Below are 42,129 nucleotides of genomic sequence, written 5' to 3'. Positions count from 1 at the left end.
CTCGATGCCGCCTCCGTAGGCGACCACGAGGTGCGCGAGCACGATCAGGGCCCGTGAGCCGTCCTGTGACTCGAGCACGTCCGTGGGGACGTCGGTCCTGAGCCGGGCGAACCCTTCGACGTCGCGGGTGGCTTCGACCCCGAGTCGCAGAAAGCGCGAATTCCTCGACGCAAGCCACGAAAGGTCCGGTCGGACCGCGTCCGCGCAGATCAAGGCGAGGAGGCCCGCGGTCATCGCCGAATGGGTCGGACGAGCACCGATCTCCTGTCCGAATCTGCGGATATGCGACGTCCAGTCCCGGGCGTCCGCAGAGGCGGGGCATGCCTGCCAGCGCTGCTGCCAGTTCTCGCCCGGGAACGTGGCGAGCCATCTCATGATCCACCGCGCGCCCTGCAACCTCGCCTGCTGGGCGCTCTTCGTCATCCGGAACGGCGGTTTCCGAGCGTGTCGAGGATCTCCTCGCGGGAGGCCTCGGTCGCGGGCCAGGTCGTCGCCGGCGTCCGCGGGGGGGAACTTCTCCATCAGTGCCGGGACTTGGCCCCAGCCGAGAGGGAGCGTGACGGGTCCGCCCGTCACCGTTTCTGCCGTGGTGGTCAAGGAATCGGTCCTCCGAACAGGTTGTTCAGCGAATCCTGGTTGTAGGCGGTGGGCGAGGCCGCCGGCGGCGGGCTCTCGCGCTTGCGGCGTTGGCGCTCGTGATGCGCCAGGCCTGCGACGATCACGTCGTCGTGCGACGGGTTGTTGTAGATGTCCAGGGTCGACAGGTATCGGTGGCCGAGGATGTGCTGGACATAGACCGGCGACATGGTCGGGTCGTCGAGCATCCGGAACGTCGCCGTGTGCCGCAGGTCGTGGAGGGTCCAGTTGGAGCCCAGGAGCTCGTTGGCGCGGTTGAACATCATGCGGGCCGCGTCGTAGGCCAACGGTCGCCAGGGGCGGCGCAGGGTCCACCACAGAGGCTGCGTGCGTCCGCGGGGGACGCCGTCGCGCCAGGACTGTTCCTGGTAGAGCCGCAGCCAGACGAACGCATCGCCTGTGGCGGGCAGTTCCTGATAGACGTGGGTGCCCTTGCGGATCACCCCGATCGTCTGCCGACCGACGACCGCGTCCACCTGGCGCGACGTCAGCAGTTCCTCGGCGCGGGCGCCGGTGGAGAGCCAGAAGGCGAGCAGGGCCCGGTCGCGGTGCGAGCGCAGGCCGGCGAAGACCTCGGCGTACTTGTCGTCCGGGATGCGTCGTGGGATTCGCTTCGGGATCTTGGGCCGGTAGAGGCCCGCGCGTTGCTTCCGGTGTTCCTTCTCCGGGTTGTGGTGTGCGTTCGCTCGGGCCGTGCGGCGGCCCCGAGCGAGCGGGAAGGGATTGACAGGAGCGACCCGGTGTTGCGCTCCAGGTGGAAGTCGTAGAACGTCCGCAGCACCGTCTCGCAGTGGGCCCGAGTCGTGGCGGCGTACTTCGCTCCGCGGGTGGGCTTTCCGGTCACCGGATTCGGTGTTCCGGGTGCCGGGCCGCCGGCTCGGGCCGGTGGGGACGGGGCCGAGGGGTCCTTGGTCCGGTGCCGCCAGTGGACGCGCACCGGTTTGTCGGCCAGCTTCATCCAGAGCGCGAAGTCCCTGGCGTCCTCTCGGACGGCACGGTCCCACTCGATCTCGAAGGCCCACAGGAATCTTCTCTGCACCAAGTCAAGTGGCGTGCTCGTCGGGCCTCGACCGGTTCGTGGGTGAAAGCCAGTTGGCTTTGTACGTGATTGGTGAGAGCACCTGCCGCTGGGCGGCGAGAACACCCAACACTCTGGGTAGGTGATGTCGCTGAGTTCTGAGAGCGCTCGGGTGTTTGCTCCAAGACTATGGTTGTACGGTGCCCCGACCGGCCGTCAGAGGCCAGCCTCGGTGATGATGCGGTCCATCCATGCCCTTGGCAGCACAGGGTTGGCCGCAGCGTCCTCGGCGACCCTGGGCTCCGGGTCCACCAGCAGTCGCTCCAGCAGGTCCGCGCTGACATTGGGATGCCGGGCCACTCCCGCGCGCATGAATGAATCCTCGCAGTCCCCGAACCGCCGCAGCTGCGCAACGGGCAGCTCGGGGTCCTTCAGGGCGAGGATGCGCACCCTCGGGTTCCGCTCATCCACGAGGTCGCGCAGCTCCTTGCGTGGGAAGTTAGGGTGGTCCACCAGCAGGGGCCGGACGTGGGAGCGCTCGCCGTGGGCTCGGATCAGTCGCAGCAAGACCTCTGGCGCTGTGTCGGGTCGGTGGGCGGCGGTGCGGCGGACGGACACGTCCGGGTCTTCGTCCAGCGTCTGCCAGGCTGCCTCCGGCAGGTCCCGGCTGGCTGCCAGGATCCGCCGGAACACCGCGTGCGGGCAGTCGATGTAGGTCAGTCGCTCGGCAAGGGGTGCGTCCCGCAGCCAGCTCGGTTCGTAGGGCGACCAGTGGAGAGCGAGAGCGGCTTCGTCGCTGCCGGTCGCGTCCTCGGCCTCCACCAGCGCGAGCAGTCGGTCCCGGGTCTCGGGGGTGACGTGGCGGCTGTAGGCCACCGCGACGCGCACGGACGGGTCTGCGCTGTCCTGCAGGCGGGACACCATGTCGGCGGTCAGGTGCGGATTGCCGGCCACGGCGTGCAGCACCGTCTGGTCCCCGGTCGCCAGCAGCCGGTCGAACTGGTCGAACGTCAGCGGGATATGACACGCAACGTTGGCCCGGATGGCCGGATCGGCGAGGCAGCGCTCGTAGTACTCCGGAGGGACACCCGAGTCCTTGGCTTGGGTGGCCGCGGCCCGCACCTCGGGGTCCGGATCGGTAAGCAGCGCCAACTGCACGACGATCGGCCGCTCCCGCCAGGTCTGCGCGACCATCACGCGCAGCTTGAGATCGGAGCCGGCCGCGAGTTCCGCCGGCGGCCGGCCGTAGGCTTCGACCAGGTCTTCGATGCTCATTGGCACCCCGCGCTCCACCATGGTCCGGACGAAGTCCGCATGGGCATCGCGGATCGCTGGATCGGGATGCCCGGCGATCCGGCGGCGCATCGCCGGGGACACCCGGTTTCCGTACAAGAGCACCGCCGAATCCCTGCCGCCGTGCGTCAGCAATGCCTCAACCACCGCATCCGGAAGCTGCCCCCTGTGCAAGGTCAGCCCGTGCCGGCCCGCTTCGTGCGCGGACAGACGCACCAAGACGTCAAGCGATGCGGCCGGATTCCGTCCCAGCCCGGACAACTGCGGTTGCTTGAGATGGACCATGCGTCCACGCTAGCCGAGCTGTAGCAGCAACCTTCGCCCGGCCGACTTGTGCCGTCGACCTCCGACGCGCCCACGCTGTCTTATCGGTACTCTCGGTTCTCACCGACATCTCCTGGTATTTCGATCAAGAACCGATGTCAGAACTCGCCGACATGTCGGCGTACACGTGAACGTGGCTCTGGCAAGATTTTCGTAGCCGGAGATCATCCCGAGATCGTGGTCGACCGGACCGTCCGTGGGAAACCTCTGACTGTGTTCTATCGAACTGTCGCAACTGATACCTAACTTGGCCGACGTGCTGGTGACCTCCGCCGATCTCACGGGTCCCGTGGTCGGAATCCAGGCCCGTACGAACTCCCTTACTGCGGCAACCTGTACCGGGTGCGGGACGCCGAGCGACTGGAGCCACAGCCGCTACGTGCGGCACCTCGCAGATGCCGCGGTCGGGGGTCGGCCCATGCGGATCGACCTGAGCGTGCGCCGTCTGTACTGCGAGAACCCGGCCTGCCCGAAGGTGACCTTCGCCGAGCAGGTGCCGGGGTTGACCGTGCGCTACCAGCGGCGTACTCCGCTGCTGCAGCGTGTGATCGAGGAGGTCGGCATCCTCCAGGCGGGCCGCGGTGGGGCCCGGATGCTGCGGGTCGTCGACGTCGCGCTCTCGCGGAGCACCGTGCTCGCCCAGTTGATGCGCATACCGCCGCCCCCGCTCGTCACTCCCCGAGTACTGGGGGTGGACGACTTCGCGCTGTACGGCGATACCTACGGCACCCTCCTGGTGGACGCGACCACTCGCCTTCCGCTCACTCTCTGGGAAGGCCGGGACGCCGAACAGCTCCGCCGATGGCTGCGCGAGCACCCGGGCGTCGAGGTCGCCTGCCGCGACGGCTCTCTCGCCTATCGGCAGGGCATCTCCGCGGGCGCCCCCGACGCCCTCCAGGTCAGCGACCGTTTTCATCTCTGGCAAAGCCTGTCCCGGCGTGTTCGGGAAGTCGCCTCCGCCCACCGCGACTGCCTGCCTGCCGCGCTCCCCGAGCCCCGGCAGACCACCCCGGAGCTCGCCGAGGCGGCAACAACGGCCGAAGAGGCGGACACTCGCGCCGGTCGCCATGCCCGGCGGTTGTTCGAAGCCGTGCGCGCGGCCACCGACACCGGTCGCTCCCACAGCAGCGTGGCCCGCGAACTCGGCCTGGACCGCCGCACGGTGCGCAAGTACGCCCGCGCCCGCACCTGGCAGGAGGTCGTGCGCCGGCCGCCCCGCCGACCGTCCACGCTGGACCCATACCTCGACTACCTGCAACAACGCTGGGACGAAGGCGAACACAGCGCCACCGTCCTTCATCAGGAACTCCTGGCCAAGGGCTACTCGGGCCACTATCAGCGCGTGAACATGGCCGTCGCGCCCCTTCGGCGCGGGCTACCCCTGGACGAGCCGCGCGAGCGGCCGCCTTCCCCACGCGAGGCCGCACGCTGGATCGTCACCGCTCCCCACCGGCACACTCCGCACACCACCGAGCGCCTGCACCGGCTCCTCGACCACTGTCCGGAACTCCACCGCACCCACGACCTGGTCCGGCAGTTCGCCATCATGCTCGACACCCAGGACGCCACACCGCTGCCGGCCTGGCTCGACCGGCTCACCCACAGCGGACTGGCGCCCTTTGTCGGGGTCGCAGCAGCCCTGCGCGAAGACCAAAACGCGGTAGTCCAGGGGATCACCACCCCCTACAACTCCGGCGTCAATGAAGGCCGCATCACCGACGTGAAACTCCAGAAACGCATCATGGCGGGACGCGCCGGCGTCCCCCTCCTTCGCCACCGCGTCGTCCTGATCGCCCACCTACGCCGCCGATACCCGGATCGGCAGACCACGATCTCGGGATGATCTCCGGCTACGAAAATCTTGCCAGAGCCACATTCAGATGTACGCCGACAGCCCCGGCCCAGGGGCGGTGCGTTCTCGGCTCGGGCATCGTGGTGCATACGAGAAGCAACCGGCCGAAGCGGATCCCGCAGGTCGAGGGAGACTACGCCCGTCGCGGGCGGCCCGCTTCGTCGGAGCGTCCGCGCCTTGCGCTGCGGTCGCGCGGCCGGTTCGGGTCTTCGAGCGCGACGTGGGCGGGTCGGGTGTCGGCACCTCGTAGAACACGTTGGCGCCCCCGGACCACGTGTCGCTCACCCCCGGCCGCGGTATCCCGACGTGGTCGAACAGGACGGCCTCGCTCACGTGGTTGCGCGCCGCCAGGCGCGCGACGAACGAGGCCGTGGCCTCACGGGGCAGCGGCGCCACCCGCGCCAAAGCGCGCGGGGGCCGGACGAAAGAACCCATCGCGTAGACAACCTCCGCGACCCGGGCCCACACCGCCGAACGCGGCCCGGGCCAGCCCGGGGGACCGGGGGACCGGGGGAAGACCCTAAACGCCGCAGTCAGTAACGGCACGGGTGCCTCGTGCGTTGCGCCCCGCTGCCATCACGCGATCGGTGGCCACTTGAAAACGTATTGCTCGCAGCGATCCCTCCCAGCTTCAGTAAGATATCTGACTCGATCGCTCCTTTTTTATTCAGGCCATTGTGCAGGGCATAGCTGAATTCTGCCCCTCGGGAGCGCCGCCTCGACGTGAGGCCCTCAGAGGAGGCAAGCGCATTTATGCATCATTACCCTTGCGGGGGAGTGCGACTCGTAATTTCCGGAGACGAGAAAGTCACCGCATATGACTTGCCCGGTTCCGACCATGCGAACAGAGCGAGTTGCATTGTCCCCGGCTCGACGAACATCATGTCAGCGGCGGTTTGCATACTCATCCATGTTTGCCCATCGTTACTGTACTCACATGTCGTCAGCTTCCGGTTCTCCACAGTGATTCTGAGATGAATTGAATCGGCGGAATAGCTCTGGTACCACGGGTAGAGGGTTACGTTGTCACTCCAGGTGAGGTAGTCAACGTAGCCAACTGTTTGCACACCGCCTCCTCCGTGCGGGCCGGCGATGCACTTCCCAATGCCTCCGGCGATCCCTCCGGGGGATTTGTTTATGAATCTGGCTATGCCGGCGGCCACAAAATATTGATCAGTCCTGGAGGGCACGGGAAATCGTACGGTGAGCTTGACGGTTGCCTGGAAGCTCTCGGGGACGTCGAAAAGTTGATGCAAGAATGGTCCTCTCGACACGGGACCCACGGGGGCTACCTGGACGCGTGTGAGTGCAATCGGTGACGGTTCGGAGATCGGCGGTGTAAGCGCACCGGGATCGAACAGTTGCGGCGGGGTGATTTGACCTCGTGACAGCTTGATTGCATGCGCCACCGCGCCGTTGATCAGCTTCGTGTACAAGGCAATGGAATCATTGATGGTCTGGCTGGGGGGAAGGTCCTGAAAGAACGCAGGATTTTGCAGTGCGAACTGCAGGTCATTACGGATTTGGAGGTATCGATGTTTCTTCTCACGGGCATCGGCAAGGGCGAGGAGGAAGTCCTCCCGTTCCTCGGGGGTGGGCAGTGGAAGAGGCAGCGTGTCGTAGGTGGCCACCTCCGCCTCATAGGCGGTCGGACTGGTCTTCACGAACTCCGGAAATCTTTTGAACCGCTCGTGAGCGTCCTCAATCGAGGCGATGGGAGATAGCTCTGCGCCCGTACCCGCATTCTGGAACATGGTCGCGGTGAATTCCGAACTCGTGCTCGCACTCTGCTTGGTTTTGGCGAACTCTGCCTTGAACGACCCTGCCGCCACCAGTCCGTTGAACTCGGCCTGCAGGGTAGCCGCCAACTCGGACTGGGTGCTGGTTGAGACCGAAGTGATTCGGATAACCGTATAGAACTCTCCGCCTGTTTGCAGCCCCCGGATGAAGCTGTCCCCGAACGCCCGCTTGAACTCCTCGACCCTGTCAGTGTCGAGCAGCGCCCTGGCGTCCGGTGTCACCTTGAAGCCCTTACCTCGCTTTAGTGGATTCTCGACGACGACCTGAGCCAACAGGAAGGTCGAGGTGGAGTTGAAGTTAGTCCGTTCGGAAAATTTGGCTTTAGCCGAGGCGGAAAAGAACCCGTAGCGCCCCTGCGCCTCAAACCCCATTCCTAGATTATCCATCAACTCCTCATGGGAGGACAGGATGGTGATCGACGACCTGGCTTCCCCGCCGCCGGCTACCACATTTTCCTGGATGGTGAATCCCTCCAAGGCTGATCCGATCGCCTGGCCGGTTTCACTGTTAAAGCCCATGCCGATCTCTTCGTCGTTGAAGAGGATACGGCGGATTTGGGGAACTGATGGCATCGTCGACCCTCGCGATCAGGTTCATTACTGCCGGGCGGTTCTTGCCCGCCGGTCTCGACCGTATTTCCAGGATGGACTGTACGGGCGGTTTTGCAACCCGAGGGAGACGCCGCCCCGGGCCCAGGACAGGAGCGAGAATCGTGATCAGCTCCCCGTCTCCTCCGGAGGAGACACCGGAGCCACGGAAGTTTACGATTGAAGGTTCGACAGAAGATCGGCCTCTGGCGAAGGAACGTTGACGTTCCATACGGGTGGTGCCGACAGCGTGTGGCTTTGTTCACTTCCAGGAACAGCATTTGTCGATGGGTTTCGACGGCAGCAGACGATCATCAGGGCCCAGGATGTTCGCCGATTTTGGTTCTGGCTCAGGTTGTGTGGTGTGTGACTGTGCGTCACAGAATTGGGGCCAGGCGGTTTCTTCCGGGATGGGCGCGCAGTGCCGGTGACGTGAGTTCCAGCGCGCGATTGTCCTTGCCGGCCGTCATGTGGTCGAGCCATCGCTCGTACCAGCCGAGGAAGTCGCGAGCGGAGGAGACGTTCGGGACCCAGAAGCCGTCCGCGTTGCCGATGACGATCCGGCCGGTGAGGGGGCCGGTCACCGCGATGAGGGCCATGTCGGTGCATCCCATCTCGATGATGTGCAGAAAGAGATCGCGCCGGGCTTCCCCGGGGGCGACGCCGCCGAATCCGCGGGCTGTGCCCGGCGGATCCATCGTGTAGAGAGGAGGCCGCTCGCGGCCTGTCGGGTCCGACAGGCCGTAGAACGGCGCGGCGCCCGAACCGCCCATGTGGAGCAGGAACTGCCGGTAGGCGTCCGGGAGGACGACGGCGTGGATGTCCTCGAAGTCGGTCAGCCGGGAGGCCGGGACGGTGGGGCCGAGCCGGAATCGGTGCCGCTCTTCGCCGAACGAGTGGCTGCGATGGGGATGGAACGGGACGGCGGCCAGTTTGCGGCGGATCCGGGGGATGCGGGTGTCCACGGATGCTCTTCTCTCGTTCCCGACAACGTATCGTCCCTCGGTGGACGTCACGCAAGCAGGACGCGTTTTCTGAGGAGTCGGAAGCCGGCGCGGCCGAACATTTGGCGTTTGAGCATCTTAAAAGTTACGTGGAATCTGCCGGGGTTGATCATGTCTCCCTGGTGCAGCCACGAACTTGGGAGACGGCTTGAGCGCCGCTACGGGAGTGACGGAGAAGTGGCCGGTGCTGGGGCGCCACGAGAGGGCAGCGGGCTGGCTGCAGGTGTGGTGCGATCTTGGCCGTGCGCCTCGGACGATCGATGCCTACGCCCGCGGGCTGGCCGAGTACCTGGTGGTGTGCGAGCGAGAGGGTGTCGACCCACTCGCTGCCAGTCGGGCTCATATAGCCCTCTACGTAGGGGAGTTGACTGAGCGACGCAGTCATCGTGGCGTGAACGTGGTCTCGATTGATTCGGGGGCGGGTCTGGCGAACGCCACAATCCAGCAGCGCCTAGAAGTTACGTGGAATCTGCCTGGGTGATCATGTCGCCCGGGTGCAACCACGGACTGGGGAGATCGCTTGAGCGGCCCGACGGTGTTGACGGAGAAGTGGCCGGTGCTCGGCCGACACGAGCAGGCGGCGGCCTGGCTGACGGTCTGGACGGACCTCGGACGTGCGCCCCGCACAATCGACGCCTACGGCCGAGGACTCGCCGAGTACCTGCTGATGTGCGAGCGGGAGACGTCGACCCGGCCACCGCGAACCGCGCTCATATCGCGTTCTACGTACGCGAGTTGGGTTCGCGTCCGCACCGCCGGGGAGCGTACGTGATCTCGATCGACTCGGGAATCGGGTTGTCGAACGCCACCCTTCAGCAGCGGTTGGTGCCGGTCCGGCTGTTTTACGACTTCCTCATGGAGGAGGGGCTGCGCGACTCCAACCCGGTCGGCCGCGGCCGCTACACGCCGCGCGGAGGATTCGGCGGAAGCCAGCGGGGCCTGGTTCCCCGGCTGGTCAAACTGCCGTGGATCCCCAGTGAGCAGCAGTGGCTGGATGTTCTTGCGGCCGCCGGAGACGAGCCGATCCGGAACAAGCTGATGCTTGCGCTGGCCTATGACGCCGCTCTGCGGCGTGAGGAGTTGTGCTCGCTGCGCACCGACGATGTGGACCCGGCTCACCGGACGCTGCGAATACGGGCCGAGACCACGAAGAACCGCATGGAACGCGTGGTGCCCTACTCGGCGACCACGGGGGTGCTGCTGTCGGGCTATCTGGCGCACCGCGCGACGATCAGCCGGGCGAGGGGCCCGTTGTTCCTGTCCGAGTCTCGGCGCAACCACGGCCAGCCGCTGAGCCTGTGGACCTGGTCGAAGGTCGTGCGGCGGATCGCGCTGGCCTCCGGGGTGGAGCGGTTCTCCACGCACACCACCCGGCACCTGTGTCTGACGGACCTGGCACGGATGGGCTGGGAACTGCACGCGATCGCCACGTTCGCCGGCCATCGCTCGACGGAGTCCACACTTCGGTACATCCACTTGTCCGGCCGGGACCTGGCCGAGAAGCTCCAGCGGGGAATGGACCAGATCCACGCCTGGCGGGTGGAGATGCTGACCGGTCTGGGCGAGCAGGGACCGGGGGCGATCAAGCCGTGACCGCACTGTCCTCGGCGGCCGTCGACCACACGGCCGCGGCTCCCTCATGGTCCTGGCCGCTCAGTTCGGCGAAGTACGACCGCTCGGGCGCGCTCACTGACCTTGAGCAGTCCTCTCTGGAAGAGCTGGGGTGGGATCTTCGCCGGTGGCCGGACCGGTGGCAGGATCCGGATCAGGCGCAGTGGCCGGCGATCCACCGACTCGTGCGGCCGCTTGCCGCCGCTCAAGCGCACCTCGACGTCGCCGAAGGCGCGTTCCACCGCCGCTCGTCGGACGACGCCGTCGCGCTGCTGCTGCGCGGTTGCGCCACGCAGCGCCGGAGTTTCTGGGTCTGGGACTCGTCGGCCTGGGCCGAGGTCCTGGGGACGAGCCGGATCTCGTATCAGAAGGCCTACCCGGGGTGGGCCGACAGCTCCGCCCGTTCCTACGCGATTGCAGCGGCCTATCTGTTCGGGTTCTCCGACTTTGATCTGCTCGGCAACGTCGGCCGCACCGCTGTCGCCCGCAAGGTGTTCGGCCAGGTCCGGGTCGATGAGGCAATCGGCCAGGTCACCGCGGTGCTGCACGGCTGGGGACAGCGGTCCCCGCAGGTCACCGCCAGGACCGTGGGGCTGATCAGTCACGCCATGCTGCTCAACCACAGCCCAGCGTGGCCACCTTGATGCCCCGCTTATGAATCTGCTTCCACGCGTCACGGCGGGCGCCATTCGGTGATAGACGGGGGATCTCGCGGTGGTCGTTCAGAGTCATGGCGCCGTCGAATCCGCGGTCGAGGTGTCGCTCCGTGATCCCGAGGACACGCGTGAGTACTTGGGAACCGCTGCGCATGAGCCCAGGTGTCGTGACGAGGCTCGCGGAGGTAGGCGGCGGGACTTGGGAAAACATCATCGCCTCACAGTAGGTCCGTGACTGACCTCGAACCCTCCATTTTCGGGCGTGGTTCCGGCTGGCCGAGGCCGACGGCGGTGTCGGGGGCCGGCCTGGATTGTGTCGGGACCGGCCGCGAGGGCCACAGGAGGGCGTCCAGGCCGCTTGTCGGTTGCTCCGTCCCGGCTGTTTTGAAAGTTCTTGTCATTGATGGTGTGTTGACCGTTGGGTTTGCAGGATCTGGGATTTCGGTTCTTGGCTGCGTGGCCCGGGTCTTGCTGTCTTGCTCGGCTTTGGGCCTGTGGGCTGGGGTTTTGCAGGATCTGGGATGGATCGTCGGTTCCGTTGGGAAAACCCGTGGGTGGAGGTCGGGGGCACTGATCTTGATGTGATGCGGTGATCACCCGCTGCGCGTCGCGACGGGGAGTTCTCTTCCGGGAACGTCCCGGGCCCGTCGTGGCGTTCGTGGATCGTACGGCGAGGGATTGGGACGAGGAGTGGGGGACCGCTGGTGGACGGGTACTCGCGGGGCGCGGTGGTGGAGGCGGTCGTGGTCCGTCACCGTCCCTTCGGGATGATGGTCGAGATGCCGAACGGTGAGGTCGGTCTGCTGGAACGGGAGTACGCGGAGCCGGTGTGGCGGGACACGGACGCCTGGTACCCGGCCGGGACCCGCCTTCGGGTCGTGGTCCTGGGCTACACCACACCCGGACCCGGCGAGTTCCGACCCGCCCAACTGCGCCTGGCCTCCGACCCGAACATCATCGACGCCATCACAAACCCGTGAACGCACGCATGAGAGGGCGACGTCGACACACTCGCGACCGACCCCCGATCGGCGGGTCCTGGCGCGGTAGATTCGAATCGGCGTCGCGGGCGCGGCGGTTCCTGCGGTGCCTCTCGGTTTCCTGTTGAGTTTTCCTATTCTTCGTGGACTCACAGGCCATTGACAACCGAGCCGTTCGACTTTTTACAGTCCCACGATGGTTGAGCCACCGCCAATGAGGTTTCCGGCTGCGGTTCGTCGGGTTCGCCGGGTCCGCTCGGTGTGTGTGGTTCGGCGATCGAGCGTGTGTGGGCCGTTGTGGTTGTAGGTTTTGCGCGGTGTCGAGTGGTTCGAGCATTGTTCACGGGGGAGGGCGAGGGTGTCTCGGTGCGGGATGTGTGGTGCGGGTCTTCCGGTGTGTGAGGTGCCGGTCGGGCGGGACGGCGGGCCGGTACTCCTCGTCGTGGGGTGTGGTTTTCGTGATGCGTCGTACGTGTGTCTCGAGGGGGCGTCTTCCGTCGTGCGCCGTTGCCGGTGATGGGGCCGCGGTGGACCGCGTGTGTGTGGTGCTCGCGGAACGCTCGTCCCGGTCTACGTGGGTGGAGCACGCGCACGACGGTGCCACGACGTTGTGTGGGATCGATGCCGAGTCGGTGACCGCCTTCCGGCACCATTGGAAGCCGCGGCCGGTCCACGTGTGGCCGTGGCCGAAGTCGTGTGGCGCGTGTCGTCGGGTGGCTCGCGAGCGTGTCCGACGGTGGCCCGCGGAGTGATTCGCGCGGGTGTGTCGTCGCACTTCCCCGACCCATGACTCGTGCCCGCCGTGCGGCGGGGTCGATCGATTCGCCGCGGCGAGCACAGCGCGGATGATCGAGCACTTGGAGGAACGCGCCGCGGATAATTGAGCACCTGGAGGAACACGCCGCAGTAGGCCACGTCGTACCGGACACGGTCGCTCCCGAGTTGCCGGCCGACGATGCCGAGAACTTCCCCGTGAGCGCGCCGTGATGCCTACGTGCCGAGTCGGCCCCCGGTGTGTGTCTTCTCAATGGCGGGTCGGGGGTGCGGTGTTCCGACGTGTGGCGCGGCACCGATCGAGAATGTTGTGCCGTGCTTGGTGACCTGGGGTTTCGGTGGGCGTGTCGGGCGTGTCCGTGGCGGAGGGGCCGTGTTGACCTGCAGTGTCGCAGGGGTTGAGAGGATTGCGCAGCGACACCGGGATTTCCCTTCGGGGCCGTGCGACTCCCGTTCCCGCCCGGCACCACGACCGGCCCGCCGGCCGGCCCGCGCCGGGGACCGCGAGGTGCCCGCCGACCAATGGAGTTGCCATGACCGACACCGTCCGCAGGCCCGTCCCCGGACCGGAGCCCACGTGGCAACCGGCCCCGTCCGTCCCCCGCCACGACGGGCCGAACAATCCGGCACGGCAGTACGGCATGTGGGACCTCGTGTTCGCCCTCCACCGCCGGATCGCCATCCTCGACGTGCCGCTGCGCCCGCTCGCCGATCGCCTCCGGTTGCACCTCGAGGAGAGCTGGGTCGAACCGGGCCCCGTCCGCGGCGCCGTGTTCACCATCGACGGCACTCGCTTCGCCTTCGACGACCTGGGCAACGGACCCGAACACGGCCGGATGGCGGTGTACTTCGACCCGGCCGGCGAGCGCAACGCGGCGCGGGCGTTGGGGTTGCTCCTGGAGGTGCTCGGCATCGGCCCGGAGTACATCGCCGAATGGCGCAACCCGCACGGCGTCTTCGAGAACACGACCGAGGTACCCTGGCCGGGCCCCGACCGGGAGGACCCCTGGGTGACCCGCCGCCGACCGCGATCCGAACGCGCCGCCGAGGCGGAGCCATCCGAACCGACGCGAGGATTCACCGGCACCCTGACCGTGACCTTCCACGACCCCACCGACGAGCCCCCCGAGGACCGGTCGGCAAGCATCGGGTGAATCGGGTTCGCGCCGGCGGGTCGCGTGGGGCCGAGTCACACCCCCCGCCCCCGGGGGCCGGGGGCGGGCCGAACGAAGAGCCCGTACGGGAGTCCGCCGGGGTGAGTGCGGCGAGGACGGGAGATCGTCCACGCCCACCCGCGGCCCCGGGCTGTTCCGGCGCCGGGTCGGATGGCCGCCTCGTCGGCTGGTTCACCACGTCCACCCTTGCCCACTTGGTCGAACTGGGTGCGAGAGCGGAGCCGTTCGAGGTGTGGATGCGGCCGGACGACAGCCCTGCCCGGACCCGGGTGCGCCCGCCTGCGCGAGGTCTACCACGTGACCACCCTGGCCGCCTTGGGTGTCACCCCCGACCTCGCCGCCCGAGCCGTTCTCGACGCCTTCGACCGCGACTCGCCCCCGAGATGTCGGGGCTTCGTTTTCGGCTCACCGATGCCTGCGGTGTGTCGACGGTCCGTTCCGTTGCCGTTTGCACCCTATGGGCGCGTTCGGCCGACCGTGTGGCGGGCACGTAGTCGGCCGCCGTGACCGGCGTGGCCCACGTCTCGTGTGCACGATGGTGTGGGTGCGGCGCTCCTACCGTTGGGTCGTGGGGTGGACGGGGGTCGGTGGGGTGAGGTCGACGGGGGTGTCGAGTTCGGTGAGGTCCCAGGTGATGGTGGTGTTGTTCGTGTTGACCACGAGGCGGCGCAGGTGGGTGTGGTCGCCGGGGGTGAGGTAGGTGCGGGTGCCGTCGGGTTCGGCCCATCCCACGCATGTGGTGCCGTCGATGGTCAGCGGTTCGATCGGGGTGAAGCGGCCGGGCTCGGCCGTCGCGTCGTGCAGTTGCCCGAGCAGGGAGGACGTGTTGCGGTACAGCAGGTTGCTCGCGAGTTCGGAATCCTCTCGGACGGTGTCCTGTTCCCACGCTCCGGTGTCCGCGCGCCGGTAGACGTGGTCGCCGATGTACACCGTCTCCTCCGTCACGGTGTCCCCGTCCGCCTTCCTGATGCGGGCGCCCGCGCCGCGGACGATGCGGTTGTCCTCGACGTGGGGGAGTGCGCCCGGTTGCCGGATGGTGACGACGAGGCGGAACGAGTGTGCGGCCCGCACGGTTTCGAGCGCGTTACGGATACTTGCGGCCGTGCTCTCGCGCGCCCGGGTCGTCGAGCCCGTCGCCGTGTCGGACGTCGGTTTCGCGATCGTGCCGGCGGACGCGTCGAGGGACGGCGCGCCGGTGGTGGTCGGATGCCGCCCCGAGGCCGCGGGCGTGGCACCGTCGGACGACACGACACTCGAACCGGTCGACGAACATCCGGCCAGACAGGCCGCCACGATCAACGCGACAGGCACGGCAACTCCGCGCATGAGTACTCCCCGGGACGGCGCGAACGCCGAGCGACTCGGCGACGGGACTGCTCCCGATGGTCCGCGTCCGCGCGCTCCGTGGGCGCGGCGGCGTCGTCGACGACGGGAGACGGGCGGAGACTACAGCCCGGCCGACGGGGCTGCGGCGGTGGGGTGATCGGCCGGATGCGGCGCACGGCGGGCACGGGGGACACGGGCGCGATCGGTCGGTTGACGCCGGTGGGGTGGACACGGGGCGACGGCGCCGAGCCTTGCTCGTGTATCGGGAGGGGCGCCTTCCGTCGTCTGCCGTTGTGGGTGATCGGGCGGTGGTGGGCCGCGTGTTCGGTGTTCGCGGGACGTGCGTTCCGGCCGGCCGGTCCCGGTGGGCCTGGGTGGAGCATGCGTACGGCGGTGCCAGGACGTGGTGTGGGGTCGGTGCCGGGGCGCCGTCCGCCTTCCGGCGCCCGGGGGAGCCGCGGCCTTCGGTTCACGTGTGGCCGTGGCCGAAGTGGTGTGGCGCTTGTTGCCGGGTCGCCGGTGAGCGTGTCCGTCGGTGGTCCGCGCGATGTTTTGCGTGGGTGTTGCGTCGCACTTCCTCCACTTTGTGCCCCGGCGGCCGGAGCCCGCAGCGGCGCTGCTTCTGCCGCGCATCGCGCCGGGGTGGTGTCGTTGCGGTGTCGTGTCGTGTCGGGGAGTGGTGCTGGCCCGGCCCGGTGGTGGTTGTCGCGTCGGGTCGGGTTGTCGTGGGTGTGATGCCGCCGGCCCCCGAGACTTTGTGGGGTCTGCGGGGGCCGGCGGTGTGTGGGGTGTGGAGTCACCGATGTTGTCGGTGTGTTGGGTTGTTCTCGCTCGTTTTCGGGGTGGTGTGGGTGGTCAGGGTGTGGGGTTGGGGTAGATGTGGAGGGTGCCGTCGGCCCAGATGGCGGTGATGTCGGCGTGGTTGTTGTTGTCGGTGTCGCCGGTGGTGATGGCGCGGACGGTGTTCCAGGTGTTGTCGTTCCACAGGGGGACGGCGTCGTTGAGGGTGTGGTCGGGGCGGGTGGTGTAGAGCCAGAGGCGGCCGGTGGTGTCGACGGCGACGAGGTCGGCGAGGTGGTCGCTGTTGAAGTCGCCGCCGGCGATCAGGCGCATGCCGTTCCAGGTCTTGTCGTTCCACAGGGGGGTGGGGTCGGCGAGGGTGTTGTCGCCGCGGCCTTTGTAGAGGGAGAGGGTGCCGTCGCCCCAGATGGCGACGATGTCGCTGTTGCCGTCGTTGTCGATGTCGGCGGCGGTGATCGCGATGACGGAGGCCCAGCTGTTGTCGGGCCACAGGCGGATGGCGTCGTTGAGGGTGGCGTCGCCGCGGCCGGTGTAGAGCCACAGGCTGCCGTCGTTGCGCAGGGCGACGAGGTCGGCGCGGCCGTCGTGGTTGAAGTCGCCGGCGGTGATGGAGCGGATGGCGGTCCAGGTGCCGTCGGGCCACAGTCCGACGGGGGTGCCCAGGGTGCCGTCGGGTGTGGTGGTGAGCATCCACAGGGAGCCGTTGTCGTCGACGGTGACGATGTCGGCGTGGCCGTCGTCGTCGAAGTCGGCGGAGGCGATCAGCCGGTGCGGGGCCCAGGCGGCGTCGTGGACGCCGCCGTCGCGGGCGTGGATGTAGCCGTTCTGGAAGTTGGTGCGGCGTCCGCCGAGGAGGTCGTACGCGCCGGTGGTGGGGAATCCGAGGTAGCCGTTCTCCCACCCGAGCGCGGCCCACCGGTCGCGGACGGGACCGGAGACCGGACAGGATCCGGTGGCGGTGGTGTGGTAGATCGATCCGGTGTCGGCGCTCGCGCCGGGGACGCGGAAGTGCTGGTAGCGCCCGGGTTTGGTGGGTGTCGCGGTCTCGTCGGTGGAGGGGAAGCCGAGGACGCTGCGGGGTCCGCCCATGGCCTGCCAGCGGGCGTGGATACTGCCGTGGATCTCGTGGGCGCCCGTGTTGGCGGCGTAGGTGATGGAGCCGGTGCCGTTGGTGTTGCCGGCGAAGCGGCTGACGTAGCCGATCGGGGTCCCGGCGCCGTCCGTGACGGGGTTCTCGTCGCTGACGGGGTAGCCGAGGAATCCGCCGGTGCCGCCCATGGCGAGCCACTTGTCGCGGATGCCGCCGGCGATGGACCACGCGCCGGTGTAGGGCGACCAGTTGATGCCGGCGTTGGTGGTGCCGCCGGTGGCGGTGCCCTGGAAGTCGGCCCATTTGCCGCCGGCGGTGTCGTCGTGGACGCCGGTGGTGGGCAGCCGCAGGGGGCCGGTGGGTCCGCCGGTCGCCTTGTATTTGGCCAGGATGGGACCGCACAGGTCGAGTTTGACGTTCGCGTCGCCCGCCGAGGCGTACTTCTCGCACGTGGTCCACGGCGTCTGGTTGTCCGCGATCAGCCGCATCGGCCCGAACGCGTTCCCGTCCGCCCCCGGGGTGACGCCAAGCGCGACGTAGAGCCGTCCGTCGGCGGCCTGGCCCCACAGGTCCGCCTTGCCGTCTCCGTCGAGGTCCCCGTCCGAATAGAGCTTCGGGTAGGCGGCGGCGTCGAACCCGGTCCCGATCAGCGTGCGCGCACCGGTGTTGCCGAGCGCGGTGACGTCGACGCCCCCGTCGGGGTTCTTCTTCGACGCGTACTGGAAGAGTTGTCCGGTGACGCGGTCGCGGGCCCACAGGTCGGGCAGGCCGTCGCCGGTGGCGTCGCCGGGGGCGATCGGGTCGAGGTTGTTCCAGCCGGTGGATCCCAGGAGGGTGGCCTTGGTGAAGGAACCGGGGTTGCCGGCGCCGTGGAAGAGCCACAGGCGCCTGTTGCCGTCGCCGTTGTCCTCGAGGGTGAGCAGGTCGAGGCGGGCCGCGCCGGAGGGGTTGACATCGGCGTCGACGTTGCCGGGGGCGAGGATCTGTTTGACCTGGCCCCAGTTGCGCGTATAGGCGAGACAGGTGCCCGCGGGGCGGGTGGGGTCGACGCAGGTTTCGGGTCGCGGGATGTCGGCGCGTTTGTTGCTGGTGAAGTATTGGCCGCCGGCGTTGGCGCCGCCGCCGCGGTAGAGGTAGAGGCGGCCGTTCGCGTGGGCGTAGAGGTCGTCGTAGGTGACGCCGGTGCCGCCGCGGTGGGTGATCAGCGATCCGGCCCAGGTGGGTTTGTTGGTGGCGTTGGGTGGTCCCTGGATGGTGTTGGAGGCGACGACGCCGCCTGCGGTGGGGTCGGTGTTGGTGCCGTACATGCGCAGGGCGCCGGTGTCGTCGGTGGTGAGGAGGTCGACGCGGCCGTCGCCGGTGATGTCCCCCAGGGTGGTCTTGGCGTTGGGGTCGGACGGCGCGTAGAACGTGTGGATGGTGGGTTGGGAGCGGTTTCCCGCCTTGTCGACGGTTTGGGCGTAGAGGGTGTTGCTGCCCCAGTTCGGGACGAGGACGTCCTTGGCCTTCCACGTCTTGTCGACGTCGTCCCAGGTGGCGCGGGCGGCGCCGCCGACGGGGACGGTGGCGTTCAACGCGTATTCGACGGTGTCGACACCGGAGGCGTTGTCGCCGGCGGTGAAGGTGAACGTGCCCTTGTCGCGGGCGTATTTCCCGCCGCCCGCGACGGGGTAGTCGAGGCTTGCGACGGTGGGTGTCGAGGGTGGGGTGGCGTCGACGGTGAACGTCTGCCCGGGAACCCAGGTGGGTTCGGGGCCTTCGTCGCTGGCGCCGACCCACCAGATGTAGGTGTGGCCGTCGAGGAGTTTCCCGGCGGGGATGTCGGCGCGGGCCTCGTGACCGTTGGCGCCCCAGGAGATCCAGCCGCTGTCGTGGACGAGGACGTCGCCGTTGCCGACGTCGCGGATGTGGAACTGGGCCTTGAGGTTCTGGGGCGCGTCGGCGTCGGTGAGGGTGGCGTAGAGACTGACGCCGCCCGCGGCGGGGTTGACGGCGCCGATGTATCCGGCGTTGCCGGAGGCTGCGCCGTTGACGGGGACGGGCGTCATCCGCAGGTTCGAGGGGGCGTTCGGCTTGGTGTTGTACTCGACGTAGAGGTGGGTGTCGGCGGGGTTGCTGGAGAAGCGCTTGAACTGGTTCCTGTCGGTTTCGTTGCCGAACAGGCCGAAGGTGAGGACGCTTTCACCGGCGCGTGTCCTGACCTGGTCGGTGATGGGGAAGTCGGCGTAGCGGTTTCCGCATTTGGGGGAGACCTTGGTGCTGCTGCTGGGGATGTCGATGGTGGACCAGTGGCCCCAGTCGGCGGGTTGGTTGTTCCAGTTGGTGTTGGTGTCGAGGGTGTTGGCGACCTGGTGGAGTCGGACGGGGAACGCGTCCTTGTCGAGGCAGGAGTGGAGGGCGCTGTCGACCTGTGTGGTGTGGAACTGGGCGTAGAGGATCTGTTTGCCGGGCAGGTTGAGCGGGACGCTGTAGAAGCTGCGTTCGATGCCGGTCTCGGGTTCGAAGCCCTGGTAGCCGACGCCGGGTTCGTACTCGTTGTAGGACCGGCCCGAGGTGCCGGGGTGAGCCTTCCAGGCCCAGTTCCACATGCCGGCGTTCCCGGTCTGTACCGGTATCCAGCTGGGGTCGATGTAGACGGGGAAGACGGTGTCGGGCGCGGTGAGCAGGTTCGCGTCCGGGGTCAGGGTCAGGGTGTCGCCGGCGACCGCGGTTCCCAGCGGAGCGGTCGCGGCCAGGGCGCCGGGTCGCCGGTCGGTGGAGGCGAGTTCGGCCTCGGGTATCGCGCCCGCACCGGATGCGCCGCCCGTGCCCGCGCTTGTGCCGGACGCCTCGGACGAGGCGTCGGCTGCGGCGGTGCGCGGGTTACGACCAACCGGCCCGGGAGTGGTGCGTGAGTCCCACATCGTGGGTGTGGGCGCGGTGAACGCGACGACGCCGTCGGCCGCCTTGGCGGCAAACGACCCGTTGCCGGCGTCGGTGACCGTCACACCGTCGGTGGTCGTCCCCAGTTGCAGGGTGGCCAGTCGGGGATCCTTCGCGGCTGCCGCGTTCTTGACGATCAGGGTGTGGGAGAAACCGCCCTGTTCGCCGGCGACGACCTTGAGGTCGACGTCGGGCAACACGCCCGGGTACAGGGCGCCGTCGCCGCTCAGGACAGGCTTGGGCAGTGTGGTGGGCCAGGTGAAGGCGAGTGTGCGGCCGTTGTTGGTCATCGACGCGAGGAGCCGGTTGCCGCCGCCGCCCAGGGTCAGGTCGCTCGTGGTGCTGGCCGGCCGTACCGTTCCGTCCTCGGCCGCCGCAAGGGTCGGGTCCAGGTCGCGCCAGACGCCGGTCTTGTTCGTCCGCGAGGGCTCGACGGTGCGCTCCAGGGCCAGCCTGCCGTCGGGCTTGGCGGTGACCTTGTCGGTGGCGGTCGTCAACTCCGGGACGGGAACCGGTACTCCGGTGCGCACGGCCTGCGTGACCGCGGTGCGTTCGGCCCCGGTCTTCGCGTCCGTCGGGGGAGCCTCAGCGGCGGCCGGCTGAGCGCCCGCGCCGGACGCTTCGCGGGGCGCGGCGCCGGCGGCGGCCATGCCACAGGCCATCGACAAGGTGACGAGTCCGCAGACGAGAGCCGACAACGGTCGTGCGTGTGGGCGTGCGTGGGGAGGCGGATGCCCCATGGAGGGTGCTCCTCGGGAAAGTCGGTGATGCGGGGCGTGAGCGCGCATGGATGCGCGGAACGTACCGGTTGGCTACAACCCCTCACCATGTGACTCAGATCACGCCTTCATGATCACCATGTCGACACGTGCCCAAGTCGTGCGACGCCGTGGGTGTATTGCCGATCAATGAACCCCAACGGGTGATTTGGATCCGGCCGGGACGATCCGACGGTCGCTTAAGTTGTAGTGACGAACGCCACATTCGTCATGGGAACTGCCGTTGCCGGCAGGGGACTTGGGCCCGTACGGTGCGCTCCGTCTGTGATCTTTCGCCTGCTCGGGGGCGGGATCCGTCCTGTCCTGGTGGGGGTTCGTCATGCGTGGTTGGTCGTGGGGATCGAAGTCCCGACGGGAACGAAAGTCGCGCACGGCGCGTCTGTTCGTGACGGGGACCACCGTCCTGGCGTTGACGGCGAGCGTGGGCCCGGCCCAGGCCGTCGACTGGATCAAAACCTCCCCCGACGCCGACATGTGGTCCCCGGGCAAACTCCCCAAGACGCCCTCCGTGCACGGAACCAAGGCGCCCAAGCCGGACACCCGACCTCTCACGGGCGACGGCCGTCCCACCTGGAACCCCGCCAGGGCCACATGGCCGAAGGCGACCGAGACCGAGACCACTCCCGCCCCCGCGTCCGCGTTCGTGGCACGCGGCGGCTCCGCCCTCCTCGCCGCCCCCACCGGCGGCAACGCCCCCGGCACCCCGGTCTGGATCACCACCCCCGACACCACGACCCCCGGCCCGCTGCGGTCTTCCGCGCCCGCCGGGTCCTCGCTCCCCCAAGGCGCGAAAGCGGACCCGGGCCGGGTGAAGGTCGTCGTCGCGGACCACGACGCGGCGGAGAAGGTCGGTGTCGACGGCGTCCTGGTCTCGGTGCGCCGCACCGACGGCGGCACCAACACGGGCAGGGTGACCGTCGGTGTGGACTACACCGCGTTCAAGGACGCGTTCGGCGCGGACTGGTCCTCACGCCTGACCCTGGTCGCGATGCCCGAATGCGCGCTGACCACCCCCGACCGGCCCGAGTGCCGCGTGCGGACCCCGGTGGCCGACTCCCGCAACGACCGCGCCAAGCGCCGCGTGAGCGCCGACCTCGAACTGCCCGCAGCCAACGTCCCTACCGCCGCCCGGACTGCGAACGCCGCCACCGTGCTGGCCCTCACCGCCGACGCGTCGGGCCCCTCCGGCGACTACAAGGCGACATCCCTCGCTCCGTCCGGCTCGTGGTCGGCGGGCGGCAACTCCGGTTCGATGAACTGGTCGTACGGCATCGGCGTCCCGCCCGCGATCGGCGGCACCGCCCCCACCGTGAACCTGTCGTACAACTCCGGCGGTGTCGACGGCCGCACCACCTCCACCAACAACCAGGCGTCCTGGATCGGCGAGGGCTGGGAGTACTCGCCCGGCTTCGTCGAACGCTCCTACCAGGGATGCGCCAAGGACGGCCAGGACAAGTCCGGCGAGAAGTGCTGGTCCACCCAGAACTCGCTCACTTTGTCCCTGAACGGCAAGTCCTCCACCCTCATCCAGGACGACACCGACAAGACCAAGTGGCGCCTGGAGAACGACGACGACTCCCGCATCGAACTCCTCACCGGCGCCGTCAACCCCGACAACGACGGCGAACACTGGCGCCTGACCACCGGCGACGGCGTCCAGTACTACTTCGGCGTCAACCACAAGCCCGGCGGCGACAACACCGACGCCGCCACCAACTCCACCTGGACCGCGCCCGTCTACGGCAACAACACCGGCGAACCCTGCAACAAACCCTCAGGGTTCGACGCGTCGTGGTGCCAGCAGGCGTGGCGCTGGAACCTCGATTACGTGGTCGACGCCCGCGGCGGCATGGTCACCTACACCTACAACATCGAGACCAACCGCTACACCCGCGGCGCAATTTTCGTCGGCTCCGGCACCCTGACCGAATACGTACGCGGCGGCACCCTCGCGAAGATCACCTACGGCTCGAAGAAGACCGACACCACCCGGCCCACCGCCCAGGTCGTCTTCGACACCGCGGAACGCTGCCTGATCAAGGACGGGTTCGACTGCGACCCGGCCAAGATGACCAAGGCCAACGCCGCGAAGTGGCCGGACGTACCCGTCGACAAGGTCTGCGCGGCCACCGGCACGTGCGAGCAATACGGTCAGACGTTCTTCTCCACCCGCCGCCTCACCAAGATCACCACCCAGGTCATGTCCGGGGCGAACTACCAGACGGTCGACGAGTACGCCCTGGACCAGGACTACCCGGACCCGCAGGACGGCTCCTCCGCGACGCTGTGGCTCAACAAGATCACCCGCACCGCCTGGGACGGCACGAACAAGACCGACATCCCCTCGGTGGACTTCACCGGCCAGTTCATGCACAACCGCGTCGACGCCGGCGGCGACCTCGCCCCGCCGATGAACCGCCGCCGCCTGACCGGCATCACCAACGAGACCGGCGGCCAGACCACCGTCAAGTACAACGACCCCGAGTGCACGCCGGCCGCGCTGCCCACCCCGGACGCCAACACCAAGGCGTGCTACCCGGTCTGGTGGAACTTCAACGAGGACGCCGAACCCGTCCTGCACTGGTTCCACAAGTACACCGTCGCCGAGGTCACCGAACACGACATCGCCACCACCGCCCCGAACCGCTCCACCCGCTACGAGTACGTCGGCGGCGCCGCCTGGCACCGCGACGACGCGGAACTCACCGAGGACAAGGAAGCCTCCAAGCCCAAGAGCAAGGACCGCCGGACCTGGAACCAGTACCGCGGCTACGGCCAGGTGATCACCCGCTCGGGCGTCGCCCCCAAGGACGCGGTCACCCAGTCCGCGACGTTCTACCTGCGCGGCATGGACGCCGACGTGAAGAAGGACGGCACCAAACGCGCCGTCACCCTCACCGACTCCACCGGCACCCCCCTCCTCGACTCCGACTGGTACGCCGGATTCGCCTACGAGACCAAGACGTTCACCGGCGACGGCGGCACCGTCGCCGCCACATCCCTCTCCACCCCGCACTCCTCCGCGGTCACCGCCACCCACACCCGCGCCCGCAACCTCCCCCCGCTGACCGCACGGCGCACCGCGACGGAGAAGACCCGCAGCCGCGCCCTCCTTGCCGACGGCACCACCTGGCGCGAAACCTCCAAGACCACCACGTTCGAACCCGTCCACGGCCTCCCGGAGACCGTCTCGGACAAGGCCGACGGCCTGCCCGAGTACTGCACCAAAACCACCTACGCGCACAACACCGCCGCCTGGATCATCGGCAAACCCACCGAAAGCCTGTCCCTGGTGGGAGCCTGCGCGACCGCGACGTCCAAGGACACCGTCTACGCCTGGTCGCACACCCTCTACGACAACGAGCCCTTCGGCGAGGTCGGCACGGTCGGCGACGTCACCTCCACCGACGCGGTCGTCGACTACAAGGCCGACGGCATCCCCAACTGGGTCACCACCGCGAAGTCGGAGTATGACGCCTACGGGCGCCTGACTAAGGCCACCGACGCCGAGAACAAGGCCACCACCACCACGTACACCCCGGCCACGGGCACGCTGCCCACCACCGTCACGACCACCGGCCCCACCGGCTGGACCAGTTCGACCACCTACATCGGGGCCCGCAACCTCCCGGCCAAGGCCGTCGACGCCAACGGCCTGGTGATCGAGCAGGAGTACGACACCCTCGGCCGGTTGATCGCGGTGTGGAAACCGGGCCACACCAAGGCCGACAACGCCGACCTGCAGTTCGTGTACGCGCCGAGCAAGACCGGTCCCTCGGTGGTCACCACTCGCACGCTGAAGCTCAACAAGGACTACACGGTCTCGCATCAGATCCTGAACAGCTTCCTCCAGGAGCGCCAGACCCAGTCCAGCACCGCCAACGACGCCGCCGGAAGGATGATCACCGACACCTTCCACGACAGCCTCGGCCGCCCGTACAAGACGAACCAGCCCTACCTCAACGAGGACGACTTCCCGGACACGACGATCTTCGTCGGCAACGACAACGAGGTCCCCGGTCAGAACGCGGCCGTCTATGACGGCCAGGGCCGCACTACCGCCCAGGTGTTCTCCTCCAAGGGCATCGAACAGTGGCGCGCCACCACCACCTACGCCGGCGCCGACGAGACCCGGGTCACCCCACCCGCGGGTGGCACCGCGTCCCTGTCGATCTCGGACGCCCGCGGCAAGCCCAAGGAACTGCGCGAGTACAACGGCGGGGTCCCCGCAGGCACCGACTACTCGAAGATCACCTACACCTACACCCCCCGCGAGGAACTGAAGACCGTCACCGACGCGGGCGGCAACACGTGGACGTACACCTACGACTTCCTCGGCCGCAAGATTCACGTCGAAGACCCGGACAAGGGCCCGTCCGACACCCGCTACGACCTCGTCGGCCGCGTGATCGGCACCACCGACGCCCGCGGTCAGAAGCTCGCGTTTACCTACGACGCGCTCGGCCGCAAGGCCGCCTCCTACAAGGAGACGGTCGCCGACGCGAACCTCCTGTCGGAGTGGACCTACGACCGCTATGCCAAGGGCCAGGCCGACGGTTCGTCCCGCTACGTTGGCGGCAAGTCCGGTGCGAAGTACACCAGCGAGATCACCGGCTTCAAACCCGGCACCTACCTCCCCACCGGCACCCGGAGCACCATCCCCGCCGCCGAGGGCAAACTCGCCGGAACCTACGAGACCAGCACCGGGTACGAACCCGTCCTGGGCCTGCCCGTCACCACCACCCTCCCCGCCCACGGCGGCCTCCCCGCCGAGACGCTGGGCACCGTCTACAGCACCCATGGCCTGCCGACCACCCGCGGCGGCGCCGCCGACTACCTCAACTGGGCCGACTACGACGTCTACGGCCGCAACATCCGCGCCACCCTGGGCGACACCCCCCGTCAGGCCGCGTTCACCAGCGACTACGACCCCGCCACCGGCCGTCTGCTGAGCACCAACTGGGACAAGGAGACCGGCACCACCGCGAGCGTGGACGCCACCTCCTACACCTACAAGCCCAGCGGCGATGTCACCTCCATCAAGACCATCCGCGAGGGCACTTCGACCGACACGCAGTGTTTCACCTACGACGGCCGGCGCCGGCTGAAGGAAGCCTGGACCGACACCGCCGGCACCTCCACGCTGCCCGCCCCCAACGTCCCCGGCGTCGGCGGCTGCACCACCCAGACCCCGAGCCCGTCCACGGTCGGCGGCCCGGACCCGTATTGGCAGTCCTTCGACTACGACACGGTCGGCAACCGCACCAAACTCGTCGAGCACGACCCCACGAACGACCCGACGAAGAACGTCACCACCGAGTACGGCTACCGACCCGGCGCCCAGGCCGGCGACCGTACCCACCGCCTGGACACGGTCAGTGTCAAGACCGGCACCCGCGAGGCCATCACCACAGGCCTGATCTACGACCAGTCCGGGAACACCAGGACCCGCCCCGGTGGCGACGGCAACCTCCAGACCCTCACCTGGAACGAAGAGGACAAGCTCGCCAAGGTCGCCTCGGCGACCGGAACCAGCGACTACCTCTACGACGCCGACGGCGGTCGCATGATCCGCCGCGAGGCCGGGAAGACCACCCTCTACCTCGGCACCGACGAACTCACCACCAACACCGACCAGTCCGGCCCGGTCGTCGGCACCCGCTACTACCCCACAGGCGGCGGGACTACCGTCGTCCGCAACGGCCCCACCACCCTCACCTACATGGCGGCCGACCACCACGGAACCCCGGTCAGCACCCTCGACGCCGTCGCCCTGACCGCCACCCGTCGCCAGTCCAAGCCCTTCGGTGAACCCCGCGGCCCCCAACCCACCCAGGCCAACGGTCAATGGCATGATGACAAGGGCTTCCTCGGCAAGCCCATGGATGCCACCGGCCTTACCCACGTCGGAGCCCGCGAATACGACCCCACTCTCGGCCGATTCATCAGCGTCGACCCGCTCATGAAATTGACCGATACCCAACAAATGCACGGCTATACCTACAGCAACAACAACCCAACGAGCTTTAGTGATCCCACGGGGCAAAGTTGTGTGGCGTGGGAGAACGACGACGTTACTCAGCCTTGCACCATTGATGGACCTTCTGATAACAACGGCCAAAGTGAACCAGATTGGTCGGAGTCGACAGGACCGGGTTACAAGGGCCCAGTCAAGACGGGCGGAAAAGGCGCAGCCGGAGGCGGGTGCGGGAGAGCCATGAATCCTGATCAATGGGTTGCGTGCAACGGCGGACTCGGGGGCGGCTGTAAGACCACGCGCAAAGAATGCCAACAGAGCGAAGCTCTATATGCCTTTTATCGAGACCACCCGAACCTTAATGCGAAGATGCTGAATGCCTGCGAAGGCGCTACGTATGAAGTGCAGATCACGGTCTGCAATTCGCATGAGGGTAGTAGTAGTCCAGGGGTCTTTGGCCTGCTTGCTGAGTGGGCCTTTGGGGTAGGACCTGACACTAGGTACTTTACGGACGGAGACGAAATTACGGAGGCGCTGAAGAAGGACCAGTCGATGGTGGTATTGCGGGGACGAGTCGCTGAGGCCATTAACAATGATGTAAGGGATGGTGTGGTTGGTTATGGAATCTTGCAAGAAGAAGGCTTCGTTCGGTTGATGATGGATATGGAAGCACTTTCCACAGGTGGTGCTACCTCTTATCTATCTGGGGCGCTGTCGAATGGTAAGATGAACGCTCCCCTGCCGACGTTCCTGGGCTCGTACGACCTGGAGTATAAAACTAATTCTATAAATTCTGATCGAAATACTGCGAATGTCACATTTACCGTAACGAATAGTACAACCATCAACTCCTTGTTGCATGAACCACTGCCTCAGATTAGGCCATGGTGGGACAAAAATATCGGTACTCGACTCAATGCTGCAGCCAACTGGATAGGGGGGCCCATGTCAACTAAGAAGCAAGTTATAAACTGGACGGAAACGGTCCCATTGCGATGAAGAAATTCTGGCTTGGCGTAGTCGTGGCAGCGGCTATTATCGCCGCCTTAGTGATTTTTGCGCGGTCTGCTAGCCCGGTTCGCGTGCGATCCGATGAGATCTCGGGAGAATGGCGCGGTGCTCGAGGGGCGCAAATCATTTTCGGAGCGGATGGAAAGTTTACGGCAAATGAATTTCCTATGCAGACCTCCTCGCCCGGCGCGCAGCCTGTAGTTGTGCGATCGGGTAGCGGGTCGTGGAAGCTTTCGCCGTTGAGGGAGGGGAGTGACCAGGAGCTTCACATCTACTTCGACCCAACGGAGCCCGGTAGGGGTGTTGTTGGAAAGCTCCTCCGGGTTTCATTCGAGGGAGTGAAAGGCGGTATTTATATAGATGATTGGGATGATGTATCTAATAGATTCGTATTCAAGAAAACTTGAATGTGACGCCATCGTCGGTGTGAGTGTGCGTCGTGATGGCGGTGGTTGGTCGTCAGTCGGGTTGATGTGTGGTGTGGGTGTTGTGTGCTGGTCGGGGTATGGATGACCGTGATCGTTTCGACTGTCACAGGTGTGACCATCGACTGACGTCGGATGCTTACTGAAGTTTTCGTCGTGATGTCGTGGACGGTTGAAGATCCCTGCGCGATGCCGTGGATATGCGGTATGCGCAGGGTGGTGGGTTGACTCCCAAGGAGCGCGCGGCTCGGGAGCGGTTGCGATTGGACGCTGCCGAGCGGTTCGAGCACGGGGAGTCCAACGCGGTGATCGCGTCCGAGTTACGGGTGGCGCGTCGGTCGGTGGAGCGGTGGCGTCGGGCTTGGCGCGAGGCGGGTGTGGAGGGTCTGCGGTCCGCCGGCCCCGCGTCGCTCCCCACACTGGATCTTTCGCAAGTGGCGGCGCTGGAAAGGGAGTTGGACATGGCCCGAGGGCCCATGGTTGGGAGGATCAGCGCTGGACACTGATGCGGGTCAAGGCCATGATCCGACGCCGCTTCGGTGTGACGTACTCGATCCACGGGGTGTGGGACCTGCTGCGTCGCGCCGGCTGGTCGTGTCAGCAACCGGCCCGGCGGGCGGTGGAGCGGGACGAGGACGCGGTGCGGGGTTGGGTTCGGGAGACGTGGCCGTCGGTGGAAGCACCGCGGCGGCGCTCGACGCGTGGATCGTCTTCGAGGACGAGGCGGGGATGTCGATGACGCCGCCGCACGCACGCACGCACCGCCTTGGGGTCGACGCGGGATCACACCGGTGGTGCGAGTGCGCGGCGGTTCCCGCGGCCGGGTCTCGATCGCCGCCCTGGCCTGCTGCAAACCCGGTGAACGCTCCCGTCTGATCTACCGACCCCGCCTCCACATCCGCCGCAAGGGGGAACGGAGAAGCTTCGCCTGGACGGACTACCGCGACCTGGCGGTGCGGGCGCATCTGCAGTTGGGAGGACCGATCGTCTTGATCTGGGACAACCTCAACACCCACCGCGCTGCGGATCTGCGGAAGTATGCCGCCGACCACGACTGGCCGACGGTCGTCCAACCGCCGAGCTACGCGCCGGATCCGAATCCGGTGGAGGGGATTTGGTCGCTGGTTCGTCGCGGCTTCACCGGAAACGTCGCCTTCACCGACGCCGACCACCTGGTCCGCACGATCAGACACGGCCTCCGCCATACCCAACGACGCCCCCATCTCATCGAGGGATGCCTCGCCGAAACCGGACTTGTCATCCGACCCAGGAAGTGAAACCCAACCAAGCGACATCACAACGAAAACCTCAGTAACGCCCCCACGACGGGGCGCGGGTCTGTAAATCGAACGGCTCTGGCCCGTAATCGGTGGTTGCGCTGTGTGGTGATCAGTGCAGGAGGATGCGGTGGCGGAGCAGGGGGAACCCGGCTCGTCCGTGCATCTGCCTCATGATCCGCTTGGTTCGCGTGTTGACGCCTTCGGTGCGGTCGTTGTGGAAGGGTAGGGTGAGTCCGGCGTCGACCGCGGCGCGGTCGAGTTCGAGGCCGTTCGCGTAGGAGTGCAGGTGGGGCAGGTCGGCGGCGCGGACCGTGGTGATCCAGTCGGTGAGCTTGGCGTCGTTGCCCTCCGTTGGGGTCAGTAGCTGCGCGAACTCGCGGGTGAGGTGAGCGAGTTCGGCCATCTCCCGGCAGGTTGAGGTGAGTTCCCGGAGCAATTCGGTGTCCTTGTCGCGCAGGTTCTCGGGGCGAGCGAGCAGGAGGCGGGCGAAACGCTGCGGGGTGGTGACCGGCTTGTCGCCCTCGGCGCGGCCTTGGGTGATGTAGCGGACCAGCAGGTTGGCGCTGCCTGTGTAGCCCAGTTCCTTGATCTCGCGCAGGAGGTGGGTGACGGGCACTGCGGGGTCTTCGGCCCGACGCCTGCGCAGGTGGTCGCGGTAGGGGTCGACGAGAGTGGGCTTGTAGCGGGGTATGCGGCGGTCGCCGGCGGGCTCCTTCATGCGCGCGTACCGTTTGACGGTGTTCAGGGCGACATCGAGGCGCCGGGCGCATTCGAGCAGGCCGACACCTTGGTCGAGCAGAGCGTGGACTCGCTGCCGGCGCTCGCGGGTGGTCTGCTCGTGAACACCCCCGGGCCGGGCGGGGTTCACAGCGGCGGCCCAGCAGACGGCGTGCGAGCGGACCTCGGCCAGGACCTTCCCGCACAGGTTGCTCCACAGATGCCACCTGTCGCTCACCTGCACCGCTTCGGGCAGGGCCCGGCGGATCGCCTCGCCGTAGGACCCGGAGCCGTCCCGGCAGACATACTCGGCCCCGGGATGCTCGCGCAGCCACGCGACCAGCGTCTGGGCGGTGCGGTCGGGCAGGACGTCGATCCGCTCGCCCGTCTCGGCATCGATGATCACGGTCGCGTAGCGGTGCCGGCGCTTGAGGGCGAAGTCGTCGACGCCGAGCACGCGCGGGACGCGCAGCGGCGGCAGTGCCCTGCGTATGAGCATGCGCAGGGCGGTCGAGCGGGAGATCGCGCAGGCCGGCACGCGGGAGAGGCGGGCGCCCGCCCGGCCCGCTAACTCCTTTACGACCTGGCCGAGTTGCCCGGCCAGTCGGCTGGTCCGACGCTGGTAACGCCCAACGACGCCGGGAACCTGCTCCCGGAACGTCTGCCGCGGGCAACCGAGCACCGGACAGACCAGGCGCCGCACCCGCACCGACGCCACCACCCGCCGTCCGTCCACCGGCACGTCCGCGACCACCCGCCCGTGGAAGCCGTGCACCCGCCCCGTCGGCCGCCCGCACACCGGGCACGGCACCGGATCCTCCCGGGTCCGCGCAGCCACCCGGATGACATCGCCCTCGTCCGCCACACCCTCGACGACGAGGGCCGACAGCCCCGAAAACACCACACCCACAAGCTCATTGACGTCACGCATGCTCTACCAACGACGGCAGTCACACTTCGTTACCACCGATTACGGGCCAGAGCCAAGGACTCGGTGTACACCCTGAGCAAAGGGAGTATGCGATGACCGACGTGGCGATTACGACGACCGGGTCGAGTTTAGAGCACGCCGTTCGCCACCGCCGGCGACGCGGAGCGGACGCCTCCGACGGTGTACACCCACTTCTCGGTGCCGGTCGCGGCGTCCACCGCGTGTACGAGCTCGCCGCCGCCGACGTAGAGCACGCCGTTCGCCACCGCCGGCGTCGCATCGGCGCCACCCCCGGTGCTGTACATCCACTTCCTGGTGCCGGTCGCGGCGTCCAGCGCGTACACGTTGCCGTCGTGGCAGCCGACGTAGACCACGCCGTTCGGCATCGTCAGCAGGGAGGCGGATAGACCGTTGAGGTCGTAGGTCCACTTCATGGCGACCGTGCCGGTGTCCAGCGCGTACACGGTGTGGTCATTGCTGGTGTCGTCGTCGGTGACGACGTAGACCGTCCCGCCGACCGGGTTCGGCGGGCGGGAGATACGGCCGTGCGTGGCGTAGGTCCACCGCCTTTGTGCGACGGTGCTTGTCCATTCCGTTTTCGGCGGTGACGGGGTGGTGCGGTGAGGACGAAGGCGATGCCGCCCCCGGTGAGGGCGGTCGCGGTGCCGGCGGCGAGCCACAGGAACCGGCGTAGCCCCGGGGATGCGGGCGTGTTCCCGGGGGCGTCGGGTCCGGTTTCGCCTCGGTCGTCGGCGGAACGTGGCTCCGGGGCGTCGTGCGGGTCGGGGCCGGCTGCGGGCGTCGCGACCGTTCGGGTGATGGGCGGTGGGTCCGTGGCCGGGTCCAGGGCGTGTCCGGCGGGTGGCGGGGTGCGCGGGTCGGGCTCGGCGGCTGGTGCCTCCGACAGCGCAGGCCCGTCGGGGGCGACCCGGGGCGCGGGGGAGTGCGTGCGCGGTGAGGGCGCGCAGGCGTCGGTGGACGCCGTCGGCGTCGGCGGATCGGTCGGCGGGGTCCTTGGCGAGGAGTTCGAGGACGAGATCGTCCAAGGCGGCGGGCACGTCGGGGCGTTTTTCGCCGGGGCGGGTGGGGGTCCTGCGCAGGTGGGCCCGTTCCCGCGGCGCAGGCGGCGAGGCGGCGTGCGGTGACCCGGTGCCATCCGCACAACGTCCCGCCGACGTCTGCGAACGGGCCGGCGATCTCGCGGGCGGTGGTGTCCGCCCACCACGGGTGCACGCCCGGGACGACGGCGCTGGCTAGGGCGGGACGTCGGGGAGTGATGCAACGGACGGGGTCCGTCGTCGCGGTGTCGTTCCCCGGTCCCCGACGCGATCTCGAGGAGTCGGTCGGGTCCGGTGTCGGGCGGCGTGCCCGACGGTTCGCTGGATTGCCGTTGTCATCGTGCCGTCGGGGAGTTCCATGCGAGCCCGGGGGAGGGACTACCGGAGTAGTAGTAGATGTTGGATCGGTACACGGGTGTGTCGTTCGGGTCCGGGGTGTGGGGCCCGTCGTGGTCGGAACAGCCCGCCAGGAGGAACACGGCGGCTGCCACGGCCGGGGCGACCGTGCGCAATCGAATCATCCCGCGACGCTACCCACCCGCGGGCGGCGTTCGCCGGGATATCGGCGCCCCCTCCTCGCGGACCTGCTTGGTGCCTGCTTTTGAATCCCTGCCCGATATCAGCGGTGGTAGGTCGAGATCGCGATCGGCCGAAGTCGATTGTTCATGTCCTGCCGCTGCGCGATCATCCTCGAATGGACGTGGATCGGACGCTGGTGCGGGTGGTGCAGACCTGTCACGGCTTTCCTTCGCAGTGGAACGCCTGGACGGTGTCAGGCCGGTATCTGTACCTCCGATACCGGCACGGCGAGGGCAGTGTGGAATGGCATCGCGGCTCGGACGATGCGGACGACACCCCCGAGACGTGGAACGCGGGCCTGTCGGGGCTCCTTGTCGAATGGGACGACGGTACCGGCGGCGGCGACATCGATTTCGAGCACTTCCTCGCGGCCGCCGGTTTGGCGCTCGCGCCGGATGCCGTGGTCGCTTGAGCCCGCGGTTATGGCATCGTGCGCGGCAACCTTCGACACCGCAGTTGCTCGACCGTCGATCCGCGATGAAGGTCCGCGATCGGACGGGTTCTCAGCAGCTCAGGTACTTGATCATCGGCCGCCGGCATCCGCCGCTGCGCGATGGAAGGCCGTGAGGTTCACCAGGTCGTGGATGACCTTCCGCCTCCAGTCGTCGTGCCACGGCGTGGAGAACTCGAGTTCCTCCACCAACGCGGTCATGCGCCCCGGGTTCGCGGAGAGCCAGGCTTCATACGGCGCGCCGCCCAGAGTCTCGGCCACCGCGGTGACCTCTTCGGGGGTGAGCGTCGTGACGACGGTGCATTCCTGTACCTCGCCCTCGGGGCTGGTCCACAGGTCCGTGCGCGACTCACCGCCATACACGACGAGTTCGGCCGAAACCTGCCCGGGGCAACACTCCACGAGCACCCGGTCCAGCACCGAGCAGTGGAACTCCACCCCGGTGACCAGGCCCGCCCTCCAGACTTCGGGCTGCTGGTCCCAGTACGGGACGAGTGCCGGCAACTCCCCAGGGGCCAAAGACGAGACCGCCTCGACCGAGGCGCGTTGCCAGAAGAAGGACACGCTCACGTTCTCACTCCGATGATCAAACCGCGGTCCGCAATCGCGACGAACGCAGCCTAAAAGCGTCGGCCGACAATCCGGTCACGAAGCCGGACCCACTGCCGATCACCCGGCACGGATCGGAGCCGGGCTCTGGCCGAAGACGGTCCTTGACCGAGGCCAAGCAGACGGACGGGAGGGTGCGTTCCGCGTGAGCGTGTTGCCGGTGTGGAGCGTTACCGGTTCGAACGATCCGTACGGCTCGCGGGTCTCGGCGGCCCTCGGAGGAGACGGCCGCGTCGACCCCGCCGCCCGACAGGGCAACGCGGCAACTCCGCACGGACCGACCACGACCCGGCCCGGCCGACCGAGCCGCCGGTGGCCCCCTCGCGCGGCACAGCCCGCACGACAACGCCGCCAGGCGCACCGCGGATGTCCCACTCCCACGGGCCCCGACCTCCCCGTGGGCGGCGGCGGACGATGGTCCGGCACCGGTTCCGCTACACGCCCGTTCCTGCGGCGGAGGTGCGGCCGGTGTGCGGTGATCCGGTGCCATCCGCTCAGCGTTCCGCCGACGTCGCGGTTCAGGTCGGTGATCGCGCGGGCGGTGGTGTCCGCCCACACCGGATGCAGGCCCGGGACGACGGTGACGGCCTCGGTGTCCGTCAACGGCTCCAACCGCACACGCCGGTACGTGAGGGAACGCAGCTTCGGCACCCGTTTCGGCAGCGCCGCGCCCCAGGCGGGGGAACCGATCACGATCAGCGCGAGGTCGACGTGCGGGTCCTCGGCCAGGGCCGCGAAGTACTCCAGCGCGTCCTTCGGCAGGACGTCGGCGTGGTCGACGATCAGGGTGCGCGGGGTGCGTTCGAACGCGCGGGGGACGCCGTGTTCGAAGTCGATCCGCGACCGCGGGGCCACGCGCCCCGGCCACAGTCGCCCCCACAACGCCTCCCGCACGCTCGCCATCGTCGGGCGGGAGCGGAACGTCAACCACGCCGCGTCCCGGCCCCGTTCACGTTGCGATGCGCGCAGCGCGGCGGCGACGGCCCCGGTCTTGCCGACCCCGGCCACCCCGGTGACGCACAGTACGGCCGGTGTCGCGACCGCCTCCCGTACCGCCTGCCCGACCTCCAACAGTCCGGCGGTGGTTGCCGTGCCCCATTCGGGCACCCCATCGATACCGGCCTTGGCTTCCATCCACATGTGCCGCACCCTTCCGATCGACACCCCCCGAACCGATCCAGTCTGATCACGCAGCCCGGCTCACGATCCGAAAATCGGCGAAGTACCGGCTCCGGAACCCCCTCGACGCCCTGCGTCATCCCCACAATCTCGCCTCGGCAGGCTGAGATCGGCCGGGCCGAGGTGTGGACGCGCTCCATCGTGTGCGGTGGCGCGTACGCGAGAATGCCCGGCATGGTGGGGAGTTCCGATCCGGATCACGCGAGAGTCGTCGCGAATCTTCGAGCGCGGTTTCCGAGCGGGCGCATCTGCTCCGGGGTGGTGCGGCGGGTCCTGCGTTCGGTGGCCTTCGTGCGGCTCGACGATGCCCAGGGCGTGATCAACACGCTCCATCTGACGTCCGGGTACGTCCGTGACTTCAACGAGCGGCTGCGGGTGGGCCAGGTCGTCACAGCCGAGGTGATGTACGTCGACGAGGCGAACGCGGTGGTGTACCTGTCCACAAAAGTCCTGGAGGCGAACCCCGCCGCGCCGTTCTCCGGCAGGATCGGCGAGATGGTGCCGGCGACGATCGTCGCCGTCCCGCAGGGTGGGGCCGTCCTGCTCACCCTCTCGGACACCCTCGTGGCCCTCTTGGCGGCGACCGACGAGGAGCGCGCGGGACTTCGCGAGGGCGACCGGGTCCGCGTCCGGATCCGCGAGGTCGACCTCGGGACCGAACCCGGAACGCATCGGGTGACCGTCGCAATGCCGTGAGCCCCGACGCCGGCGTGAGGGGCCCGGCGTCGACCGCCGACGCCTCCCACCCCTGTCCCCGCCGCGATGCGGGGCCGGGGCTCCGGCCGCCGGCGAAGGCGGCAGCTGCGCAAGGTGATTGTGTCCGGGCACACACCCTTCGCGTGCCGAGGCACGCCGGCCGCCACATCGGCACGATCGCGGTCACCGGACGACCGGCGCGTGGATCGCTGCTCGACCGGAGGCGTCAGCAGACAGGATGCAGGTCGGCGCGATCGGGTCGCTGACGACGCGTATTCCCTGGACCCGGCCCATGGGTTGCCTTCGTCCTGCTGTCGGTACGCTTGCCGGTGTGGGGGAGGATCTGGCGACGTGGCGGCCGGTGCTTCCACGCGGGAACGGGGCGTGGATCGGGATTCTGGCGTCCGGTCGGATCGGCGTCGGTGTCGCCGGCGAGGGGCGGGCGAGCCTTGAGGGCTCGGGTTTCGCGCCGATGTGGCCGTTCATGGAGCGCGAACTGTCGGAGTGCCTGGACGAGTTCCGGGACCGGTGGGACGCGCTCGCGGACGGTGGGATTGCCTCCCCGGAGCGACTGTTCGAGTTGACGGTCTCCTCGGCGGTCGAGTCCCGCCGCTTGTACTGGATGCAAGCGGCGGCGTCATGGCTCGTCGAGATGCAGGCCACCTCGGGCTTCGACCAGGCACTCGTGCACGACCTGATCCGACGCCTGTCCGCGTCGCCCGAGATGTCCCAGCAGTGGAGGCAACGATGGAGGAGGGCTCTCGAAGGGACCGAGGTCGAGCATGAAGGCCGGGCCGGGAACCCGAGGAAGCCACCCTCGTGACAACGCAAGCCTGAACGTGCGAGCGACATCCGACGGCGGGACCGGGCACCGAGGTGGGCGACCCCGTTGCCCAAGGTGCGCTGCTTCGCTGTGAGAACACTGCCCCCGGTGGTCACGAGGACACCGCAACAGCGGCGCTTCATTCCGACGGCGACCGGCACACCGGGACCCGTGACGCCGTCCCGGTCACAGCCCCGCGCCCGGCGCATACGGCCAGTCGAAGTTGCCCGAGACGGCGAACTCCCACGACGTTGTGTCACCCCCGTCCCGACACAACCCGCGCGACGGAACGTGGATCCTCCACGCACGGCAGGGGTCCGCTTGCTCGTCCGTTCGACCGCGGCATCACCGCGCCCGGGAGGCAACAGCTCCGGGCGGTCGATGTGTGGCCGTGCCGGCGACGCGCGGCCGAAGCGGGACGGGGCTCCGGCGGATGCTCGTCCACGAGTCCGGCGGCGCGGAATCCCCGCATCCCACCGCCCCGGACGCGGACTCGGACCGCGCTCGGCACCATTCCCGAGTCGGGACTCGCCCCGGCTGCGCCGCACGCCACCTCGACACGCGAACGCACGGATCCCGAGCCCGTCATCCGCGGTCGGCCGCTGCGGTTCACGGTGACGCGGGTTCGACCACCGGTGCGCCCCACGGATCGTCCGCCGGCGACACGACGCGGGGCTCCGGCAACTGGTGGACGGCGATCGCGTCCTCGACGCGCCCCTGTCCGATCAACATGCGGGCCAGGTGCGTGCGGCCGAAGCCGGTTTCGACGGCGTACTCCCACAGCGCGGAGATCGCCTCCTCGACCCTGCCCTCCGAATCCAGCAGTTGGGCCAACTCCTGGACGGCACGCCGCTCGTCGTCCTTTTCGATCCGGGCGACGATCTCGGCGATCGCCTCCTCGCCCCGTCCGGCCTCGGACAACAACCACGGCCGCAGACTCCTCGCGTGCTCCGCGACGTGCGGGTTGCGCTCCGCCGCTGCGGTCACCAGCTCCAGCGCCGCCACCGCGCCGCCGGCGGCGACCAGGACGTCCAGGAACTCGTACAGCAGGCACCCGCAGTCCGCACCGTCCAACGCCGGGCGGACCGCCTCCACCGCCTCGCCCGGGCGACCGGCGCGCGCGAGCAGCAACGCCAACGAACCCGCCGCGTAGGGCATTCGTTCCCGGGCGGCGCGGCGCAGCGTCTCGATCGCCTCGTCGACGCGGCCCGACTCCTCCAACCGCTCCGCCAGGGACGAGAAAGCCCAGCGGGCGTGCGGGCCGGCGGTGAGCAGCAGCAGCTCGTCCAGGCGGTCGTGCCGGGCCAGGACCGCGGTCAACTCCTCGACGTCGTTGACCTGCATGTGCGCCGGGTCGTCGATCCGCGCGCGCAGCACCTCCACGGCCTCGTCCACCCGACCGCCACGCTCGAACACCCGGGCGAGCATGATCGCCCGATTCCACGGCCCGCCCCCACCACAAACGCGCGCCAACAGGTCGATCACGCGAGCATCACGCCCACGGCCCTCGGAGACCTCGACCAGTGCCTCGAGGTGGTACCAGTCGCCCAGGCGCGGGCGCAGCGCCTCGATCGCCTCGTCGATGCGGTCGTCGCCGGCCAGGAGTTCGGCCAGGGTGTTCCAGGCGTCGCGTTCGCCGCCCTCGGCGTGCGCGCGCACCATTGCGATCGCCTCCCCGTCACGCCCGAGGGCGCACAGGACCGGGGCGGCCTCCCGGGCGGCCGACCACCGACCGGTCGCCACGAACGGGGCGATCACCCCCCACGCCGCCCCGGGTTCGCCGCGCCTCAGGAAGTGCTCCACCGCGCCCCGGGCGCACTCCCACTCCCCGCGGCGTGCCGCCTCGACCACCGCGTCCACGTGTCCGCGCTCGAACAGGAACGTGACGGTGTTCGGTGGCACCCGGTCGAAGAAGTCCTGCTGCGGGTGTGAAGGTTCGATGTCCATCCGCCGCACCGTAGGGGCCGGTGCCGACAATCGATCCCGCGCGTGCGTGCCGCAGCCAGCGGCCGGACGGCACCCGGCGGCGCGGGCGGGACGGTGCCCCGCCCGCCGGAGTGCGGACGATCCCGGGACGGGGGTGTGGTGGATGGTGAGGGTCGGTCCGGGGCCTCACGGGCTTGGTGTGCCCGGCAGACGACGGCCCGCCCCCGGGCTGCGAGAACCCGATTGCGCACTCGTGGCGCCCCGAGCGCGGAGCGACTCGAGCGACCGACGATCCAAAGTCTCGTCGCGGTGGGGCGGGGAGGGCGGGGTGGCCACGGACGGTCCTGCCGTCGGGACGCGGGAAACCCGACTCCTCCTTCACTCACGCAACCGCCTGCGGCGAGCGGCGACCCTCGACGACGATGGCCCGATGGTCCAACTCGGAGTACGCATCGAACTGTACGAGAACGTCGGCCCCGTCGACGAACCATCCCGGAACTACCTCGGGGCCCTGTCGCGCGACGACGGCCACGAAGGCGCGACCGTACCCGCCGTCGGCGACCACCTGTCCACGATGACCCTGCGCGCAGGCACCCTCGAAGCCGTACCGCAACTACGCGGAGACGCCAGCACCTTCCTGCGGGCACGCCGCGTCGAACACGTCCTGCGCCCGGTCCGCGACGGCAAAACCGCGACCTGGTCCGGCTGGGACACCCCCATCACCGTCCTGGTGCTCCACAGCCCCTACGACATCCCGACCGACCCCCAAGACACCACCTGGACCGCCGACCTGCTGCGCCGCTACGCCGCGGACGGCTGGACCGTGGACGTCGATCCGCGCAGCCCGCTGTATCCCGCGTCCGCGGCCGTCCGCGCCTTCGGGAACTCGGCCGAGGTCGTTGCGGAGGAGGGATCGACGGGACGGGGTTGACGGGGCGGGGCGCCGGCGACGGGCCCGTGCGGTCGGCGGGCGGCGTGACGTTCACTCGGTGTGGGAATAATTCGAGCGGTCGTGGAGCCGATCAATCCAGGCTCCCGGCATGTCTGGTCCGATGTTGGTGATCGAGTTGGCGGAACGGCTCTCCCCGGCTGTGCTGCGGGAGTTCCGCGCTTTGATGGTGGGGCTTTCCTCCTATTTCGCCGAGAAGCGGTCCGGGTTCTTCGACGTCAACGTGCCCGCAGGGCGCCTGGGTGTCGAGGACGGGCGGGAGGAGGACCGGCGAAAGCCGTTCCCGCTTCCACTCCTCGGCAACGCCTCCGCGGACCAGGAGCTCACGGCCGTGGTGGGATTCGATCCGCAGCGCGAGGACCAGCGTCGGCCTTTCCTGGTCTACGTGATGGGGCCGGGCGTCGGCGACGAGAGCATCTTCGAGGCCGAGCACGCGGACGAGCCGGAGGTGGAGGCCGTCCTCGGCTTCAGGCCGACCCATGCCGTCAATGTCAGCGCCGGCTGCAATCGCGGGATCGACCACGTGGCCACGGCCCTGCTGACCGCCGCTGTCATGGACGTCATCGGGGGCGTGGCCAAAGCCGAGCCGCCGGACGGGCAGGCGTCGGTCGTCGCCGGCCTTCCGGGAGCGTGGGGGATCGCGGACGACGACCGGATGGCGCTGGGAACGGCGGAGTTCCTGCGGGCCTGGGTCGGGCATCGCGCCTTCCGGCTGGTCAAGTAGCCCCGACGGATCCGCGGCGGAGGTGGTGCCGTGACCCGGAACGTGCGCCATGTTGCGTGATCATGCGGCGAGAGCGGGTCGGCCGCCCTGGCGGATGCCTTTCTCGCCGCGGATGCGGGCGCGCTCCCTGCGTTCGGCGACCAGGACGACGTGGTGGCGGGCGTTGGCGTCGCGCCGGCGGAGGTAGGTGTGCAGGGCCACGGTCTGCACCGTGTGGTCGGGTGGTGGGTGTTGGCGCTGGTGAACTGCCGCAGCGGTCCGAAGTGCGCCTCGATCGGGTTCGCCCCCGAGGCGTAGGTCGGTGTGAAGCACAGCTCGACCTTGTGTTTGAGCCCGCGGGTTTCGCATCGTGCGCGGAAACCTTCGACACCGCAGCTGCTCAACCGATCCGCACCGGGTCCGTGTCTCGATGAAGATCCGGGATCGGACGGGTTCTCAGCAGCTCAGGTATTTGATCATCGCGTCGCCGGCATCCGCCGCGCGATGGAAGGCCGTGAGGTTCACCAGATCGTGGACGACCTTCCGCCTCCCGTCGTTGATGAGAATCTCCGGATTCGGCTGTGGCGGATATTTCGTGACGGTCGGGCTCGAGCGGGACATGATGTGGGTCATGACTATCGTGGGGACATGACGTCACTTCGGGTAGATGCCGCGTAGGTCCCCGCACACGCTCCGGGCCGGACGCTCCGGTCTGCGACGTGGTGGTTCGATCTGCAGGCTTCTCGTCGGCAGTTGTCCTGGACCACCGTTGTGCTCGGCCGTGCACACCTACATTTTCGTCGATGGCCTCGACGTGGTTGCGCGCGGCTACGAGGGAGCGGTCGGTGTCCACCCGGGGGTCCTGCTTCGCCCCGGCGGGCCGCTCTACCCCACCGATGTGGTTCGCCGCGTGCGGGTGGCGTTTGGGGATCCCTCCGATTCGGGCGCCGGCGGCGTCGACATACGGTTGGGCCTGCGCGGTGAGACGGTTGTGTGGTCCGACCTGATGTATCCAGGCCCTGACGGCCAGGCCGTCGTCGAAGCCCGGTTCCACTTGGGACAGTACGTGGGCGAGATCGAGCGAGCGCTCGCCGACCACGACAGGACCTGGACTTCTCCCCCTGCTGCCGAGTAGGTCGGCCAGCGATCGCATGCCACCCGCACGACAATCGGTCAGGGCGGTTGCGCGAGTACGTGGGTTCGCAACAGGGTGAACGAAGCGCGCCCGTATGACCTCCGCTTGATTGGCTTGATGCGTGTGACCTGGCCCTCGACTGATCCGGAACTCCAGTGCAAGGTAAGGCCGTTGATGACGGCGTCCCAGTCGTTCGGGAGGAACGCGGCGAATCCTTGGACCGGTGGCGGGCCGTGGTCGAGGGCGCGGGTCATCCGGGCGGTGAGGTCGGTTCCGCGGCGTTCGCGGGCGAGGGCGCCGAACTCGTGCGCAAGGTCGGAGGCTGCGGCGAGGTCGGGGCATGCGGCCGGAACGCGGTTGAGTTGGTCGCGTTGCTCGGCGGTCAGGGCGTTCGGGTGGCGCATGATCCAGGTCGTGATTCGCCGCGGGCCGGGGATCGCGCGTTTGGGTTCGATGGTCGCGGTGCCGTCGCGCAAGGTCGCGATGTACTTGGTGACCGCGACGCGGCTGCCCCGGTATCCGCTTTCGCGGATCTCGCGGAACAGGGCGGCGGCGTTGGTGGCTCCGGAGCGGAAGCGGTGCCGGAGGTAGGGCTTGAAGCGGTTGAGGTGGCCGTTGAGCCGGCGGTCGCGCGCCGATGCGAGGATCTGGTCGAGGTCGGTCGTCAGGTAGTGGCGGACGGTCTTGCGGTCGCGACCCGGGCGGCGGGCGATCGCGCTGATGGTCCAGCCGCGGTCGCGCAGGTAGTGGATGTCGGCGTGCCATTGGCGCACCCGGGCGAGTATCTGGCTGTTGGGCGGGTCGTCCGGCTCGGGCGGGCCGGTCAAGGTTGCGAGTTCCGTCGTCGTCAGGACCTCCTGCGGCTTGTCGGGTTCGTCGACCTCGGCGTCTTTTTGCGCAGGCAGGCGCGGTGGGCGTGGGCGGTGCGCTCGACCGCGCGGGCGAGTGAGTGGAGCGGAGTACTGGTGGGCCGTTGGCGAGGTTCCTGCGTGTGCAGGCCCTTTTCCAACGGCCCCCAGCCCAAACGACGCATGCGACTTTCACCGCACGTC

The 42,129-nt window shown here is 68.4% G+C and carries 26 protein-coding genes and 4 pseudogenes; 15 read left to right on the top strand and 15 right to left on the bottom strand.

Annotation, left to right across the window (positions count from 1 at the left end):
- From ABZ374_RS41665 to ABZ374_RS41655, 3 genes and pseudogenes are all read right to left on the bottom strand, one after another.
- Positions 1-423 (bottom strand): annotated as a pseudogene (locus tag ABZ374_RS41665) (site-specific integrase); the annotation flags it as partial.
- Positions 424-593: 170 nt separating this feature from the next.
- Positions 594-1,640 (bottom strand): site-specific integrase, encoded by a 1,047-nt coding sequence (locus ABZ374_RS41660; RefSeq protein WP_360322505.1) that lies wholly within the window; start codon positions 1,638-1,640, stop codon positions 594-596.
- A 230-nt stretch (positions 1,641-1,870) separates the two neighbouring features.
- Positions 1,871-3,232, bottom strand: coding sequence for a hypothetical protein (locus ABZ374_RS41655; RefSeq protein ID WP_360322499.1), 1,362 nt, complete (start codon positions 3,230-3,232; stop codon positions 1,871-1,873).
- Between the two features lie 295 nt (positions 3,233-3,527).
- Between ABZ374_RS41655 and ABZ374_RS41650 the strand changes: the two genes are divergently transcribed.
- On the top strand, positions 3,528-5,114 hold the full coding sequence (locus ABZ374_RS41650) for an ISL3 family transposase (protein ID WP_360322496.1): 1,587 nt from the start codon (positions 3,528-3,530) through the stop codon (positions 5,112-5,114).
- 770 nt (positions 5,115-5,884) lie between these two features.
- On the opposite strand, the gene ABZ374_RS41645 is transcribed toward ABZ374_RS41650, so the two are convergent.
- Positions 5,885-7,495 (bottom strand): hypothetical protein, encoded by a 1,611-nt coding sequence (locus ABZ374_RS41645; protein WP_360322493.1) that lies wholly within the window; start codon positions 7,493-7,495, stop codon positions 5,885-5,887.
- Positions 7,496-7,887: 392 nt separating this feature from the next.
- Positions 7,888-8,475 (bottom strand): SMI1/KNR4 family protein, encoded by a 588-nt coding sequence (locus ABZ374_RS41640; RefSeq protein WP_360322490.1) that lies wholly within the window; start codon positions 8,473-8,475, stop codon positions 7,888-7,890.
- Positions 8,476-9,034: 559 nt separating this feature from the next.
- Between ABZ374_RS41640 and ABZ374_RS41635 the strand changes: the two genes are divergently transcribed.
- From ABZ374_RS41635 to ABZ374_RS41615, 5 genes are all read left to right on the top strand, one after another.
- Positions 9,035-9,286 carry a hypothetical protein gene (locus tag ABZ374_RS41635; RefSeq protein WP_360322487.1) on the top strand — a complete coding sequence of 84 codons (252 nt, stop codon included), beginning with the start codon at positions 9,035-9,037 and terminating at the stop codon, positions 9,284-9,286.
- Entirely contained in the window at positions 9,283-10,107 is an 825-nt protein-coding gene (locus tag ABZ374_RS41630; protein WP_360322484.1) for a site-specific integrase, read from the top strand. Before ABZ374_RS41635 ends, ABZ374_RS41630 begins: the two co-directional genes overlap by 4 nt.
- On the top strand, positions 10,104-10,769 hold the full coding sequence (locus ABZ374_RS41625; RefSeq protein WP_360322481.1) for a hypothetical protein: 666 nt from the start codon (positions 10,104-10,106) through the stop codon (positions 10,767-10,769). The genes ABZ374_RS41630 and ABZ374_RS41625 overlap by 4 nt, the downstream gene beginning before the upstream one ends.
- A gap of 716 nt (positions 10,770-11,485) precedes the next feature.
- On the top strand, positions 11,486-11,761 hold the full coding sequence (locus ABZ374_RS41620; protein ID WP_360322478.1) for a hypothetical protein: 276 nt from the start codon (positions 11,486-11,488) through the stop codon (positions 11,759-11,761).
- A gap of 1,307 nt (positions 11,762-13,068) precedes the next feature.
- Positions 13,069-13,689, top strand: a complete 621-nt coding sequence (locus ABZ374_RS41615) for a hypothetical protein (RefSeq protein WP_360322475.1) — start codon at positions 13,069-13,071, stop codon at positions 13,687-13,689.
- Between the two features lie 576 nt (positions 13,690-14,265).
- Here ABZ374_RS41615 and ABZ374_RS41610 read toward each other — a convergent pair.
- Positions 14,266-15,021: a hypothetical protein gene (locus ABZ374_RS41610; RefSeq protein WP_360322472.1), complete on the bottom strand. Its 756-nt coding sequence runs from the start codon at positions 15,019-15,021 to the stop codon at positions 14,266-14,268.
- A gap of 870 nt (positions 15,022-15,891) precedes the next feature.
- A complete protein-coding gene (locus tag ABZ374_RS41605) occupies positions 15,892-20,547 on the bottom strand; it encodes an FG-GAP-like repeat-containing protein (RefSeq protein WP_360322469.1) in 4,656 nt (1,551 codons plus the stop codon).
- Between the two features lie 466 nt (positions 20,548-21,013).
- Here ABZ374_RS41605 and ABZ374_RS41600 point away from each other — a divergent pair, with 466 nt between their 5' ends.
- The 3 genes and pseudogenes from ABZ374_RS41600 (at position 21,014) to ABZ374_RS41590 (ending at position 29,318) form a co-directional block, all read left to right on the top strand.
- The gene (locus ABZ374_RS41600; RefSeq protein ID WP_360322466.1) at positions 21,014-27,604 is read left to right on the top strand and encodes an RHS repeat-associated core domain-containing protein; all 6,591 of its coding nucleotides are present in this window, start codon (positions 21,014-21,016) and stop codon (positions 27,602-27,604) included.
- A 637-nt stretch (positions 27,605-28,241) separates the two neighbouring features.
- Positions 28,242-28,780: pseudogene (locus ABZ374_RS41595) on the top strand (winged helix-turn-helix domain-containing protein).
- Positions 28,777-29,318, top strand: a pseudogene (locus ABZ374_RS41590) (transposase). Before ABZ374_RS41595 ends, ABZ374_RS41590 begins: the two co-directional pseudogenes overlap by 4 nt.
- A 112-nt stretch (positions 29,319-29,430) precedes the next feature.
- On the opposite strand, the gene ABZ374_RS41585 reads toward ABZ374_RS41590, so the two are convergent.
- Both ABZ374_RS41585 and ABZ374_RS41580 read right to left on the bottom strand, forming a co-directional pair.
- Positions 29,431-30,939: an ISL3 family transposase gene (locus ABZ374_RS41585; RefSeq protein WP_360322502.1), complete on the bottom strand. Its 1,509-nt coding sequence runs from the start codon at positions 30,937-30,939 to the stop codon at positions 29,431-29,433.
- Between the two features lie 158 nt (positions 30,940-31,097).
- Positions 31,098-31,649: a PQQ-binding-like beta-propeller repeat protein gene (locus ABZ374_RS41580; RefSeq protein WP_360322463.1), complete on the bottom strand. Its 552-nt coding sequence runs from the start codon at positions 31,647-31,649 to the stop codon at positions 31,098-31,100.
- 1,072 nt (positions 31,650-32,721) lie between these two features.
- Between ABZ374_RS41580 and ABZ374_RS41575 the strand changes: the two genes are divergently transcribed.
- The gene (locus ABZ374_RS41575) at positions 32,722-33,018 is read left to right on the top strand and encodes a hypothetical protein (RefSeq protein ID WP_360322460.1); all 297 of its coding nucleotides are present in this window, start codon (positions 32,722-32,724) and stop codon (positions 33,016-33,018) included.
- Positions 33,019-33,129: 111 nt separating this feature from the next.
- Here the strand turns inward: ABZ374_RS41575 and ABZ374_RS41570 are convergent, their stop codons facing one another.
- Both ABZ374_RS41570 and ABZ374_RS41565 read right to left on the bottom strand, forming a co-directional pair.
- Positions 33,130-33,627: a hypothetical protein gene (locus tag ABZ374_RS41570; RefSeq protein WP_360322457.1), complete on the bottom strand. Its 498-nt coding sequence runs from the start codon at positions 33,625-33,627 to the stop codon at positions 33,130-33,132.
- A 99-nt stretch (positions 33,628-33,726) separates the two neighbouring features.
- Complete coding sequence (locus ABZ374_RS41565) at positions 33,727-34,806, bottom strand: ATP-binding protein (protein WP_360322454.1); 1,080 nt, start codon at positions 34,804-34,806, stop codon at positions 33,727-33,729.
- Positions 34,807-35,010: 204 nt separating this feature from the next.
- On the opposite strand from ABZ374_RS41565, the gene ABZ374_RS41560 reads away from it, so the two are divergent.
- Both ABZ374_RS41560 and ABZ374_RS41555 read left to right on the top strand, forming a co-directional pair.
- Complete coding sequence (locus ABZ374_RS41560; protein ID WP_360322451.1) at positions 35,011-35,541, top strand: S1 RNA-binding domain-containing protein; 531 nt, start codon at positions 35,011-35,013, stop codon at positions 35,539-35,541.
- A 331-nt stretch (positions 35,542-35,872) separates the two neighbouring features.
- Positions 35,873-36,364 (top strand): hypothetical protein, encoded by a 492-nt coding sequence (locus ABZ374_RS41555; RefSeq protein WP_360322448.1) that lies wholly within the window; start codon positions 35,873-35,875, stop codon positions 36,362-36,364.
- A gap of 609 nt (positions 36,365-36,973) precedes the next feature.
- Here the strand turns inward: ABZ374_RS41555 and ABZ374_RS41550 are convergent.
- Positions 36,974-38,311, bottom strand: coding sequence for a tetratricopeptide repeat protein (locus ABZ374_RS41550; protein ID WP_360322445.1), 1,338 nt, complete (start codon positions 38,309-38,311; stop codon positions 36,974-36,976).
- 409 nt (positions 38,312-38,720) lie between these two features.
- Between ABZ374_RS41550 and ABZ374_RS41545 the strand changes: the two genes are divergently transcribed.
- Together ABZ374_RS41545 and ABZ374_RS41540 are read left to right on the top strand one after the other, a co-directional pair.
- Entirely contained in the window at positions 38,721-39,221 is a 501-nt protein-coding gene (locus ABZ374_RS41545) for a hypothetical protein (RefSeq protein WP_360322442.1), read from the top strand.
- 121 nt (positions 39,222-39,342) lie between these two features.
- Entirely contained in the window at positions 39,343-39,963 is a 621-nt protein-coding gene (locus tag ABZ374_RS41540; RefSeq protein ID WP_360322439.1) for a DUF6368 family protein, read from the top strand.
- 60 nt (positions 39,964-40,023) lie between these two features.
- Here ABZ374_RS41540 and ABZ374_RS41535 read toward each other — a convergent pair.
- Both ABZ374_RS41535 and ABZ374_RS41530 read right to left on the bottom strand, forming a co-directional pair.
- A pseudogene (locus tag ABZ374_RS41535) lies at positions 40,024-40,292 on the bottom strand (IS630 family transposase); the annotation flags it as partial.
- 106 nt (positions 40,293-40,398) lie between these two features.
- A complete protein-coding gene (locus ABZ374_RS41530; protein WP_360322436.1) occupies positions 40,399-40,575 on the bottom strand; it encodes a hypothetical protein in 177 nt (58 codons plus the stop codon).
- Between the two features lie 148 nt (positions 40,576-40,723).
- On the opposite strand from ABZ374_RS41530, the gene ABZ374_RS41525 reads away from it, so the two are divergent.
- On the top strand, positions 40,724-41,077 hold the full coding sequence (locus ABZ374_RS41525; RefSeq protein WP_360322433.1) for a hypothetical protein: 354 nt from the start codon (positions 40,724-40,726) through the stop codon (positions 41,075-41,077).
- 38 nt (positions 41,078-41,115) lie between these two features.
- Here the strand turns inward: ABZ374_RS41525 and ABZ374_RS41520 are convergent, their stop codons facing one another.
- Positions 41,116-41,904, bottom strand: coding sequence for a transposase (locus ABZ374_RS41520; RefSeq protein WP_360322430.1), 789 nt, complete (start codon positions 41,902-41,904; stop codon positions 41,116-41,118).
- Positions 41,905-42,129 lie beyond the last annotated feature (225 nt).

The sequence above is a fragment of the Embleya sp. NPDC005971 genome, from assembly GCF_040629175.1.
Classification (GTDB): Bacteria; Actinomycetota; Actinomycetes; order Streptomycetales; family Streptomycetaceae; genus Embleya.
The sequence above is the reverse complement of the archived record's forward strand: the minus strand, read 5'-3'. Positions and strand labels throughout refer to the sequence as shown.

Bases quoted from the DNA above. Each gene is read 5' to 3' on its own strand.
- ABZ374_RS41615 (WP_360322475.1), top strand. From the start codon at position 13,069: ATGACCGACACCGTCCGCAGGCCCGTCCCCGGACCGGAGCCCACGTGG.
- ABZ374_RS41560 (WP_360322451.1), top strand. From the start codon at position 35,011: ATGCCCGGCATGGTGGGGAGTTCCGATCCGGATCACGCGAGAGTCGTC.
- ABZ374_RS41540 (WP_360322439.1), top strand. From the start codon at position 39,343: ATGTTGGTGATCGAGTTGGCGGAACGGCTCTCCCCGGCTGTGCTGCGG.
- ABZ374_RS41545 (WP_360322442.1), top strand. From the start codon at position 38,721: ATGGTCCAACTCGGAGTACGCATCGAACTGTACGAGAACGTCGGCCCC.
- ABZ374_RS41655 (WP_360322499.1), bottom strand. From the start codon at position 3,232: ATGGTCCATCTCAAGCAACCGCAGTTGTCCGGGCTGGGACGGAATCCG.
- ABZ374_RS41565 (WP_360322454.1), bottom strand. From the start codon at position 34,806: ATGTGGATGGAAGCCAAGGCCGGTATCGATGGGGTGCCCGAATGGGGC.
- ABZ374_RS41575 (WP_360322460.1), top strand. From the start codon at position 32,722: ATGGACGTGGATCGGACGCTGGTGCGGGTGGTGCAGACCTGTCACGGC.
- ABZ374_RS41550 (WP_360322445.1), bottom strand. From the start codon at position 38,311: ATGGACATCGAACCTTCACACCCGCAGCAGGACTTCTTCGACCGGGTG.
- ABZ374_RS41530 (WP_360322436.1), bottom strand. From the start codon at position 40,575: ATGACCCACATCATGTCCCGCTCGAGCCCGACCGTCACGAAATATCCG.
- ABZ374_RS41645 (WP_360322493.1), bottom strand. From the start codon at position 7,495: ATGCCATCAGTTCCCCAAATCCGCCGTATCCTCTTCAACGACGAAGAG.